33 protein-coding genes and 4 pseudogenes (1 of these 37 only partly in view) are annotated in these 57,671 nt (G+C 64.9%); 24 read left to right on the forward strand and 13 right to left on the reverse strand.

What is annotated here, in order from left to right:
* Positions 1 to 297: the final stretch of a magnesium/cobalt transporter CorA gene (corA, locus tag G4G28_RS06025; protein WP_182991257.1), read on the forward strand. It extends 672 nt beyond the left edge of the window; the window shows 297 of its 969 coding nt (coding positions 673–969); the start codon falls outside the window, past its left edge; the stop codon is at positions 295 to 297.
* Between the two features lie 267 nt (positions 298 to 564).
* Here the strand turns inward: corA and G4G28_RS06030 are convergent, their stop codons facing one another.
* Entirely contained in the window at positions 565 to 1,431 is an 867-nt protein-coding gene (locus G4G28_RS06030; RefSeq protein ID WP_308601853.1) for an EamA family transporter, read from the reverse strand.
* A gap of 3 nt (positions 1,432 to 1,434) precedes the next feature.
* Positions 1,435 to 3,072: an NAD(P)/FAD-dependent oxidoreductase gene (locus tag G4G28_RS06035; RefSeq protein ID WP_182991258.1), complete on the reverse strand. Its 1,638-nt coding sequence runs from the start codon at positions 3,070 to 3,072 to the stop codon at positions 1,435 to 1,437.
* Positions 3,073 to 3,828: 756 nt separating this feature from the next.
* Between G4G28_RS06035 and G4G28_RS06040 the strand changes: the two genes are divergently transcribed.
* Positions 3,829 to 6,696 (forward strand): TonB-dependent receptor, encoded by a 2,868-nt coding sequence (locus G4G28_RS06040; protein ID WP_182991259.1) that lies wholly within the window; start codon positions 3,829 to 3,831, stop codon positions 6,694 to 6,696.
* A 99-nt stretch (positions 6,697 to 6,795) separates the two neighbouring features.
* Here the strand turns inward: G4G28_RS06040 and G4G28_RS06045 are convergent.
* Positions 6,796 to 7,518 (reverse strand): annotated as a pseudogene (locus tag G4G28_RS06045) (16S rRNA (uracil(1498)-N(3))-methyltransferase).
* Between the two features lie 138 nt (positions 7,519 to 7,656).
* Between G4G28_RS06045 and tkt the strand changes: the two are divergent.
* From tkt to G4G28_RS06065, 4 genes are all read left to right on the forward strand, one after another.
* Entirely contained in the window at positions 7,657 to 9,654 is a 1,998-nt protein-coding gene (gene tkt, locus G4G28_RS06050; protein WP_182991260.1) for a transketolase, read from the forward strand.
* A 124-nt stretch (positions 9,655 to 9,778) separates the two neighbouring features.
* Complete coding sequence (gene gap / locus G4G28_RS06055; protein WP_182991261.1) at positions 9,779 to 10,789, forward strand: type I glyceraldehyde-3-phosphate dehydrogenase; 1,011 nt, start codon at positions 9,779 to 9,781, stop codon at positions 10,787 to 10,789.
* A 292-nt stretch (positions 10,790 to 11,081) separates the two neighbouring features.
* Positions 11,082 to 11,471, forward strand: coding sequence for a hypothetical protein (locus G4G28_RS06060; protein WP_182991262.1), 390 nt, complete (start codon positions 11,082 to 11,084; stop codon positions 11,469 to 11,471).
* A gap of 321 nt (positions 11,472 to 11,792) precedes the next feature.
* The gene (locus G4G28_RS06065; protein ID WP_210283285.1) at positions 11,793 to 12,254 is read left to right on the forward strand and encodes a hypothetical protein; all 462 of its coding nucleotides are present in this window, start codon (positions 11,793 to 11,795) and stop codon (positions 12,252 to 12,254) included.
* Positions 12,255 to 12,464: 210 nt separating this feature from the next.
* Here G4G28_RS06065 and G4G28_RS06070 read toward each other — a convergent pair whose 3' ends face one another.
* From G4G28_RS06070 to G4G28_RS06095, 6 genes are all read right to left on the reverse strand, one after another.
* Positions 12,465 to 14,510, reverse strand: coding sequence for a S9 family peptidase (locus G4G28_RS06070; protein WP_182991264.1), 2,046 nt, complete (start codon positions 14,508 to 14,510; stop codon positions 12,465 to 12,467).
* Positions 14,511 to 14,609: 99 nt separating this feature from the next.
* Complete coding sequence (locus G4G28_RS06075; protein ID WP_182991265.1) at positions 14,610 to 17,414, reverse strand: TonB-dependent receptor; 2,805 nt, start codon at positions 17,412 to 17,414, stop codon at positions 14,610 to 14,612.
* Positions 17,415 to 17,775: 361 nt separating this feature from the next.
* On the reverse strand, positions 17,776 to 20,667 hold the full coding sequence (locus G4G28_RS06080; protein ID WP_182991266.1) for a TonB-dependent receptor domain-containing protein: 2,892 nt from the start codon (positions 20,665 to 20,667) through the stop codon (positions 17,776 to 17,778).
* Positions 20,668 to 20,978: 311 nt separating this feature from the next.
* A complete protein-coding gene (gene map, locus G4G28_RS06085) occupies positions 20,979 to 21,746 on the reverse strand; it encodes a type I methionyl aminopeptidase (RefSeq protein WP_182991267.1) in 768 nt (255 codons plus the stop codon).
* 319 nt (positions 21,747 to 22,065) lie between these two features.
* Positions 22,066 to 23,427 (reverse strand): aspartyl/asparaginyl beta-hydroxylase domain-containing protein, encoded by a 1,362-nt coding sequence (locus tag G4G28_RS06090; protein ID WP_183108134.1) that lies wholly within the window; start codon positions 23,425 to 23,427, stop codon positions 22,066 to 22,068.
* Positions 23,424 to 24,170, reverse strand: a complete 747-nt coding sequence (locus G4G28_RS06095) for a hypothetical protein (protein WP_183108135.1) — start codon at positions 24,168 to 24,170, stop codon at positions 23,424 to 23,426. The genes G4G28_RS06090 and G4G28_RS06095 overlap by 4 nt, the downstream gene beginning before the upstream one ends.
* Between G4G28_RS06095 and G4G28_RS06100 the strand changes: the two genes are divergently transcribed.
* The 5 genes from G4G28_RS06100 (at position 24,169) to G4G28_RS06120 (ending at position 30,758) form a co-directional block, all read left to right on the forward strand.
* Positions 24,169 to 24,324 (forward strand): hypothetical protein, encoded by a 156-nt coding sequence (locus G4G28_RS06100; protein WP_182991270.1) that lies wholly within the window; start codon positions 24,169 to 24,171, stop codon positions 24,322 to 24,324. The two genes, G4G28_RS06095 and G4G28_RS06100, sit on opposite strands and share 2 nt — an antisense overlap.
* Positions 24,325 to 24,408: 84 nt before the next feature.
* Positions 24,409 to 24,972, forward strand: a complete 564-nt coding sequence (locus G4G28_RS06105) for a class I SAM-dependent methyltransferase (RefSeq protein ID WP_183108136.1) — start codon at positions 24,409 to 24,411, stop codon at positions 24,970 to 24,972.
* On the forward strand, positions 24,969 to 25,385 hold the full coding sequence (locus G4G28_RS06110; RefSeq protein WP_183108137.1) for a hypothetical protein: 417 nt from the start codon (positions 24,969 to 24,971) through the stop codon (positions 25,383 to 25,385). Before G4G28_RS06105 ends, G4G28_RS06110 begins: the two co-directional genes overlap by 4 nt.
* Positions 25,386 to 26,092: 707 nt before the next feature.
* Complete coding sequence (locus tag G4G28_RS06115; RefSeq protein ID WP_182991272.1) at positions 26,093 to 28,585, forward strand: TonB-dependent siderophore receptor; 2,493 nt, start codon at positions 26,093 to 26,095, stop codon at positions 28,583 to 28,585.
* Between the two features lie 133 nt (positions 28,586 to 28,718).
* Positions 28,719 to 30,758, forward strand: a complete 2,040-nt coding sequence (locus G4G28_RS06120; RefSeq protein ID WP_182991273.1) for a S9 family peptidase — start codon at positions 28,719 to 28,721, stop codon at positions 30,756 to 30,758.
* Positions 30,759 to 30,881: 123 nt separating this feature from the next.
* Here G4G28_RS06120 and glnE read toward each other — a convergent pair.
* Positions 30,882 to 33,599, reverse strand: a pseudogene (glnE, locus tag G4G28_RS06125) (bifunctional [glutamate--ammonia ligase]-adenylyl-L-tyrosine phosphorylase/[glutamate--ammonia-ligase] adenylyltransferase).
* A 178-nt stretch (positions 33,600 to 33,777) separates the two neighbouring features.
* Between glnE and G4G28_RS25310 the strand changes: the two are divergent.
* The 5 genes and pseudogenes from G4G28_RS25310 (at position 33,778) to tldD (ending at position 40,321) form a co-directional block, all read left to right on the forward strand.
* Positions 33,778 to 35,145 (forward strand): hypothetical protein, encoded by a 1,368-nt coding sequence (locus G4G28_RS25310; RefSeq protein WP_229507906.1) that lies wholly within the window; start codon positions 33,778 to 33,780, stop codon positions 35,143 to 35,145.
* Between the two features lie 74 nt (positions 35,146 to 35,219).
* On the forward strand, positions 35,220 to 35,723 hold the full coding sequence (locus tag G4G28_RS25315; protein ID WP_229507907.1) for a hypothetical protein: 504 nt from the start codon (positions 35,220 to 35,222) through the stop codon (positions 35,721 to 35,723).
* Positions 35,624 to 37,933 (forward strand): YhdP family protein, encoded by a 2,310-nt coding sequence (locus tag G4G28_RS25320; protein WP_229507908.1) that lies wholly within the window; start codon positions 35,624 to 35,626, stop codon positions 37,931 to 37,933. The genes G4G28_RS25315 and G4G28_RS25320 overlap by 100 nt, the downstream gene beginning before the upstream one ends.
* 4 nt (positions 37,934 to 37,937) lie before the next feature.
* Positions 37,938 to 38,733 (forward strand): annotated as a pseudogene (locus G4G28_RS06135) (carbon-nitrogen hydrolase family protein).
* A gap of 127 nt (positions 38,734 to 38,860) precedes the next feature.
* The gene (gene tldD, locus G4G28_RS06140) at positions 38,861 to 40,321 is read left to right on the forward strand and encodes a metalloprotease TldD (protein WP_183108138.1); all 1,461 of its coding nucleotides are present in this window, start codon (positions 38,861 to 38,863) and stop codon (positions 40,319 to 40,321) included.
* Between the two features lie 317 nt (positions 40,322 to 40,638).
* Here tldD and G4G28_RS06145 read toward each other — a convergent pair whose 3' ends face one another.
* The 3 genes from G4G28_RS06145 to G4G28_RS25325 form a co-directional block, all read right to left on the reverse strand.
* On the reverse strand, positions 40,639 to 43,320 hold the full coding sequence (locus tag G4G28_RS06145; protein ID WP_183108139.1) for a TonB-dependent receptor: 2,682 nt from the start codon (positions 43,318 to 43,320) through the stop codon (positions 40,639 to 40,641).
* Between the two features lie 618 nt (positions 43,321 to 43,938).
* Positions 43,939 to 46,479 (reverse strand): TonB-dependent receptor domain-containing protein, encoded by a 2,541-nt coding sequence (locus tag G4G28_RS06150; protein ID WP_229508059.1) that lies wholly within the window; start codon positions 46,477 to 46,479, stop codon positions 43,939 to 43,941.
* Complete coding sequence (locus G4G28_RS25325; RefSeq protein ID WP_229507909.1) at positions 46,371 to 46,793, reverse strand: hypothetical protein; 423 nt, start codon at positions 46,791 to 46,793, stop codon at positions 46,371 to 46,373. Before G4G28_RS25325 ends, G4G28_RS06150 begins: the two co-directional genes overlap by 109 nt.
* Positions 46,794 to 47,290: 497 nt before the next feature.
* Here G4G28_RS25325 and aroG point away from each other — a divergent pair, with 497 nt between their 5' ends.
* From aroG to rluB, 8 genes and pseudogenes are all read left to right on the forward strand, one after another.
* Positions 47,291 to 48,355: a 3-deoxy-7-phosphoheptulonate synthase AroG gene (gene aroG, locus G4G28_RS06155; protein WP_182991275.1), complete on the forward strand. Its 1,065-nt coding sequence runs from the start codon at positions 47,291 to 47,293 to the stop codon at positions 48,353 to 48,355.
* A 131-nt stretch (positions 48,356 to 48,486) separates the two neighbouring features.
* Entirely contained in the window at positions 48,487 to 49,425 is a 939-nt protein-coding gene (locus G4G28_RS06160) for an ABC transporter permease (protein WP_182991276.1), read from the forward strand.
* An 8-nt stretch (positions 49,426 to 49,433) separates the two neighbouring features.
* Positions 49,434 to 50,438, forward strand: coding sequence for an ABC transporter permease (locus G4G28_RS06165; protein ID WP_374039767.1), 1,005 nt, complete (start codon positions 49,434 to 49,436; stop codon positions 50,436 to 50,438).
* Positions 50,435 to 52,135, forward strand: a complete 1,701-nt coding sequence (locus G4G28_RS06170; protein WP_182991277.1) for an ABC transporter ATP-binding protein — start codon at positions 50,435 to 50,437, stop codon at positions 52,133 to 52,135. Before G4G28_RS06165 ends, G4G28_RS06170 begins: the two co-directional genes overlap by 4 nt.
* Before the next feature lie 74 nt (positions 52,136 to 52,209).
* Positions 52,210 to 53,148 carry a DedA family protein/thiosulfate sulfurtransferase GlpE gene (locus G4G28_RS06175; RefSeq protein ID WP_182991278.1) on the forward strand — a complete coding sequence of 313 codons (939 nt, stop codon included), beginning with the start codon at positions 52,210 to 52,212 and terminating at the stop codon, positions 53,146 to 53,148.
* Between the two features lie 355 nt (positions 53,149 to 53,503).
* Positions 53,504 to 54,513: pseudogene (locus G4G28_RS06180) on the forward strand (glucokinase); the annotation flags it as partial.
* A gap of 433 nt (positions 54,514 to 54,946) precedes the next feature.
* Positions 54,947 to 55,684 (forward strand): SMC-Scp complex subunit ScpB, encoded by a 738-nt coding sequence (gene scpB / locus G4G28_RS06185; protein ID WP_182991279.1) that lies wholly within the window; start codon positions 54,947 to 54,949, stop codon positions 55,682 to 55,684.
* On the forward strand, positions 55,671 to 57,626 hold the full coding sequence (gene rluB / locus G4G28_RS06190; RefSeq protein ID WP_183108140.1) for a 23S rRNA pseudouridine(2605) synthase RluB: 1,956 nt from the start codon (positions 55,671 to 55,673) through the stop codon (positions 57,624 to 57,626). Before scpB ends, rluB begins: the two co-directional genes overlap by 14 nt.
* The last annotated feature ends 45 nt before the right edge of the window (positions 57,627 to 57,671 follow it).

The following is a 57,671-nucleotide window of genomic DNA, read 5'->3' on the forward strand; positions in this document are numbered from 1 at the left end:
ATCCACGACCACCTGCTGCGCATCGCCGGCCGCCTCGATACCATCCGCGACACCATCGCCACCGCGATCCAGGTGACGCTGTCGATGGTCTCGATCGAGGAAAACGACATCAACAAGAAGCTCGCTGCCTATGCCGCTATCTTCGCGGTGTTTACGGCGTTTGCCGGCGTGTGGGGGATGAACTTCGAATTCATGCCGGAACTGAAGTGGCACTACGGTTACCCGACGGCCCTCGGCCTGATGGCCGGCGTGTCGGGCTATATGTATCGCCGCTTCAAAAAAGCCGGCTGGTTATAGAGGCTGTGCGCCCGATCGTGCGTGCGTTGAACGCGTGGGGTGAGCCGGGCTAAATGCCCGGCAAACGCGAAGCAGGCGCTCAAGGTGCAGGCGGATCGCGGTGTCGGGTGGAGCCGACCACCCTACGTCGTGCTGCGGCGGTTGCCGATCTCCGCCGCTGTATGCCGGAGGGCGTAGGGTGGACGGCTCCACCAGGGTATACGATCGGCCCGCACCCTGAAAGCCGTCCACGCGTTCAACCAGCGCGGATACTGCCGCGCAAGCGATTCAAGCCCGTCCCGCCGTCGCCGCACTCCCCGCCGTGGCCACGATGATCAAGCCAATCGCCAGCCATTGCACGGTCGTGAGCATTTCGCCCAGCACGGTCCAACCGGCCAGCGCACCAATGGCCGGCCCGGCGCTGACCAGGATGCCGAATACGCGGCGCGGCAGGCGCGCCAGCGCCATCATCTCGAGCGAATACGGCAGGATGCTCGACAGCACAGCCACCGCCAGGCCGATGGCCAGCACGTCTGGCGTCAACAGCACACTGCCGGCTTGCGCGAGGCCGGTCGGCACGGCGAGGCAGGACGCCACCAGCATGCCCCAGGCCACCGCGTGGCCGCCGCGCAGGGTCGACACGCGCTTGCCGAACACGATGTACATCGCCCAGCAGACGGCGGCGGCGAGCGCCCAGGCCACACCGATCGGATCCAGGCCGGCCACGCCGGCGCGCAGCGGCAGCAGCAGCCACAGGCCGACGGCGGCGCAGGCCACCCAGGCGACGTCGCGGGGGCGGCGTGAGGACAGCAGCACCAGCGCCAGCGGGCCGGTGACCTCGATGGCGATCGCCACGCCGATCGGAATGCGGGCAAAGGCCGCGTAGATGGTCAGGTTCATGCAGCCGAGCATGAGGCCGTAGACGAGCAGGTTGAACGCATCCGCGCGCGCAGGGCGCACGCGCCCGGGGACGCCAAAATGCCGCCAGCAGGCAGGCCGCGAGCCCGACGCGCAGGGCGGTGACGCCGGCGCTGCCGACCAGGGGAACAGGGTCTTGGCAAAGGCGGCGCCGATGTTCACCGACACCATGGAACCGAGAATCGCCAGCCCCGGCAGCAGCGGGGCGGCGGTGCTCTGGGCGCCGGCGGACTGCAAGGATCAGTCCTGCGGCACGAGGACGTCCGCCCCCATCGCCAGCGCCACGGCTTCGGCCACGCGGATGCCGTCGACGGCCGCCGACATGATGCCGCCGGCGTAGCCCGCGCCTTCGCCGGCCGGGAACAGGCCGCGCGTGTTCAGGCTTTGCAGGTCGTCGTCGCGGCGCTTGATGCGGATCGGCGAGGAGGTGCGCGTCTCGACGCCGGTCAGCACGGCGTCTTCCTTGTAGTAGCCCTTGATCTGCTTGTCGAAGGCGACGAAGGCTTCGCGCATGGCGCTGATCGCGTATTCGGGCAGCGAAGGTGCCAGGTCGGTCAGGTGCACGGCCGGCTTGAACGACGGGATCACCGAACCGAATTGTTTCGACGGCACCCCGCGCACGAAGTCGCCCATCAACTGGCCTGGCGCATCGTAGTTGCTGCCGCCCAGGACGTAGGCACGGGATTCGAGCTCGCGCTGGAAGGCGATGCCGGCCAGCGGGTGGCCCGGATAATCGCTTGGCGTGATGCCGACCACGATGGCGCTGTTGGCATTGCGTTCGTTACGCGAGTACTGGCTCATGCCGTTGGTGACCACGCGGCCTTCCTCGCTCGACGCGGCCACCACGGTGCCGCCCGGGCACATGCAGAAGCTGTAGACGGAACGGCCGTTGGCGGCATGGTGCACGATCTTGTAGTCGGCCGCGCCCAGAATCTTGTTGCCGGCGTTCGGCCCGAAGCGGCAGACGTCGATCAGCGACTGCGGGTGCTCGACCCGGAAGCCGATCGAGAAGGGCTTGGCTTCGATGTAGACCCCGCGTTCATACAGCATCTCGAAGGTGTCGCGCGCGCTGTGGCCGATCGCCATCACCAGGTGGCGGGTCGGAATGCGCTCGCCATCGGCCAGCACGACGCCGGCCACTTCGCGCACGCCGCCCTTTTCCTCGACCAGCACGTCGGCAACGCGGGTCTGGAAACGGATCTCGCCGCCCAGCGACAGGATCTCGGCGCGCATCTGCTCCACCATCTTGACCAGGCGGAAGGTGCCGATGTGCGGTTTGCTGACATACATGATCTCTTCGGGCGCGCCCGACTTCACGAACTCGGTCAGCACCTTGCGGCCGTAATGCTTCGGGTCCTTGATCTGGCTGTAGAGCTTGCCGTCGGAGAAGGTGCCGGCGCCGCCTTCGCCGAACTGCACGTTCGACTCGGTGTTCAGTTCGCGCTTGCGCCAGAAACCGAAGGTGTCGACGGTACGCTCGCGCACGACTTTGCCCCGTTCCAGCACCAGCGGATTGAGTCCCATCTGGGCCAGGATCAGCGCGACGAACAGGCCGCAGGGACCGGTGCCGACGACAATCGGCCGCGGCGTACCGGCGGGCGGGCGGGCCGCGTCGACGAATTTGTAGCCGGTGTCGGGCGAGGGCAGCACGTATTGATCGTTCTTCAGGCGCTTGAGTACCGCGGCCTCGTTGCGGACTTCGACGTCGATCGCATAGATCAGGACGATGGCCGCCTTCTTGCGCGCATCGTAGCTGCGTTTGAAGACATTGAAATCCACCAGGTCGGCGGCATCGATGCCCAGGCGCGCGAGGATGGCGTCGCGCAGGGCGTGGTCGGGGTGGTCGAGCGGGAGCTTGAGTTCGTTAATTCGCAGCATGACTATTCGGGAAGTGCGCCGCGCGCAGGGGCGGGCGAATCGGTGTAATGCGCAAGTATAAGGCATCGCCGGGTACAGGACGGCGGATCGGCGCCGCACGACCGGAAAAACGCCTCGGCCGTTCCCTACCATTTGTCACTCTGGCTTTGCTTCGTTAAATTTCCACTATTCAAAATGCATAAGAGGGACAGAGTGGAAAGCGCGTCAGCGTGTGCTGGGAACGCGCGATATGCTGCATTGCGTGAAGATAAAAAAAGCTTAACTTTCTTCTTTAAAGCGAAATATTTTTCGACTCAAAAGCAGTGTCGCCGTCGATTCTTTGGTGTGTCGCGATAGAACCAATAATTTATGCTCAGCAATTTTGTGCAGAGCAGCATGTTGCGGAGCTTTGTACAGACTGTTGTTTCTACGCATTTGCCCTGTCGCGTTTTGTTGACACTTGGACTTTTCGTATGGTTTTATGTGTCCATTCGGATAATGTTTGATTTGTTTCAAGCATTAATTGAGCGTGGCCGTGCTAACCCCACGGGTACCGGGAAATATTAAGCATACAAAGCTGCAAAAAGCAGTCGTAACAGTTCTTCGAACGCTATACCAAAGCATCCTGAAAAGAAGGGCCCCGCGCGTTTCGACGTTGCTGGACACGCCGCGCCGCAAGGCGCGTCATGGTTGAGAGAGACAGCAGGCCTTGCCCAACCGGCGCAAGGACTGGATGAAAAAAACCACCACTTTAGAAAAGCCCAGAAGGAGAAGTTGATGACGTTTAAGTTGAAGTCGATGCCGCACGCGATCGCGTTCCTGGTTGCTACCGGCGCACTCGCAGGCATGAGCCCAGCAATGGCCCAGCAGCAGGAAACGCCCGCGATGCAACGCGTGGTCGTGACCGGTTCGCTGATCAGCCGTACCGACACGGAAACACCGGCTCCGGTGCAGGTACTGAGCGCGGCCGATATCCAGAAGAGCGGCAAGACCTCGGTCGCCGAACTGCTGACCGACCTGGCAGCCAACGGCGCCGGTACCCTGGGCACCGGCTTCTCGGGCGCGTTCGCCAACGGCGCATCGGGCGTCTCGCTGCGCGGCCTGACCGTCGGCGCCACCCTGGTGCTGATCGACGGCCGTCGCATGGCACCTTATCCGCTGTCGGACGACTCGCAGCGTTCCTTCGTCGACGTTTCCTCGATTCCTTTCGATGCCATTGAATCGATCGAAGTCCTGAAAGCCGGCGCTTCGGCGACCTACGGCTCGGACGCGATCGCCGGCGTGGTCAACATCAAGCTGAAGAAAAACCTGACGGGTACCCGAGTGAGCGCCGAAGTCGGCACCACCCAGCATGGCGGTGGCCAGACCAAGCGTGCCTCGGCCAGCACCGGCATCGGCGACCTCGACACTGACGGCTACAACGCCTTCATCACCGCCGAATGGCGCAAGCAGAACCCGATCATGGTGGCCGATCGCGACCAGTTCGGCTGGGCCAACCGCGACTGGCGTTCGCGCGGCGGCAACAACCTGACCCTGGGCGTGCCGACCAACTTGAACAATGGCCTGGTGGCAGCGAACAGCCCCTTCCTGTTCAATACCCAGGGCGCCGGCGGCGCGACCAACCCGGCGAACTTCCAGTTCCTGGACCCGAAGTGTAACTACACCCTGTACCGCGCCGGCGGCTGCGCCATCCGCGACGAAGTCACCTTCATCCAGCCGCCGACCGAAAACGTCAACGTCATGATCGGCATGACGAAAAAGCTGAGCGACGACTGGCAAATCGCCTTCAAGGGGTCGCTGTTCAAGCGCGACAGCCTGAACAACCGTGGCGTGCCGCTGACCTACTCGCCGAACTCGTTCAACGGCAACACCACCCTGATCAACGGTGTGTTGACCGGCGGCGTCAACGCCATCCCGAACACCCGCTTCGCACCAGGTGCCCCCGTCGGCGCCAACGTAATCAACAGCACCGGTGGCGAAGCCTCGCTGTACGGCTACATTCCGGGCATCGCTACGGAACGTACCTCGGACAACACCAGCACCTCCACCCGCTTCGCCGTCGACCTGAAGGGCCGTGCCCTCGGCTGGGACATCGACGCTGGCATCGGCGCTACCCGCGTCAAGACCGAGGTCGAATACCTTGGCTATGTCAACCGTCCGGCACTGTACAACGCCATCAACAATGGCACCTGGAACGTCCTGGGCAATAACTCGCCGGCCCTGATCGCGCAAGTGTCGCCGAACTTCAGCAACACGCTGACCTCGACCCTCAACTACGCCGACCTGATCGGTACGCGCGAACTGATGCAATTGGGCGCAGGTCCTCTGGCCATCGCGGCAGGTGTCCACTGGCACGAGCGCAAGCAGAACGCGCCGCCGTCGAGCCTGACCGCCAACGGTCTGGTCGCCAGTACCTCGCCGTTCACGATTGGCGACGAGACCAACTCGGCGGTGTTCGCGCAGCTGCAAGCGAACCCGATCAAGAACCTCGAAGTCACCGCCTCGGGCCGCTACGACCATTTCGATACCTACGGCAATTCGTTCACGCCGTCGGCAGGTTTCAAGTGGAGCCCGCTGCAGCAGATCGGTGTGCGCGGCACCTTCGCCCGTGGCTTCCGTGCGCCGAATCCAGCTGAAGTCGGCAATGCCGGTTCGTTCTTCACCTTCAACAATATCGACGATCCGATCCTGTGCGCCGACGGCACTGGCACCCGCCCTGGCGACGTCCCACTGCAGTGCGACATCAACCCGCCTTACGTCCAGACCACCAGCCAGAACCTGGAGCCTGAAAAGTCGAAGTCGTACACCCTGGGCCTGATCCTCGAGCCGGTCCGCGGCCTCAACATGTCGCTGGACTATTACAACATCGAGGTGAAGAACCTGATCGTGACCCGTGCCGGTAACGACCCGACCTTCGTTCCGACCTGGATCCGTGGTGCAGCTGTTCCGACCCAGGTAGCAACCGGCAACGGCGACGAGACCGTGCTTGGCACGCCGGCCGTCGGCCCGATCCTGTATGCAGCGTCGCCATACATCAACGCGGGCAGCACCAAGACCCACGGTATCGAAGCGGACGTGCGCTACAAGTGGCGCCTGGCCAACGACATGGGTACCCTGTCGGCCAACCTGACCGCGGCCCATACCTTCGGCTACGAGAGCGAAGTGGCCGGCACCACCTTCCAGCTGGCGGGCACCCAGGGCCCGTCGGTGGTCGGCGGCGCAACGGGTAATCCGAAGAACCGTGCCCAGTTCACCCTCGGCTGGAACCGCGGCCCACTGGACGTGACCACCACCGTGAACTACACGAGCGGCTTCTCGACCCTGGATCCGTCGGTGGGCGGCACCAGCTGCTCGTCGAGCGCAGGCGACGTCGGTGGCCGTAGCTACTTCGCACGTATTCCAGGCGGCCAGCCGCTGGGCTTCTGCGATGTGGCCTCGTTCACCACGACCAACCTGAACGTGCAGTACAAGCTCAGCGACAACCTGACCTTGCGCGCTGCCGTGCTGAACCTGTTCGACCGCGAGCCACCGTATGACGTCGCCACCTACGGCAACGCCAATGCGCAAACCTCGTACAACGCTTCGCTGCACCAGGCAGGCGCTGTCGGTCGCTTCTTCAGCCTGGGCCTGGCTTACCAGTTCTAAACAGTCGATGCGCACAGCGGCAGCAATGCCGCTGGTTCAAAAAAGCCCCGGGCGGAGCCTTCCGTCCCGGGGCTTTTTACGTCCTTGCGCCGGCTCTGCCTACATCGCCCCCCAGGCGCCACCCAGCACCGCCATCGCCGCCAGCGCCGCCGTTTCCGTGCGCAGCACGCGGACCCATCGACAAGGCCAGCGCCCCGGCCGCCAGCGCCGCGTCTTCTTCCTCCCGCGTAAAACCGCCTTCGGGGCCGACCAGCAGGGTCAGGTCCCGCGGCGCGTTCGATTGCGCCCATCCCGCCAGCGACTGCGTCGCCCGCGGGCTGAGCAGGATGCGCGGCGAAGTGGAGGCCGTCGCCAGCCAGGGTTTCAGGTCGGCGACCGGCGACAGCTGCGCCAGGCGGTTGCGCCCGCTCTGCTCGGCGGCGGCGACGATCACGCCCTGCCAGTGCAGGTGGCGCTTTCCGCGCGCTCGCCGGACAGGCGCACCACGCTGCGCTGGGCCGCCAGCGGCTGCACCGCGGCCACGCCGAGTTCCACCGCTTTTTCGATGATCCAGTCCATCTTGCTTCCCTCCGGCAGGCCCTGGGCCAGGGTGAGGGAATAGGGGAGTTCGACCTCGACCGGTTCGTGTTCCTTGATTAGGGCACTGGCGCGGCGCTTGCCGATCTCGCTGAGACTGGCCACGTACTGGCCGCCGCGGCCGTCGAACAGGGTCAGCGCATCGCCCGGCTGCATCCGCACCACGTGCAAGTGATGGGCAACCGATTCCGGCAGGTCGACGGTGGCGCCGCTGGCGAGCGGCTGGGGACAGTAAAAGCGGGGCATGCGGCTCCTGATAACGAAATGCAAATAAACTGCGAACGCGAAAACTGCATTTTAATTCGGCAGCATGTCACTCTGGTAAAATAACGGGCTACGGCCAGCCGTACCGCCTGTCGCTTTCCAATCCAGACTCCTGCACCCATGAAATCTACGCAAACCACCACCTTGATGGCCAACGCGATCCGCGCGCTGGCGATGGACGCTGTCCAAAAAGCCAACTCGGGTCACCCTGGCATGCCAATGGGCATGGCGGAGATCGGCGTCGCGCTGTGGGACAAGCATTACCGCCACAACCCCGCCAATCCGGGATGGTTCAACCGCGACCGCTTCCTGCTGTCGAACGGCCACGGTTCGATGCTGCACTATGCGATGCTGCACCTGGCCGGTTACGCGCTGACCATGGACGACCTGCGCGACTTCCGCCAGCTGCACTCGAAGACCGCGGGCCACCCGGAAGTGGGCATCACCCCGGGCGTGGAAACGACCACCGGCCCGCTGGGACAGGGCATCGCCAACTCGGTGGGCATGGCGCTGGCCGAATGGCTGCTGGGCTATGAATTCAACCGTCCGGGCTACGACGTGGTGGACCACTACACCTACGCCTTCCTCGGCGACGGCTGCCTGATGGAAGGCATCTCGCACGAAGTGGCCTCGCTGGCCGGTACCCTGCGCCTGAACAAGCTGATCTGGCTGTACGACGACAACGGCATCTCGATCGACGGCCGCGTCGAAGGCTGGTTTACCGACGACACCCAGAAGCGCTTCGAAGCCTATGGCTGGAACGTGATCCCGAAGGTCGACGGCCACAATGTCGCCGCCGTCTCCGCCGCCATCGCGCAGGCGAAAGAGTCGGACCGTCCAACCCTGATCTGCTGCAAGACCATTATCGGCAAGGGCGCCCCGAACCTGGAAGGCGGCGATAAAGTCCACGGCGCGCCGCTGGGCGACAAGGAAATCGCGGCCGTGCGCCAGCACCTGGTGTGGGACGCGATCCCGTTCGACATTCCTGGCGAAATCTACGAAGCCTGGGACGCGAAGGCACGCGGTGCGGAGTATGAAGGCGAATGGAACACGATGTTCGCCGAGTACGCAGCCAAGCATCCGGAACTGGCTTCCGAACTGACGCGCCGCATGAAGGGCGAACTGCCGGGTAACTTCCAGCAGACGCTGGACGCGGCGATTGCCACTTGCATCGACAAAAAGGAAACCATCGCCACCCGCAAGGCCTCGCAGAACGCGATCCAGGCGCTGGCGCCGATCCTGCCGGAATTCCTGGGCGGCTCGGCCGACCTGACCGGCTCGAACTTGACCAACTGGAAAGAGTGCGTGGCCGTGCGTTCGGGCATCCCGGGTAACCACATCAACTATGGCGTGCGCGAATTCGGCATGGCCGCGATCCAGAATGGCGTCGCCCTGCACGGCGGTTTCATCCCGTTCGGCGCGACCTTCCTCACCTTCTCGGACTACAGCCGCAACGCCCTGCGCATGGCCGCCCTGATGAAGATCCGCTCGCTCTTCGTATTCACCCACGACTCGATCGGCCTGGGCGAAGACGGCCCGACCCACCAGTCGGTCGAGCACGTGTCCTCGCTGCGCCTGATCCCGAACCTGGACAACTGGCGTCCATGCGACACGGTCGAATCGCAAGTGGCCTGGGGCGCGGCTGTTGCGCGCAAGGACGGCCCGTCGACCCTGATCTTCTCGCGCCAGAACCTGCCGTTCATGGAACGCGACGCCGCTACCGTGGCCAACGTTGCCAAGGGCGGCTACGTGCTGCGCGATGCCGCTGACGCAAAAGTCATCCTGATCGCCACCGGTTCCGAAGTCGAACTGGCGATGAAGGCGGCCGATGCGCTGGCCGGCGAAGGCGTGGCCGCGCGCGTGGTCTCGATGCCGTCGACCGACGTCTTCGAGCGCCAGGAGGCGAGCTACAAAGCGCAAGTGTTGACCCGCGGCGTACCGCGTGTTGCCATCGAGGCTGGCGTCACCGACTTCTGGTACAAGTACGTCGGCCTGGAAGGCGCCGTCGTCGGCATCGACACCTTCGGCGAGTCGGCACCGGCACCGGTGTTGTTCAAGCACTTCGGCTTCACCGTCGAGAACGTCGTGGCCAAGGCCAAGGCTGTGATCGCGGGCTAAAAATATACGACGTAGGATAGGCGGGTCCCCCGCCTATGCGTCCAACGATCGCATGCACCGTGTCACCGCTTGCCTTTGGATGCACCTACCTGCTAACGGTTTTTTTTAATCAGGAGCAAAAAGTATGACCATCAAGGTTGCCATCAACGGCTACGGCCGCATCGGCCGCAACATCCTGCGTGCTTTCTACGAAGGCGGCAAGAAGCAGGACATCCAGATCGTCGCGATCAACGACCTCGGCAATGCCGAATCGAACGCCCACCTGACCCGTTACGACACCGCCCACGGCAAGTTCCCGGGCACCGTGACCGTCGAAGGCGACAACATGATCGTCAACGGCGACCCGATCCGCGTGTTCGCGCAGCGCAACCCTGCAGAGATCCCATGGGGCGAGCTCGGCGTGGACGTCGTGCTGGAATGCACCGGCTTCTTCACCACCAAGGAAAAGGCCTCGGCCCACCTGAAGGGCGGCGCCAAGAAGGTCATCATCTCGGCACCAGGCGGCAAGGATGTCGACGCAACCATCGTCTACGGCGTCAACCAGGACGTCCTGAAGGCCAGCGACACCGTCATCTCGAACGCTTCCTGCACCACCAACTGCCTGGCCCCGCTGGTCAAGCCGCTGAACGAAGCCATCGGCCTGGAAACCGGCCTGATGACCACGGTGCACGCCTACACCAACGACCAGGTGCTGACCGACGTGATGCACGAAGACCTGCGCCGCGCCCGTTCGGCCACCCAGTCGATGATCCCGACCAAGACCGGCGCCGCTGCAGCCGTCGGCCTGGTGCTGCCTGAGCTGAACGGCAAGCTCGACGGCTTCGCCATCCGCGTCCCGACCATCAACGTCTCGATCGTCGACCTGACCTTCATCGCCAAGCGCGACACCACGGTCGATGAAGTCAACCAGATCATGAAGGCTGCATCGGAAGGCGCACTGAAAGGCGTGCTGACCTATCAAACCGAACCGCTGGTCTCGGTCGACTTCAACCACAACCCGGCGTCGTCGAACTTCGATTCGACCCTGACGAAAGTCTCGGGCCGCCTGGTGAAAGTCTCGTCGTGGTACGACAACGAGTGGGGCTTCTCGAACCGCATGCTCGATACCACTGTGGCGCTGATGAACGCGAAGTAATCACAGCACTTCGTCAAAAAAGCCGTTTAGCGTGAGCTGAACGGCTTTTTTTTACCTGCGCAATGCTGGGGTCAGGTCTGACATTCGGACACGACCTCGGCTTTGGCGTTCAGCTTTGCACCGTACGGAGCAGCAGATCAACTCTAAAGGTTGAAGACAAGTTGCAACGTCGGCCCTTCTGCGTTCGATATCGAAATCACAGCAAAGGCTGAGCCTGTGTCCGAATGTCAGACCTGACCCCATTGTCCCTTGTCCTGACCCCATTGTCCCCTCGAAATACCAAAGCCAAATCATGAATAGTGCACACAACTCTGATGTCACGCGCCGACTAGTTGGACAGCAGCTTACTTCTGTTCTCGTTGCAATTGACTGTATTTCGTTGAAATTCGTTAAATATCCATTATCGGAAAAAGGCGAGTTTTCTGACAGTGCAAATGTTGACATAGAGGAAGGCTATGAGGCCGCAGGGGAGTGGGGAGCCCTTACAATCCGAAAAGATAATGATTTAAATGGATTTCGAATCGGTGCGATACATCTAATCGCGCTCATAGGCCAATGCATTGAGGATGTAAAGCCCGATAAGAATGGCGGGTTGGAGCTATATTTTGACTCCAATACAAGTGTACGCCTGCTAGTTAGTGAGCAGGGCTTTGACTCTTTCGACCTGACCTTCAAGAGGTGATGGTTCAAACATTGAAGGGAAGAAAGTTCAGGAACGGTCAAAAAATATCCAGACAGTCACGTGCGTAGCGGTATCACGGCACGCGACGGTGCCACGACACTTAACGGTGTTGGGTCTGACATTTGTACGCGGGCTCTGCCGCACAGAGCGGTTTCATATCTGATCGACGATCGAATCGGCAACGCACCCGCCAGTAGTCGGTTATACGAAATGGTGGAGCGATAACATTGGGAAGCCACTAAACAGAACGTTCGCTGACGGCCCATTGTCCAAGACTTCGCAAACAATCATTCTTCACGAAAAAATTGGAGGGACGAGGAAATGATGAATATTGCTCGCATGGGGCTATTTATTTGTTCACTTTGTTTCCTTCTCGTCTCATGCGGGAATAGGCCGACTGAAGAAAAGCAGCTATTAGGTAGCTGGAGTATGCAAGGCAGGGAATCGGCGTGCAAAGCGAATACAAGTGTGTCTCTTGCAAAGTTGATTTTGGAAAAAAACGGTCTATTCAAAGCGGTGAACCTCCCCGCTGAGATACTGCCCCCTGTCCATCCAGCTTTGGAAGCAGGTGTCGACGGAACTGGAAACTGGAAGTTGAGCAAGTCGACAAACGGACTCGAGGTTGTCGATTTCGTTTTCGAGAAGAGCGTGCAATTAAAGGGTTCGTTGCCCTACGCAATACGCATGTTCTTGTTGGTCGAAGGAGAATCGAAATCACTTGCCTTCTATTGCGGCGACCCTGACACAGACCCACGTATCGACTTTGTAAAGGATTCGCGTTAGGGTAAGCCGTTGTCAGGTCTGACATTCGGACACAGGCTCTGCCGTTTTTTTGACATCGCGGCAGGTCTGGGGTCCGGACTTAGCGTGTTGTCATGGGTCTGAGGATTCGAAGTCCGTCCATCTTCAACTGTCTCGGCCGCAAACAAAAAATCCGTCCGGGCCAGCCAGCCCGGACGGATTTTTTTCGCCTGGTGAGGACGTGCGAAGAAATTACTTCTTCTTCGCCACCGCCTCCGGCCCGATATGCCGGTCGATAAAACTCATCATCGCCTCACCGAACTTGATGCGGTTGCTTTCCTTGGCCCAGCCGTGGCCTTCGCCCGTCATGACCATCCACTCGACTTCGTTGCCCTTCTTGCGCAGCAGGTCGCGCATGCGTTCGCCGTGGACCAGGGGCACGCGCACGTCTTCGCTGCCGTAGGCCATCAGCACCGGCGCCTTGATCTTGCCGACGTTTTCCAGCGCCGAGCGTTCCTTCATGTAGGCCTGATCAAGCTTCGGATCGCCGTGCATGCGTACGCCCAGGTCGTCCATGACCGGCGAGTTGCTGGTGTCCGAATAGCTGACCGAGAACAGCAGGCTGATGTCGGTCACGCCCACCCAGTTCACGCCGCACTTGTACAGGTCAGGGTCTTTCGCCAGGCCGTACATGGTGGCATAGCCGCCGTAGCTGGCGCCGATGATGCAGACCCGGTTGGGGTCGACGATGCCCTGCTTGACCAGCGCGGCCACGCCATCGGTGATGTCGTCCTGCATCGCCATGCCCCACTGTTTCCAGCCGGCCGTGAAGTGCTTCCAGCCGAAGCCGGTCGACATGCGGAACTGCGGCTGCAGCACGGCATAGCCGCGCGAGGCCAGCATCTGCGTCGTCGGGTCGAAGCCGGCGTGGTCGCGCGCATGCGGGCCGCCGTGGATGTAGGCGACCAGCGGCAACCCCTTGGCTGCCTGGCCCTGCGGCAGGGTCAGGTAGGCCGGGATGTTGAGCCCGTCGCGTGCCGCGTAGTTGATCACGGTCTGCGCCGCCAGTGTCTTGTTATCGAACTGGGGCATCATGCTGAACACCGGCTCGAGTACTTTTTTCGCGGTATCGAAGAAGTAGATCTGGCCGGGCTGGGCGGCGCTGTACGCCACCGCCACCACGTGGTCGCCGCGCCAGGAGAAGCTGACCTGCTGTCCAGGCAGGCTGGCGTCGAGCGTGGCCTGCATCTTCGCGTAGTCCGCGTCGAAATAATACTTCTCCTGGATCATGCTCTCGAAGCCGATGCCGATGATTTTCTTGCGCGGCTCGTCATACAGCAGCTCGCCGGTGATGTCGACGGTCGGATGCTCGGCTACCAGTTCGCCGGGCTTGCCGTTGGCGAAATCCCAGACGTACACCGCCGACTTGTCGCGCCCGTCGAAACGGCCGGCCACCAGCATCGTCTTGTTGTCGAAATCGAAGCCCAGCACGGACATGTCCTTGCCTTCGTTGACGTAGGCAGTATGGATAGGCTTCCAGGCCGACTTGTCGCCATCGCGGTAGAACACGGTCTGGATGAGGCGCTTGGTGCCCGCTTCGACGGTCAGCGCCGTGCCCACGCGTACCACGTTGGCATGGTCGAGCACCCATTCGTTCACATTGCCGGGATTGTCGAAGGTGAGCAGGCTGCGGCGGCCGGTGCCGGTGTCGAGACGGAACAGGTCGGTGGCGCCGACCGCGGCATCGCGGCCGCGCGCATTGTCGACGACGAAGAGGTCGTTGCTGTCGCCGCCCGCGCGCTGGAGCACGCTGACCGGCTTGAACGGCACGTTGGCGGCGCGCGCTTCCTGCAGGCTGGCGCTCAGCTTGCGGAAGTGGCTGCCGTCGCGGTCGACGGCGTAGAGGCCGCCGCCGCCGTCGTTGTTCTCCATCGTTTCGTCGCTGCCCTTGCTGATGCCGAAGACCAGGCGGTTGTTGTTGACCCACATGGGCGAGCTGATGTTCCAGTCCGGGTCGGACGCGACCACCTTCGGCTGGCGCGTCGCCAGGTCGATCACGGCGAGCACGAAGCGGCCGTTACGCGGGGTCAGCACGGCCATGTTCTTGCCGTCCGGCGACAGGATAGGCTGGCCGCCGAACTGGGGTTTCTTGAAGAAATCGGCGATCGGGATCTGGCGCGCGCCGTTGACGTGCACGGTCGGGACTGGCGTGTCGGCATCGGCTGCCAGGACGCCCAGGGCCGGCCCGAACAGGCTTGCGGCCAGCAGCGTGCGGATGAGGTTATTTTTCGAAATCAAAATGCGTTCTCGCAAACGTTCAGCATGGATGAAAAAAGAAGCGTCATCACCCGGGGGTGCGACGCTTCTTGTCCTTCAACTACTTGTCAGCCAGTGCGATTACTTGAAGCTGTAATCCGCGCTGAGCTGGAAGTAACGGCCCATCGGGTTATGCAGGGTCTGGTAGAAGCCCAGGCCGCTCGATGGATTGAACGGTGGCTTGCGGTCGAATGCGTTCTGGATCGCGAAGCCCAGCTTCAGGTCCTTCATGCCGAACAGACCCTTGTAGCTGCCGCCCAGGTTGAACACGGTGAACGAAGGAATCTTGCGTTCGCACAGTTCGCCATAGCCTTCGGTCTCGTACACGCAGTCGACGGTGTAGTCGCCCACCGGTGCCATCTTGCCGACATAGACCGCGTCAGCCGACAGCTGCCATGCGGCTTTCTTCCATGCCAGGCCGAAGGTGCCCTGCACGCGTGGCGTGCCACGGGTGCCGATGTACTCGATTTGCGCGTCTTCCAGCGACGGCGCGTACTTGTACGAGTGCATGTAAGCCAGCTGCAGGCGTGGTTCCAGGCGGCCCCATTCGCCGAAGTTGAACTTGCCGCGCAGGTCGATGTCGACACCCTTGACGTCGGTCACGGCCACGTTGGTCAGCAGCAACTTGATCAGCGAGATCTCACCGGCGGTTGCGCCAGCTGCCTGGTCTTCCGGGGTCAGCGGGTCACGCACGACCACGGCTGCCGGGTCGTTTGCGTAACGGGCCGGATCTTCCAGCACGCGGGTCAGGTCATAGGTACCGATTTCGTTGTCGCGGCGGATGCGGAAGTAGTCGACCGTGGCGACCAGCCACGAGGTCGGCTCCATTGCCAGGCCCAGGGTGTAGCTCTTCGACGTTTCCGGTGCCAGCGACGGGTTGGCGCCGCTATCGTAGGCGCTGTTCCAGCTGCAACCGTCCGTGAACTGGTCGTTGCAACGTGCCGGGTCGCGGAAGCCGTTCAGGAAGGCGTGGCGCACGTCGGTCGAGTTTTCTACCAGCGTCGGCGCACGGAAGCCCTCGGCATAGGTACCACGCAGGATGTAGCGTGGCGTGATGCTCCACTTCAGGCCGACTTTCGGCGTGGTCGAGCTACCGTAGTCCGAGTAGCGGTCGTGACGCACGGCGACCTGACCTTCGAGGCTCTTCAGGAACGGGATCGTCGTCTCGGCGTAGACCGACTTGATGGTGCGGCCATTGCTGAAGCCTGGAGGGCTTTGTGCCTGGTGGTACAGCTCGCCTTCGACCGACAGCGGATCCGGCGAGGTCACCAGTTTTTCGCGGCGTGCCTCGACACCGGCAGCGATGCCGACGGCGCCTGCTGGCAGGTTGAACAGTTCGCCCGACACCTTGGCATCGACCTGGTACAGCGACGACTTGAAGCCGCTGACCGAGTCGGTCATGATCGATTTCAGCAGGTCGGCATTGCCGGCGCTGTTGCCGAAGATGAACTTGCCGCTGTTGTAAGCCTGGGTGAACGGGGTCGTCAGCAGGCCGCTCGTGTTGTGCGACTCGACCTTGCTGGTGCTGCCGAATGCGGCGGTTTCCCAGTCCCAGTTGCCGAACGTGCCCTTGACGCCGGCGAGGTAGCGGGCGAAGTCCGTCGTGTTTTCCTGGCCCTGGCCTGGCAGGTCCTTCAGGCTGGCGCGCACGCGCACGGTGCCGTTGCCGCCGGCAAGGGTCTTGCCATCAGGCCCGATCAGGTCTTGCGGATACTGTGGCGAGGTGATCGGCAGTGCGCCGGTAGGCTGGCCGTTCTGGCCTGCGACCCAGTGGTACAGGCCGGTGACACGTGCCTTGTTCTGGTGCGCGATCACTTCGGCAAACGCCGTCGTGTTGGCGTTGATCTGCCAGGTTGCGCGGCTGGTCAGGCCGAGACGGTCGGTCTTGCCGCCCGAGTTGACGTCGCCGTCGGCGAGATCGTCGAACACGCAGGCGGTGCCGGTCGAGGTGGCGGACAGGACCTGGCTGGCTGGGACCAGGCGGTCGGCCGGGCAGTTGCCGTCCAGGGTACGCGACACGAACACGCCGGTGGCCTTGTCGGTCCAGTAGATGTTGCCCGGGTAGGTGTACAGGCTACGGTTGTCCTTGTAGCCCCACTGGCGCCAGTCCTGGGTACCGATGTAGTCGTCACGCTTGCTCAGGAACATCGGCTTGCGCTGGCGCACGTCGAGGGTTGCATAGACGTTGAAGTGGTTGTCGACCAGGCTGCCGAAACCGGCGGAGACGGTGCTGCGCACCTGGCGTCCGTCGCCGCGCGAGGATTCGCCCAGCGAGCCGCTGATCTCGACGCCTTCGAAGCTGTCGCGCATGATGATGTTCACCACGCCGGCAATCGCTTCCGAGCCGTAGATCGCCGAAGCGCCGTCTTTCAGCACTTCGATGCGCTCGACGGCGCCGATCGGCACCGAGTTCAGGTCGACGAAGGTGGTCTGGAATTCAGGCTGGGCATAGGGCGCCAGGCGGCGGCCGTTGATCAGCATCAGGGTAGCCTGGCTGCCGATGCCGCGCAGGTTCAGGCTCGAGGCGCCGGCGGTGAAGCCGCCGGTGCGGTCTTCGCTGATGCCGCCCACGTTCGACGAAATACCCTTGAGTACTTCGGTCAGCGAGGTTGCGCCGCCGCGGACCATCTCGTCGCGGGTGATGACCTGGACCGGGGAAGCGGTTTCGGCATTGATGCGGCGAATGTTCGAACCGGTCACGAAGACCTTGGTGACGGGCTGGCCATCCGCGCTGGTGGCGGTGGTCGAGCTCGTGGTCGAGGTCGTAGTCGTGGTCGCGGCTGGCGCTTGCTGTGCGTAAGCGCTGGTCGAGACGAAGCTCGAACCGGCAGCGATGGTCATCGCAACCGCGATGACGCTTTGTTTGAGTGCTAAGGGTTGTTTCAAAATATCTCCGTCAATGTTACGGCTAACGTTTCTTGTTTTCCTACCTCCACTATTCAAAGTGGATGAGTTTAGTCTCGCAGAGATTTGTCTTGCGTCAAAGCAAACATAGATGGAAATATGCACAAGTACATATCTTGTTGTTTTTAGGCATCAATGTACATACGAAATGTGAAGGCTTGTTACTTGATGTTACATAGTGGCCCCTGTCGCGCAATAAAGATGTCGTATGACAGGGCGTTGCCATCGTTTGTACGGAAATGACGGCCGTCGGATGTGCCGGACAATAAAAAAGGCGGGCATGGGCGCCCGCCTTGTGTTATTGCAAAACCGGTCAGCCTGGGCGGACCGGCAATCGGTTCGATCAGAAGCGGTATTCCGCCGTCAGGCGCAGGCTGCGGCCCTGCACGTCCTCGTAGTTCTGCGGAATGACGCCGCCGCCACTGCTGGCGAAGGAACGCAGGTCCACCGGTGGCCGGTGGTTGAAGAGGTTGCGCACGAAGGCGGTCAGGGTCCAGCCCTTGAAGCCACGGTAGGCCATCGTGTAGTCCCAGCGCACGTAGGAGCCGACACGGCACTCGTTCTCGGCCCAGCCGCGCTCCGCGCAGCCTTCGCTGGTGAAGCTCTCGTCGAAGAAGTCGCCGCGCAGCTGGGTGTGGCGGTTGAAGTTGACGCGCAGCGCGTTCGAGAAATTGCCGGTTTCGAGCGCGACCGTCGTATTGGCCACCACTTTCGGCGCGCCGTAGCGGCCAGCCAGGTTGTCGCCATAGCCGCCCAGCGTGGTGCTGAAGTAGCGCAGGTCGAGCAGGTAGGTGGCGTTGGCGTCCACGGTCACGCGGCCATACGGCGTGCGGATGCGCGCCGAGCCGGTCAGGTCGATGCCGCTGGTCTTGGTTTTCGCGACGTTCTCGAACATGCCCGAGGTGCCGATCAGCGGACCGGTCGTCACGCCGTATTGCACTTGTTCAGCAGGGGTGAAGGTCTTGTCGCTCGCCAGCGAACCACGCTCGATCACGCCGGCAGGCTGGTCGTTTTCCGCCGCCAGCAGGTCGGACGTACTCTTCAGGCCGATCTCGTCCTTGCGTTCGATGCGCCAGTAGTCGAGCGCGACGTTATAACCCCTGAACGGTTCCACCACGAAGCCGATGGTGGCGCTGCGCGAGGTTTCCGGTTCCAGGTCCGGGTTGTTGCGCACGTTGCTGAACACGCCGGCGGCGCATTCGTTGCCCTCGACGCTGTCGGCGCGGGCGTTGAGGATGGCGCTGTTCGGATCGCTGCTGGGGAGGCCGGCGGCCTGGTTGCGCAGGTTCTGGGCCAGGGCAAGTGCCTGCGGGCAGCGGCGTGGGTCGACCACGCCGTTATCGAAAGCGAACTTGCTCGACTGGGCGCTCTCGGTCAGGTTCGGTGCCCGGAATCCGCCTTCCCAGGTGCCGCGCAGCAGGAAGCTGCTGTTCGGCGCCCAGCGGAAGGCCAGCTTCGGCGAGACGTGGGCATCGAAGTCCTCGTACTTGTCGAGGCGGGCGGCGCCGGTCAGCGTCAGGGTGGAGGTCACCGGGGCTTCTATCTCGGCGAAGGCCGCGCCTGTCATGCGCTTGGCGTTCGCAGTGGCGGAACCGTTGCCGACGATGTCGCCTGCGAGCAGGTTGGCGGTCGGGTTGATCTCGAATTTTTCGTGGCGCACTTCGCCGCCGACGGCCAGGCCGACGCCGCGCCCGCCGATCTTCGCAATTTCACCGCTGATCTTACCGTCGAGGAAGGTCTGGGTGATCTTGCCGTCGTACCCCTGTTCCGGGAACAGGGTATTCAAGACCTCGGCCGAATTCGGCTGGCCGATCTTGTAGCCTTTGTTGAAGAAGGTGGGGTCCGTCGGGGTGAAGTCGGCATCAAATTGCGTGTAGTCACCGATGACCTGTTTGAAGCCGCTGGCACTGAAGGCGCCGCGCCCGCGCATCTTGGTCTTGCCACCCGTGACGCCGGCAGCGGTTTCCCAGTCATAGTCGTTCCAGCTGCCCTTCAGGCCGACCAGCGCCCGGTACTGCGAGCTCGTGACGGTCGTGTTGCCGCCGGCATCGGCGAAGCGGTAGCGCAATGCCGCGGGTTCACCCAGCCCGTTGAGCGGGTGCTCGGCTGGGAGAGACAGGTAGGTGAAGTTCAGGCGCTCGCCCGTGACCGGGTTGCCCCACACGACATCCGACGCGGTCGAGTCGTAGGTCGGGAAGGCGCCCTGGTACTTCGTTTCGGTGCGCGAGTAGATCGCTTCAGCGAAGGCATCGAGCTTCTCGTTGATGCGCAGCTTGCCGGACACCATCCCATTGACGCGGTCCGCTTCGGGAATGGCCTGGAAGCGCGAGAAGCGGTCGTACTGGCACAGGCCGGCCGCCACGGTGGTGCAGCCTTCGATCGGACCGCCGCCGCCGCCGTAGCCGAGGATGTTGCCCGGGTAGCTGAACGAGGAGGGCGTGCCGCGGTTGCCGAACATGCGTCCGCTGCCCGGGGCGACGGTGGTGAACTTCTGGCCATAGGCCGGATTGATGTCCTCGACGATATCGCGCCACATTACCGGGTCGCGCTGGAAGACTTCGACATTGGCCAGGACGTTGTAGCCGTCGCTGGCGATATCGCCGATGCCGCCGGTGATGCTGGCGTTGCGGGTGCCGAATTCGCTGTTCTTGAGCGACTCGTCCATGCTCGCCTTGAGCTGCACGCCCTTGAAGTCGCCGCGGGTGATGATGTTGATGACGCCAGCGACGGCGTCGGAACCGTAGAGGGCCGAGCCGCCGCTACGCAGCACCTCGACACGTTCGATCGCGTCCAGCGGCAGCGAGTCGAGGTTGGTGAAGACCTCGTTGTAGTCGGCCAGCGCATAGGGCGCCACGCGGCGCGAGTTCAGCAGGATCAGGGTCGACTGCTTGCCCAGGTTGCGCAGCGAAGCCGACGAGGCGCCGCCGGCGAACGAGTTGCTGCCGCCGATGTCGGTCAGGCTGCCGGTCGAGGCGGTGAGGGTGTTGAGCAGTTCGGTGACTGAATTGGCACCGGTGCGCACGATGTCTTCGCGGCGCATGACGGTCACGGGCGTGGCCGTTTCGGCGGCGATCTTGGCGATGTTCGAGCCGGTCACGTAGACCTTCTGTACCGGCGCGGCGGTATCGGCAGCGGCGTCGGCGGTGGCATCGCGCTGGGCCCATGCCGTTTGCGAGTACGCCAGCGTCAATGCAATGGCCAGCGCACTCTTCTTGTAAACAGTAACTTGTTTCAAAATTTCCCCCAATGGTTGAACGGCTCATCCTGGTCGCTGGCGATCCAGTTGCCTTGAGAGACAATTTGATTAAATAAATATCTACGGTCAAGTCACACTTCTCCCGAGCGCCGGGAAAAGCCTTAAGTGTATGAAATTAGCAACTTTTCATTTCCAGCCATCATTTATTCGTTGCCATTATCAAGACACCTTTCTTTCATCGGTGTAACACGTCAATACCCATCGCAACGGTTGGGTTTGCTCAAGGGGAGGGCGAATGAAAAAAGGCCGTCCACTGGAAGCGGACGGCCTTTCGAAGCGCTTGCGCGCGATCAGCGCGTCTGGGGCCAGGGCGTCAGGATCTCGAAGCCATTGCTCGTTACCGCGATCATGTGTTCCCACTGGGCCGACAGGGAACCGTCACGCGTGATGACGGTCCAGCCGTCGTCCAGCTGGGCCACTTCGTCGTCGCCGGCATTGATCATCGGCTCGACCGTGAAGGTCATGCCTTCCTTGAGCAGGAGGCCGGTGTCGGGGCGGCCGTAGTGCAGCACCTGCGGGTCTTCGTGGTAGACGCGGCCGATGCCGTGGCCGCAGTAGTCGCGCACCACCGAGTAGCCGGCGCCTTCGGCCAGCTTCTGGATCGCATGGCCGACGTCGCCCAGGCGCGCGCCGGGACGCACCGCGCGGATGCCCGCCATCATGCATTCATAGGTGGTATCGACCAGGCGCTTGGCCTCTGGGCTCGGGGTGCCGGCGTAGTACATGCGGCTGGTGTCGCCGTGCCAGCCGTCCTTGATGACGGTTACGTCGATGTTGACGATGTCGCCGTCCTTGAGGATCTCGGTCTCGCTCGGGATGCCGTGGCAGACCACGCCGTTGACCGACGTGCACAGGGTCTTCGGGAAGCCGTGGTAGCCGACATTGGCCGGCGTTGCCTTCTGCACCTTGCGGATGTATTCGTTGCAGCGCCGGTCGAGCTCCTCGGTGGAGACGCCGGGCACGACGTATTCCTTGATCATCTCCAGCACCTCGGCGGCCAGGCGGCCGGCGACGCGCATCTTGGCGATGTCCTTGTCGTTCTTGAGTTTGATTGCCATGGTCGATTCAGATGGGCGCGGCCGGGCCGCGCGAAACCAGCATGATACCCCGAGCGCGCCCATGCGCGCGAACCGGCTGCCGGAGAACGAAACAAACGGCCCGCGGAGGCGCCTGCGGACCGTTGACTTTCCTGTTTCCAGGAGCCGGGGCATCGCCTACGTACTCGACCGAAAATAAATGGGAATTTTGCCAAACAGAACCGGACGTGCCGGTTCGGATGCGGTGCAAGGCGGCGAGCGCGCCGCAGTGCAAGCGCGACCCGACGCGGCAACACGCTGGCTCCGGCGCCCAAAAACACATGTATTTCTGGGTGAGTACTTAGCCGCGCAGCGCCTGCACGGCCCGATCGAGCTCGCCAGGCGCAAAGTGTTCGATCGCGCTGATCAGCTCGACGACATGCCGCGTCGCGATGCGCTCGGCCGGGGTCAGGTGCGGGTTCCAGCAGTCCATCAGGAGGATGACGCGCGCTTGTCCGGAACGGTTCCAGGCTTCGTGCTCGAAGGTGTCGTCGAACATCATCGGCTCGCGTTCGCGCCACGCGTGTTCGCCGCCGCCACGCACATTCAGTGCGCAGCCGGACGGCACCAGCAGTGGCAGGTGCAGGACCAGCCGGGTATTGGTGGCACCGTAGTGCGGCATGATGTGGGTGCCGGGCTGCAGCACCGAGAAACAGATCTCGGGTGCCTGGCCAGCCACCTCGCACAGTTCGATGCCGTCGAGCAGCTTCGAGGTGGCGGGGCAGCGTGCATGGTTGTCGTCGTAGCGCTGGCCGTGGCGATAGAAGAAGAATGCATCCCAGGACGGCTTGCTGCCGCTGCCGCCGAGATAGCCGTCGCGGCTCTGGCCCGGCGCGAACTCCAGGAATTCCTGGAGGCCGGCCTGGGCGTCGAGCACCGCCAGCGCCTCGGCGCGGATGGTGTCGAAGGCGTCGACCAGGCCCGCCGTCCACGGATGCAGGTAGGGATCGTGGTAGGGGCCTTCGGGCAGGCCCGCGAAGTAGAGGAATTTCGGCCGCTGGTGGGGATTCGGCGGCACTTCCCTGCGCACCCCGGTGTAGCTCGACAGCGCGCGCCCGAGCCGGGCCAGGTCGGCGGCGCCGAACTGCGCGCGCATGCGCTCGAACCCCTCCACGGCCGGTGCATAGAGATGGGCGTTGACGCGGGCGATGATCTGCTGGATATGGGGACGGAAGGCCGGCGGCGTGCTGGCCATGCCCATCAGATGACGTGACGCCTGGCCATGGCGCAAGCCTTGCGACCAGGCGCGCAAGGCCAGTTGCGTCTGGCCCGCCAGGTCGAACACCTGGCCCAGCAGCAACCAGGCGACATACTGTTTCGGCTGGCGCGCGAGCAGGGCCGCCAGGGTGTCGGCGGCGTCGGCCAGTTCGCCGGCGGCCAGCAGCAGCTGCCCGCGCTGCAGGGCGACCGCGGCCACCTCGGGCGCGTGCCGCGCGGCCGCGTCGACGCACTTGCGCGCCCGAGGGAGGTCGCCGCGTGCGCCTGCCAGCTCGGACAGGAGCAGCCAGGCTTCGATACAGTCCGGCGCTTCCTCGACGACGGCGCGCAGGTCCCGCTCCGCCGCCGACATATTGTTGCCGGCCAGGTAATGCTGGGCGCGCGCAAGGGCGGCCTGGACGGCAGCCGCGGTCGTTGCCGCGGCGCTTGGAGCGAATGCGTTCACTTGCCGGCCTTGATTGCGGTCTCGTCTTCTTCGCGGAAGCGGCGGTCGCCGCATTCGGAGGCCCACTTGCGGCGCGCGTCGAGCAGCGCCTGTTCCGCCGCCGCGAGCTGCTCGTTGCGCTTGTTCCAGTCGCTGTTGCGGTCGCCACCACGGGCCGCCTTGTCGTTCGCTTCCTTCACCGCCGCCTCGTAGGCAGCGATTTTCGTCTTGCGCTCGCCCTGGAGCCGCTCCTCGGTGGCCTTCAGTGCCAGCTGCTCCTTCACAAGCGCCTCGTGCGTGCGTTCCGGGTTGCGCATCGTGCTCGAGTTGGCCTGGAACTCGGCCATGCGGGCATTCCAGTCCTGGATGGCCTTGGCGTGGACGGCATAGGTGGCGTCGACTTCCTTCGCCGCCGCCAGCTTGTCCGCCACCGCCGCATGCAAGGCGGCGCCTGAATCGGGCGCATTGGCGAGTTCGGCGCGTTCCTTGTCGAGCGCGGCGCGGCGACGTTCGGTCTCGACCCGGTTGCGATCGTTCCTGTCCTTCAGGCTCATGCAGGCACGCAGCTCGTCCTTGGTCATGATGCGGTCGCCCTTGCCGCGGCGCTTGCCGGCATCGGTCGATGGCAGGGCCTTGGCGGCCTTCTCCGACGTGCTGGCGCCCGCGGCCTTGCCCGCTTGCGATTGCGCCAGGACCTGGGTAGCGCCCAGCGACAGCGCCGAGGCGACGGCCAGCATTGCGTAACGGTGCAGCTTGGTATTCATGGCTTTCCTTGATCTGGTAAGGGCAGCGGTGCGTATTTACACCGTCGAGTTCGCCAGTGTACTGCAGGTTCCTGTTCTTGCAACGCTCGGCAAGCCCGGCAGTTGCGAGCAGGGCGATCGGGCGCCGCCCGGTCATTTCGATGTTGACCAGTAACAACAGGGAAGGGATACTGAAAGGCGGTGTGGTGTAGGTTTGAAGTTGGTTGTTTCAATTCACTTTTCGTCATGAAGGCAGTAAATGGAAACTCAGGTTGAGGTGCGTAAGGCGGTCTGGAGCCGCTACTGGTCCCACGGCGTTGCGCATTCATGCGGCGGCAGCTACGGAAATCGCTACGACGGTGCGCTCGCGCACTTCTGGCGCAGCCATTTCGACAGCATGTCCCCAGGTGCGCGCATGCTCGACATCGCAACCGGCAACGGCGCGGTGCCTCAGCTGATGCTCGACAGCGCGCCCGCCACGGTCGCCTGCGACGCCATCGACCTGGCCCTGCCCGAGCCCGCATGGCTCGCGGACCTCGCGCCGAACAGGCGCAGGCAAGTCCGTTTCCATGGACAGCAGGCAGCGGAGTCGCTTCCTTTTGCCGATGCCTCCTTCGACCTCGTTACCAGCCAATATGGTCTCGAGTACACCGACCTGGCGCGCAGCGTGCCGGAAGTCCTGCGCGTGTTGCGCCCCGGGGCAAGGTATGCCTGCTCACCCACCATGCCGATGCCCGGCCCGTGCAGCTCGCGCGGTCCGAGCTGGGGCATCTGGCCTGGCTGCAGGGACCTTCAGGCCTGCTCGAGACGGGATTCGGCATGATCGAGCCGATGGCCCGCGCGCGCACCGAAGCAGGGCGTGCGTCGCTGACCGGCGATGCGGCAGCGAACGCGTTGCGCGCCCGCTTCAATGCCCTGCAAACGGAAGCCACGCGCCTGGCGGCGGCCAGCGATTGTCCCGATGTGCTGGGCGAGGTGCGCATGGCGCTGGCGGATGTGCTGAACCTGGCGAACGCGCAGGGCGCCACTCCTGCCGCGACGGCTTTTGCGGCACTGGAGCAGCAGCTGGACGATTCGCGCGTGCGCCTGCAGGAGCTGTGCGATTTCGCGCTGGACGAAACGGGCGCGCGCCAGCTCGGGACCATGCTGGGCAAAGGGGCGTCGCCATCCTTGCACCCGGTGGTCGACAATGCGGTGCTGATGGGGTGGGGCATCGAAATCAGCCCGCTCTATTAATAGGCCACAGGAAGCGAGGCGGGCGCCTTGTTGTTCGTTGCGCCGCCATGGGCATCCACACCCTGATTGTGTCTTCCAGAAATTGTCAAGCACAAGGGCCGCTTTTGCCGCGGTCCGGTTCCCGCTATCGCAGCGCACCACACCGGAAAAGCGCGGCCGTGCATCCAATTGCACTTCATGCATGTCATTACATGCGCTCTACGTTTCGCAATCAAAGCCGCTTTCGCCGCTTGGCGACAAAACTTTGTGCGGTGCACAACCGGGTTTATTCGTACTTGCTCAAGTGCATGCCTTGTTGCTTCTTTTGCAGGCGAAGATAAAAGTAGAAAATTGTCAAGGGCCACACTCCTATATCTTTTGTTGGGTTTGGCTGCAAAAACGCAACAGTTGAGCATGGTTTCTTCTTGCGATTTGTCAATATCGCATGCAATACTGCACCGTCGTTTTGTTAGCCTTTTCCAACTTTCCGTAGTTATACAGTACGAATGTGGGGTCTTCGGGCCTTGTAAATGGAATGTATCTGCTGGAGCGAGGAGATTGAGCAGGACGCAAGAAATTACTGGAGCCAAACCCGTCGCGTAGCAATGGCGGGTGAATCCGGGCGAAAGACCCTATCAACAAGGAGATCTATGTTTAAGAAGTCGCAAGTCTGCACGGCAATCGCTCTGGCGTTTGGCGGCAGCGTAGGCCTGATCGCCATGCCAGCAATGGCGCAAGAACAACTGCAAACGACCCCGCAGCCACAGGCGACCACGCCTGCAGCAGCACAGAAGGTCGAGCGCGTTGAAGTCACCGGTACCCGCATCAAGCGTGCGGACGCCGAAGGCGCCCTGCCAGTTACCGTGATTAAGCGCGAAGAACTGGAAGCCTCCGGTTCGACCACCGTCGCTGAATTCATGCGTACCTCGACCTTCTCGTCGGCTGGTAACTTCCGCCCGCAATCCGGTAGCTCGGCCCAGTCCTTCGCCGGCATCGACCTGCGCGGCCTCGGTTCGCAGCGTACCCTGGTCCTGCTGGACGGCCGTCGCCTGCCGAAGGCACCGAACGTCGGCGATTCCGCTGACCTGAACACCGTGCCGATGGCAGCGGTCGAGCGCATCGAGATCCTGACCGACGGCGCGTCGGCAGTCTACGGCTCGGATGCAATCGGCGGCGTGGTCAACATCATCACCCGCAAGGACTTCGAAGGCGTCGCTGGCGTCATCGGCTACACCAAGCCGGAAAACGAAGGCGGCGCACGTAAGGAAGCGTCGGTCCTGGTTGGCGTGAACGGCGAAAAAGGCCGCCTGATCATGGGCGCGTCGAAGACCGGCCGTGGCATGGTGTACACCAAGGACCGTCCATGGGGCCAGACCCGCGGCGTGACCTCGTACGGCAACAACTACGACGACGGCGAGAAGCTGACCTCGATCGGCAACCTGCGCGGTGACCCAAACCTGGGCTGTACCGACCCTAACTTCTACCTGGCAGCAAACGGCGCTTGCTCGTACAACTTCAACGCTGTTGCAGCGGACGAAGCGCAGATCGACAGCCAGGCCTTCTTCGCCCGCGGCGAGAGCCAGATCAGCGACAACTGGAAGTTCTACGCCAACGCGTCGACCACCAACACCACCAGCTTTGGCCGCTACGCGCCGACTCCGGCGGCGTTCACCATCGCTGCCAACACGCCGAACAACCCGACCGATGCGCCGATCGACGTGTACCACCGTACCGCCGCTGCCGGCAACCGCGACACCAACACCGACGCATGGCTGTCGAACGTCGCCGCTGGTTTCCAGGGCAAGCTGGCCAACAACATCGACCTCGATGTCGGCGCCGCCTACACCCGTTCGACCTACAAGGAACTGGGCCGCAACTACATCGTGCGTCCGATCCTGGAACAGTACGCCAACTCGGGCCTCTACGACCTGTACAACCCGAACGCGAACTCGCCGGAAGTGCTGGGCGCGATCAAGGCCACGGTCGGCCGCGACGGCCTGTTCAAGCAGACCGACGTCTATGCGATCGGCACCTTCTATGACCTGTTCCAACTGCCAGGCGGCGGCGTTTCGCTGCTGGCTTCGGTGGAAAGCCGCGAAGAAGTCTTCGCCGATATCTACGATTCGCTGTCGGAAGCCGGCGTGATCGAAGGTTCGGCTGGTAACTCGGCTTCGGGCAAGCGTCGCGTCAGCGGTGCCGCACTCGAAATGGTGTTCCCGATCACCAAGACGCTGGAAGCCAGCGCCGCTGGCCGCTTCGACAAGTACAGCGACTACGGCAACGATTTCTCGCCGAAAATCTCGCTGCGCTGGCAGCCAATGAAGAACCTGACCCTGCGTACCTCGTACGGCGAAGGCTTCCGCGCGCCAAGCCTGCCACAGCTGAACCAGAAGGAAACCTTCTCGGCTGAGTCGGTGTTCGATCCGGCAACCTGCCTCGCATTCGGTGGCGGCACCGGTGGCGGCCTGCCTGACGAAGACGACTGCAACATCGGCAAGACTGTCCAGGTGGACACCTACACCGGCGCCAACTCGGCACTGCAGTCGGAGCAGTCGAAGCAGTTCTCGATCGGTGCTGTCTGGGACGTCATCCCGGCAGTCAGCGTCAAGGTTGACTACGCCCGCATCGAAATCGACAACAAGCTGACCCTGATCGGCGCACAGGACCTGATCGACCGTTCGAACGGCACCGATCCACGTGCGATCCCGGCCGGCCTGGCAGTCGTGCGCAATGCACAAGGCCGCATCACCCGCATCCAGCAGGGCTATGCAAACGAAGGCACGCTGAAGGGCGAATACCTGGACGTGAGCGTCACTGGCCGTTGGAAGAACGCAATGGTCGGCAACTTCGACCACGAACTGCGTTATTCGAACACGCTGAGCTACGACGACGACGGCAGCGAGATGACCGGCACGCTGGGCCTGCCACGCTATCGCGCAACGCTGATGAACAACTGGAGGCGTGGTCCGTTCGGCGCGTCGTACAACATCAACGTGACCGGCAAGAACGCCGACAGCGCAACCCGTGCAGTCCCGACCTACGTGACGCATGACGTGCAGGCGACCTACACGATGCCTTGGAACACCAAGCTGATCGCTGGTGTGGTCAACGCGGGTGGCAAGATGCCAAAGCTGGTGTCGTATGACGGCCGTAACTTCAACTTCTACCTGTACGACGGCTACGGCCGCCAGGCATACGTGCGCCTCGAGCACAAGTTCTAAATCAACGTTTTCTAGTTGATTAGCAAAAGAGGGGGTCTCGTACCCCCTCTTTTTTTTGACTGATCGCAATGTGTGGAGTCGCGGAGCCGCCTAGGCTGCAAGCTATTTCCACTTGTAAAGGTTATTCGAATAAATGAACAAGAATTCTCCCCTGTTGGGTAAATTGGCCGCACTGCTGCTGGCAGCCGGCATTGGCCTGAACGCATCGGCCGCGGGCACTGCCGCTCCGGCGACGACCGGCACACCGCTGCCTGTGCAAGCCTTTTTCAAGAAGCCGGTGCTGGGCTCGCCCACGCTGTCGCCTTCCGGCAAGAAAATCGCGATGCTGGTGTCGAACGCAGAGGGCCGCATCGGCCTGGCCGTTGCCGACATCGCCACGCCGAACAAATTCAAGGGCGTCGCCCAGTTCCCGGACGCCGACATTCGCAGCGTCAGCTGGGTGAACGACGAACGCCTCGTCTTCGACCTGACCGACCGCCAGGCCGCGCTCGGGATGCAGCTCGGCAGCGGCCTGTACGCAGTCAATGCCGACGGCAGCGACTTCCTCTGGCTCATCGAGCGCACCGGCAACTACCGCGTCAGCGGCAATTCGCTGCGCCGCCCTCTGCCTGAGCGCTATGTCTTCATGGGAACGCTCAACGACGGCACGGACGACGTCATGGTCCAGCGCTACATCCCGACCGGCCAGGGCCACCCGGCGACGACCATGATGATGCGCCTGAACACGCGCACGATGGGCACGCGCAGCATTTTCAACGAGGCCGTGCCCGATGGTGTCCAGGCCTGGCTGCTCGACCGCGATAAGCAGCCGCGCGCCGTGGTCACGACCGACGGCAAGCGCAAGGGGGCCGTCCATTGGCGCGACCCGGGCACGCCTGGCTGGACCGAACTGTACCGCTTCGACCCGACCGAGGGCGAGGACGCGATCACCCCGGTGGCCATCGACCGCGACGGCCAGCTCTACGTACGCGCCCTGAACACCGAGGCGAAGGACGGAACGTCCGCGCTGTACCGCTATGACGTCAAGGCGCGCAAGCTGGAAGACAAGCCCATGCTCAGCCTGCCGGGCTTCGATTTCGCCGGCGGCATGCTGTTCGACGCCGGCAGCAAGGCCTTGCTGGGGGTGAGCTACATGCAGGAAGCCGAGGGCGTGACCTGGTTCGATCCGAAAATGCGTAGTCTGCAGGAAGCTGTCGACAAGCTGCTGCCGTCGACCAACAACGAGATTTCGTGCAGCCGCTGCGTAGAGGCACGCCATGTCATCGTGACCGCTTCCTCCGATATCCAGGCGCCTGTACATTTCCTGTTCGACAACCAAACCGGCAAGCTGCAGCTGCTGGGCGCGTCGCGTCCATGGCTGGATTCGGCAGCGATGGCCGGCACCCAGGACTTCCAGCGCGTCAAGACGCGTGACGGCTTCGACATTCCCGTGTACGTCACCAAGCCAAAAGGCAAGGGACCGTTCCCGACGGTCGTGATGGTGCACGGCGGCCCGTATGTGCGCGGTGTCGAGTGGGGCTTCAACCCGGCCAACCAGTTCCTCGCTTCGCGTGGCTACCTGGTGGTCGAGCCGGAATTCCGCGGCAGCACCGGCTATGGCAGCAAGCTGTTCAAGGCCGGCTGGAAGCAGTGGGGTCTGGCAATGCAGGACGACATCACCGATGCGACGCGCTGGGCTATCGCCCAGGGTCTCGCCGATCCGAAACGCGTCGCCATCGTCGGCGGTAGCTATGGCGGCTACGCGACGATGATGGGACTGGTGAAGGAACCGGAGCTGTACAAGGCGGGCGTGAACATCGTCGGTGTCACCGACATCGAACTGATGTACAGCATCGGCTGGAGCGACTTCATGGATGCCGACAATCCATGGGTGCGCTACGGCATGCCGCGCATGATCGGCGACCCGAGCAAGGACGCGGCACAGCTGGCGGCCACGTCCCCGCTGAAGCAGGCCGCACGCATCAAGCAGCCGGTGCTGATGGCCTACGGGGAAGAAGATTATCGCGTACCGCTGCCGCACGGCACCAAGATGCGCGATGCCCTCATCGCCGCCGGCAACAGGAATGTCGAGTGGGTGCAATACGCGGAAGAAGGCCACGGCTTCAACCTGGAGAAGAATAACGTCGACTTCTGGACCCGCGTCGAACGCTTCCTCGACAAGCACGTGAAATAAGGCATCGTACCGTTCCGCCGAGGGCGTGCCCGAGGTCGCGAACGGTCTATCGCCGAGGCAGGGCTCTGGCGGCCCGGTCGACTTGTCGGCCGGGCCGTTGTCCGTTCAGGGAAGCTGCCCGGCTCAGTGCGCGAAACAGGCTTCCCACAGGCGCACCACCTGCTGTGCGTGATGCGTGACCAGCCCGGCATCGACCCGCGCCTCGCGCCCCTGCAGGCGCGACTGGTGCTGCAGCTTGCGCATCGCGCGGTAGGCGTCGGCGCAGGCTGCCGCCAGGCCCGGGTCGATCAGGCCGAGTTCGCCGCTGCGGCGGAGCAGGGCGATGTTGCCGGCGTTGGCAGTCAGTTGCGGATGCTGGGCGGCGTGGCGCAGCACCGGTACTGGACGATGAACTCGATGTCGATCATCCCGCCCGTGTCCTGCTTCAGGTCGAACAAAACGGTGCGGTTCGGTGCAGCCTCGTGCATGCGCCGGCGCATCTTGACGACTTCCGCCTTCAGCGTATCGGCCTGCGCGCTCCTGTCGCGCCGCAGCACATCCTCGCGGATCGCCTCGAAGCGCGCGCCGATGGCCGCGTCGCCGGCGCAGAAGCGGGCGCGCGTCAGGGCCTGGTGTTCCCAGACCCAGGCCGACTGGTGCTGGTAGCGCTCGAACGCGGCCACCGAGCTCACCAGCATGCCGCTGGCGCCGTCCGGGCGCAGCGCGGTGTCGATGTCGAACAGGATCCCTGCCGGCGTGTGCGCCGTCATCCGTGATGATGAAGCGCTGGGCCAGCTTGGCGTAGTTCGAGGGCGCCATGTCGTCCTCGTCGTCGAACAGGAAGATCACGTCGAGGTCGGACACGTAGCCCAGCTCCTTGCCGCCGAGCTTGCCATAGGCGATGACGGCGAAGCGCGGCACTTCGCGGTGGCGCGTGGCCACCGTTTGCCAGGCCCAGCGCAGGGTCGCGGCCACCACCACGTCGGCCAGCGCCGACAGGTGGTCGGCCAGGCGCTCGACCGACAGTTCGCCGGCCAGGTCCAGCGCCAGCAGCCGGAACAGCTGGGCATGATGGGTTTCGCGCAGGATGTCGAGCTGGCGTTCGGTGTCACCCAGCGCCTCGCCGAGGCTGGCGTCGAGCCTGGCTGCCAGCTCGGCCATGTCGTCGATGCCGCCGCGGTCGTCCAGCAGTTCGTCGAGCAGGATCGGGTGCTGGGTCAGGAAGGTGGCCGCCCAGCCGCTCGCGTGCATCATGCGGATCACGCGTTCGAGGGTGTGCGGGTATTCGGTCAGCAGCGACAGGTAGGCCGAACGGCGCGCAATCGCTTCCGGGAAGTCGAGCAGGCGTCCCGGGTGGCATTGGCGCTGCCGACGCCGGCCTCGCGCACGATGGCCGCCACCTGCGGCAGCGCCAGGTTGACCAGGGGCCAGCAGGCGCGTGCGGCTGGCGTCGGGCAGGCCCTGCAGGCGGGGGCGTTCCAGGTGGCCGCCAGGCGCCGGGCCGCGCCCGCCGGGTCGTCGTAGCCTAGCGTGGCCACGTGGGCTTCGATGGCGGCGATCGCCTCGGGGTCGCCGCCGATCGCGTCCAGCTCCGCGCGCTCTTCGCTGGCCGGCGCCGTCTTGTCGGCGAACATCTCGTCGAAGTGCAGGGCAACGAAGGCGCGCTGCTCCTCGATGCGCTCGAGCAGCGCCGGCACATCCGCCAGTCCCATCATCCGCGCCACGACCAGGCGGTCGGCCTCCAGCGCCGGCAGGGGTATGGGTCTGGGCATCCTCCAGGTATTGCAGGCGGTGCTCCAGGTTGCGCAGGAACGCGTAGGCCTGCAGGAGGCGTTCGACGATGTCGGGGGCGATCAAGCCACGCTCGCCCAGGAGGCGCAGCGTCTGGCGCGTGGACCGCTCGCGCAGGGCCGGATCGCGTCCGCCGCGGATCAGCTGGAATACCTGCGCCAAGAATTCGATCTCGCGGATGCCGCCGCGGCCCAGCTTGACGTTGTTGCTGCGCTCCGGGTGCAGCCGCTCCTGGCGTTTCACTTCGGCGCGGATCTGGGCGTGCATGTTGCGCAGCGCGTCGATCACGCCGAAATCAAGGTAGCGCCGGAAGACGAAGGGGCGGACGATGGCGTCGAGCGCGGCGATGTCTTCCTCCATCCCGGTGACGGCGCGCGCCTTGACCCAGGCATAGCGTTCCCACTCGCGGCCCTGGACGATCAGGTATTCCTCGACCATGTTGAGGCTCGCCGCCAGCGGTCCGGAATTGCCGTTCGGGCGCAGTGCCATGTCGACCCGGAAGGTGAAGCCATCTTCGGTGATCTCCGACAGTGCACCGATCAGGCGGCGTCCGAGGCGGACGAAAAACTCGTGGTTCGACAGCTGGCGCTGCCCGGGCCCGGCTGCCGTCTCGCCGTCTTCCGGGTAGACGAAGATCAGGTCGATGTCGGACGAGACATTGAGTTCGCCACCGCCCTGCTTGCCCATCGCCAGCACCATCATTTCCTGCGGACGGCCCGATTCGGCGCCGACCGGCATGCCGTGGGCGCCGACCAGTTCGGCCATCAGGTCGGCCAGGTGGGTGCGGATGGCGAAGTCGGCCAGGCCGGTCATGGCGCTGACGACTTCATCGAGGTCGGCGAGTCCCCCCAGGTCGCGCTCGATAATGGCGGCAAGCAACAGATTGCGCAGGCGCCGCATGGCGCGCGGCAGGGGCAGGCCGCTTGCCAGCTCGTGCTCCAACAACGCGCCGAAATCCGGGCAAGCCAGCGATAATCGGGCCAGGTCGGCGACACGTTCGGCACGTCCGGGTGCGGCGGCGATCCAGCGTTGGTAGAAGCGCGACGCGCCAGGGAGGCAAGGGGGTGTCATCGAGGAGCCATCGGGTCGTTCCAGCACAGGGATAAAAGCGGGTCCGGCCAGGCCGCTTGCGGTAGAATTGCCCGCCGTGCCTCCGGTCAGCACGATGGTAAGGTAGACGCCGCATTCCTAGCAAGCGCTCCTCTTTCAAAGAATTACATTTACGGCGAGCCTTTTTATTAGCACCTTGATGCACAATCCGGAACCGCAGGCGAGCGCAGCGCACGTGCCGCTGGCCGAGCGCTGGCGGCGCCTGCGCGCCGCCTACCGCTACGCAAACCTCGCTTCGCACCACGTACTCGGATTCACCGTCAAGCTGGCGCTGCTCGTGTATTTCGGTTTCGGCCTGCTGTTCCTGGCACTGCGCTACGCCATTCTCCCGAATATCGACCTGTACAAGGACGACATCGAACGCGCCGCCAGCCGTGCGCTGGGCAACCAGGTCGCGATCGCCCGCATCTATGCATCCTGGAGCGGCCTGAATCCTTCGCTGTTCCTGGGCGACGTCACCCTGACCGACAAGGCCGGCCGCAGGCTGCTGGCGCTGCCCTCGGTGTCGGCGACGTTCTCCTGGTGGAGCGTGGTCGCGGCCGAACCGCGCTTCGAGACGCTCGAGCTGATCCGCCCCCAGCTGGACGTGCGGCGCGGCCCCGATGGCGCCCTGCACGTGGCCGGCATGCGCATCGACACGAAGGAAGACAAGGGCGGACCGGGCGGCGACTGGGTGTTCCGCCAGCGCGAGATCGTCATTCGCGAAGGGCGCATCGACTGGACCGACGGCCTGCGCGCCGCGCCGCCGCTAGCCCTGCGCGACGTCACCCCGGTGCTGCAGAACCGCTGGACCACGCACCGCTTCGCCCTGAAGGCGACGCCCCCAAGCGCGCTGGCGCAGCCGCTGGACGTGCGCGCGCGCTTCGCCCATCCGCGCTTCGGCGGGCGCGTCTCCGACATGTCGCGTTGGAAGGGCGAACTGTATGCCGACCTGCGCGCGGCCGACCTGGCGGCCTGGAAGCAATACCTCGACTATCCCTTCCAGCTGAGCCAGGGACGCGGTTCGCTGCGCACCTGGATCACGCTCGACAACGCGCCCTGGCCGGCTTTACCGCCGACCTGGCACTGGCCGACGTCGCCGCCCGCGTCAAGCCCGACCTGCCGCCGCTGGCGCTGGCACGCGTGTCGGGCCGCCTGTCGGCCAGCGAAGCCCCCCGGTGCCGGGCGTGGCCGACGGCAAGCCCACTTTCGGCGCCAACGGCCATACCATCAGCCTGGACAATTTCCGCGTCGTCACAGGCGACGGCCGTGCGCTGCCGCCGGCCACCCTGACCGAAGTCTTCACGCCGGCGCGCGGGGCAAGCCGCAGCGGGTGCAGGTGCAGGCACGCCAGGTCGACCTGGCCGCGCTGGCGGAACTGGCGGCGCAGTTGCCGCTGTCGGCGCTGCAGCGGCGCGCCCTGGCCGACTTCGCGCCGCGCGGCCAGCTGCTCGATTTTTCCGCTTCCCGGGATGGCCAGTACCCGCGCCTGGCGGGCTATCGCGTCAGGGCCGCGTTGCCGGCCTGAGCCTGCAGCCGCAGGCGGCGCGTCCGGCCGTCGCCGCGACCCCGGGGACGCCGGCACAGGCGGCCTTCCCGGCCTTGCCCGGCTTTAGCAACCTGTCGGGCGCCATCGACGCCACCGACGCCGGCGGCAGCATCACGCTCGATTCAAGCGCGCTGGCCCTGCACCTGCCGGCCTGGTTCGCCGACCCGACCCTGCCGCTCGACCACCTCGGGCTGCAGGCGCGCTGGCGCTACCAGCCCGGCCGCCAGTTGCTGGTCGAGCTCGACAAGCTCGAATTCGTCCGGGGCAAGCTGCACGGCAGCCTGTCGGGTAATCACCAACTGCCGCTCGAGCCCGGGCACGGTCCGGGCGTGGCCGACTTCGAAGGCACGCTCGGCGGCTTCCAGATCGCCCAGGTCGGGCGCTACCTGCCGCTGGTCACGCCGGAAGGCTTGCGCGGCTGGCTGTCGGCGGCGCTGCAGGGGGCACCCTCGACGACGTGCGCCTGCGCCTGCGCGGCGACCTGTCGCGCTTCCCCTTCCGTGCAGACAACCCGGCCGAACGCGGGCGCGGCGAATTCCGCGTGGCCGGCCGCCTGAACAATGCGGTGCTGGAATACGCGCCGGGGCACCGTACGCCTGAGAACAAGGTGCTGTGGCCGCTGGCCGAAGCGATCAACGGCAGCATCGTGTTCGAGCGCGACCGCATGGAAATCCGCGGCGAGACGCTGCGCACGCTCGGCCTGAACCTGTCGAACGTGCGCGCGACGCTGCCCAGGCTCGGCACGCACGACATGGTGCTCGACATCGACGGCGAGGCAGCCGGCCCGCTGCAGGAATTCCTCGGCTACGTCGCGGCCAGCCCGGTGCTGGGCTGGATCGGCCACTTCACCGAGGATGCGCGCGGCAGCGGCGACGCCCGCCTCGGGCTGAAACTGCAGATGCCGCTGGCGAACCTGCGCGAAACCAAAGTGCAGGGCGGCTTGCAGCTGCAGAACAACGACGTGAGCCTGTTTCCCGACCTGCCGCCGCTGCAAGCGGCCCTCGGCAAGGTCGAGTTCAACGAGCGCGGCGTCAACCTGAACGGGGTCGCTGCCAATTTCCTCGGCGGGCCGCTGGCGCTGTCGGGCGGCACCCAGAAAGACGGTGCGATCGCGATCCGGCTTGCCGGCACCTTCTCGAGCGAAGGCATGCGCCGTACCGCACCGGCACCGGCAATGGCGCGCCTGGCGGGCAAGCTGTCGGGCAGCACCCGTTATGCCGGCCTGATCGGTTATCGCGACCACCAGCTGAACGTCACGCTCGATTCGACCCTGGCCGGACTCGGCCTGGAATTCCCGGCGCCGCTCAACAAGCCGCAGGGCGACAGCTTGCCGCTGCACTTCGTCCTGAACGGCGCGCCGACGGTCGACGGCGTCGGGCGCGACGAATTGCGCTTGACGCTGGGCAATTCGGTCGCGGCGCGCTACCTGCGCAGCCGCCAGCCGCGCGGTGCCTGGACGGTCGAACGCGGCGGCATCGGGGTCAACGTGCCGGCGCCCGAGCCGGACGACGGCATGATGATCAACGTCGACATGAAGTCGGTGAACGTCGATGCCTGGCTGGCGGCCGGGCGGGCGATCGCCGGCGACGAGCACGAAGGTGCTGCCGCGGGCTCGAGCCCCGGGCCGAACTTCGCCCAGTACGTGGTGCCGACGACGATCGCGGCGCGCGCGACCGAACTCTTCGTGGGCGAACGCCGCATGGCCGACGTGGTCGTCGGCGCCAGCCACCGCGGCAATACCTGGCAGGCGAACCTGCAATCGCGCCAGGCCTCGGGCCACATCGCCTGGAGCGAAGGGCAGGGACAGGGCGTCGGCAAGGTCACCGCGCGCCTGGCCTCGCTCGTGATTCCGGAATCGCAGGCCGCCGAAGTCAAAGACCTGCTCGAATCGAACAAGGGTGCCAGTGCCTCCATTCCGGCGCTCGACATCGTTGCCGAACGCTTCGAGCTGTTCAACAAGCAGTTCGGCCGCCTCGACCTGCAAGCGAGCAACGTGCAAGCGCTGGCCGGCAAGGAGTGGCGCATCGACCGCCTGTCGCTCACGAATCCCGACGGCCAGCTGAAGGCGACCGGACGCTGGCTGACCAAGGACGGCAAGAGCAATACCGGCATGAACTTTACGCTCGACATCCTTGACGCCGGACGCCTGCTCGACCGCCTGGGCTTTCCCGATACTTTGCGCCGTGGCAAGGGCAAGCTCTCGGGCGATCTGTCCTGGAACGGCCTGCCGTATGCGCTCGACATCCCGACGCTGTCGGGCCAGATCGAACTGAACGTCGGGGGCGGCCAGTTCCTGAAAAAAGACCCGGGCGCGGCCAAGCTGCTCGGCGTGCTCAGCCTGCAGATGCTGCCGCGCCTCCTCAAGCTCGACTTCCATGACGTGTTTTCCGAAGGGCTGGCTTTCGATGGCATCAGCGCCAATGCCATGGTCAACCGCGGCGTGGTCAAGACCGACAACCTCAAGATGCATGGCGTGGCCGCCACGGTACTGATGGCAGGCACGGCCGACATCGCCAACGAATCGACCAACCTGCGCGTGGTGGTGATTCCCGAGTTCAACCTCGGCACCGGGCCGCTGGTCTACGGGCTGGCCGTCAACCCCGTCATCGGCCTCGGCTCTTACCTGGCCCAGCTGTTCCTGCGGGCACCGGTGATGAAGGCGCTGACCTACCAGATGCAGATTACGGGACCGTGGAAATCGCCTACCATTACCAAACTCGACAACCCGCCGGACGCCCCCGTGCCGGCCAAAGCGAACAAGGAGTGACCCGATGACCCGCGTAGCTGCGATCCAGATGGTGTCCACCCCGAGGTGGACGGAAACCTCGCCACCGCGCGCCGCCTGGTCGGCGAAGCGGCCGCCGCCGGCGCGACGCTGGTGGCCTTGCCGGAATACTGGCCGATCATGGGCATGCAGGATCTTGATAAGGTCGGCCATGCCGAGCAGCTTGGCAGCGGTCCGATCCAGGACTGCATGGCTGCGCTGGCCCGCGAGCACGGCATCTGGCTAATTGGCGGCACGCTGCCCCTGGTGTCCGGCGAGCCGGGCCGCGTGCTCAACACGACACTGGTGTACGACCCGCAAGGCGCGCTCGTCACGCGCTACGACAAGATTCACCTGTTCGGCTTCAACAAGGGCGAGGAATCCTACGACGAGGCGCGCACCATCGTACCGGGTACGTCGGTCGGCGTTGTCGACGCGCCATTCGGCCGCGTCGGCCTGTCGGTGTGCTACGACCTGCGCTTCCCCGAACTCTACCGGGCAATGGGCGAGTGCGCGCTGATCGTGGTGCCCGCCGCCTTTACCCACACCACCGGCCGCGCCCACTGGGAAGTCCTGCTGCGTGCGCGCCCATCGAGAACCAGTGCTACGTGCTGGCTGCGGCCCGGGGCGGCGTGCACGCCAATGGCCGCCGCACTTTCGGGCACAGCATGCTGGTCGACCCACGGGGCGAGGTGCAGGCCGTGCTGCCGGAAGGCGAGGGCGTGGTCACGGGCCAGCTCGACGCGGCTTATCTCGCCGGCGTCCGCGAGAGCCTGCCGGCCTTGCGTCATCGGAAGATGTAAATCGGCAACGAGAGTGCGGCCTGCGGATGGCCGATTTCGCGGGCACTCCCGTGTCCGCCTTCCGGGGGCGATGCGATCCGGACGGATATGGCACAATGCCCGCATCCACACGAGACACGAACGCAAAATGACTCCATTCGAACCCAACCTTTCTTCCCTGGCCGTCGCCCGTGACGTGCTGTTGACGCCGTTCGGCCTTGACGAAGGCAAGTTGCTGCGCACGCTGGGAACGATGTTCACCCACAAGGTCGACTATGCCGACCTGTACTTCCAGTTCACCAAGAGCGAAGGCTGGAGCCTGGAAGAGGGCATCGTCAAGACCGGGAGCTTCTCGATCGACCAGGGTGTGGGCGTGCGCGCCATCTCCGGGGAGAAGACGGCATTTGCGTATTCGGACGAGATTTCCGAGATCGCCCTGCTCGACGCGGCCGCGACCACGCGCACGATCGCGCGCGCTGGCAGCGGCCGCGTGAAGGTGGCGGCGAGCACCACGCCCACCGGCGGACGTTCGCTCTACCTGCCGAACGATCCGCTTGCCTCGCTCGACGCCACCGCCAAGGTGCGCCTGCTCGAGCGCGTGGAAAAGATAGCACGTGCCAAGGACCCGCGCGTGGTGCAGGTGATGGCGGGCCTGGCCGGCGAATACGACGTGGTGCTCGTGGTGCGCAGCGACGGCGTACTGGCGGCCGACATCCGCCCGCTGGTGCGCGTCTCGGTGACCGTCATTGCCGAACAGAACGGACGCCGCGAGACCGGTTCCTCGGGCGGCGGCGGACGCTACGACTACGGCTACTTCAGCGACGAGCTGCTCGAGCGTTATGCCGAGGAAGCCGTCAAGTCGGCCGTCGTCAATCTGGACGCCCGTCCGGCCCCGGCCGGTCCGATGACCATCGTGCTCGGACCTGGCTGGCCCGGCGTGCTGCTGCATGAAGCCGTCGGCCATGGCCTGGAGGGCGACTTCAACCGCAAGGGCTCGTCGGCCTATGCCGGCATGATCGGCCAGCGCGTCGCTGCCAAGGGCGTCACCGTGGTCGACGATGGCACCCTGCAGGACCGCCGCGGTTCGCTCAACATGGACGACGAGGGCAATCCTACCCAGTGCACGACGCTGATCGAAGACGGCATCCTGAAGGGCTATATCCAGGACACGATGAATGCGCGCCTGATGAAGATGCCGGTGACGGGCAACGCCCGCCGCGAATCGTTCGCCCACCTGCCGATGCCGCGCATGACGAATACCTACATGCTGGCCGGCGACAAGGACCCGGCGGAAATCCTGGCATCGGTGAAGAACGGGCTGTACGCGGTCAATTTCGGCGGCGGCCAGGTCGACATCACCAACGGCAAGTTCGTGTTCTCGGCCAGCGAAGCCTACATGATCGAGGACGGCAAGATCACCTATCCGGTGAAGGGCGCGACCCTGATCGGCAATGGCCCGGAGGTGATGAACCGCATCTCGATGATCGGCAACGACATGGCGCTCGACTCGGGTGTCGGCGTGTGCGGCAAGGAAGGCCAGAGCGTGCCGGTGGGCGTCGGCCAGCCGACCCTGCGTATCGATGGGGTGACGGTGGGCGGGACGGCCTGAGCTTTTGCCCTTGTCGCGTTGATGACATGCCCGGCATTGCCGGGCATTTTTTTTGCCTGTCCTCGGTAGGGTGGGCGCCCCGAGCCCACGCGCAAGCCTGCACCTGTTAACTCGTTTGAACGCGCAGCGTCGATGCAGCCGCTGGCGGTTACCATTGCGTGCCCGCCTACGCATCGTTCCGCGTGGGCAGTTGAGATGGTCGGGGGACGATCTCAACAAAGTGCCCACCCTACGGCGGTGCGCCCGACGATCTTCAGTTCCGCAAGATACCGACAGCCTGTTGAACGCGTGGGCGGGGGACCCGCCCACCCTACGTCTCAGAACTTGTAGGTCAGGCGCGCATACACTGTCCTCCCCAGTGGATCCGTGTAGCGCGGATCGTAGCCGAGCTGGAAATTCGTCACCTGGTTGGTGAACGGCGGCTCCTCGTCGAACAGGTTCTTGATGCCGGCCGTCAGCTCGAACTGCTTGTTGCCCGTGAAAGTCGTCGACAGCGCCCAGGTCGAGTAGTGCCCGACATTGTTGGCGAACTCGGGCGCGACGGCCGTGTTCTGGTCCTGGTAGTGCGACATGTAGCGGTTCGAGAGGTTGAAGGTGTAGTCGCCCCGGACGAGCGTTACGAGCAGGTTGTGGCGCCAGCGGAACACGGGCGTGGCGTCGGCATAGCGTCCGGCGTTCTCGGTGTAAGGACCGCCGCGCTCGTTCTGGTAGTCGTACTTGTTGACGTAGGTGCCGTCGATCGAGAGGCTGAGGTTGCCGATCGGGCTGCGCGGCAGCCGGTACAGCAGCGACAGGTCGAGCCCGCGCGTGCGCACTTCCCCGAGGTTGCTGGTGATATCGAGCACGTAGTTCAGGCGCGTGCCGCTGGCGTCGTAGACGAACAGGTTCTGGTATTTCGGAAAGTTGCCGAAAATGGTCTGTTCCGCCAGCGCGCTGATCTGGTCCTTCAGGCGGATGTTCCAGTAGTCGGCCGATAGCGTCAGCGAGGGAATCGGTTCCAGCACGATCCCGGCACTCCAGGTGCGCGACCGTTCCGGCTGCAGGTTGGGATTGCCGCCGCCGCGGATGTTCTGCTGCTGCTCGCAGACGATGTTCGGATTGGCGCCGGGTATCGGCGTGCCGCCGGGACACAGTACCGGATCGTTGTAGGTGTCCGAACTGTTGGTGGTCGTCTGCGGGCCGAACAGGTCGAACAGGGTGGGGGCCCGGAAGCCCTTGTTGAACGAACTGCGCACCAGCAGTTGGCGGGTCGGCTGGTAACGCAGGGACACTTTCGGATTGAAGCTGCCGCCGACGTCGCTGTAGTGGTCGTAACGTGCGGCGAAGTTCAGTTCCAGGTCGCGGATGACGGGCACGTTCAGTTCGCTGAACAGGGCGCCGATGCTGCGCTGGCCCGACTGGTCCTGGGCATCGGCCGAGCCCGAGCTCGAGGCTTGCGAGGCCAGTGCCCGGTTGACGAAGTACTTGGCGCGGTCGCGGCGGAACTCGGCACCGATGGCGAATCCGAGCGGACCGCCCGGAAGGGTCATCAGGTCGCGGCTGGCGCGGGCGTCGACGGCGCTGCTGTTGATGCGCGCGTGCAGGTATTCGCCCAGCAGCAGCGAGTTTTGCAGGTAGTCCGCGCCCGCAGCGCTTTGCGGCCCGAACGGGTTCAGGATGCCGGCGGCCACACCTTCGATGACGCGCTGGTCGATCACGTAGCCGCCATCGAAAATGCTGCGCGCCCGGCCCAGCGAGTGCGAGATCGAGGCGTTGTAGTCCCAGCCGGCGAGTGTCCCTTCCAGGCTGGCGAGCAGGCGCGCGGTGCTGCTGCTGTCCTTGTTGAGCCGGCCGCCGGTTTCGGTGGGACGCCAGCTGATGTCGAGGTTTTCGCCCGTCAGACCCGGGAAGGCAGGGACAATGCCGTTGCCCGGATAATAGGGACTGGCCGACGTCATGGTGACGCCGATGTTCGACAGCGGTGGTGGCGCCACCCGTGCCTCGTTGGTGCTGCGGCCCCAGACGAATTCCAGGCTGGCAAGGTGGTTCGGCGTGAGCTGCCGGTTGATCCTGCCCATGGCGCTGTACTGGCGCGTTTCCGGGATGTTGTCGACGTACTGGGTGTAGTCGAATTCGCAGACCGGTTCGTCGGTGGCGGGCGCGGTGTCCGAGCGGGTCCGCGATGCCGCACCCGGCGGCTGGCAAGCGCTGGCAAAATATGGGTTGCCGGCAATGCCGAGGTCGGAAAAGAAGTTCGCCGGGAAGGTGGTGCGGCTGATTTCGTTCATGCCACGTTCCGGACGCACGCCGGTCCGCGAAAAGCTGCGGTCGGTCGCGCGCAGGGCGCTTTGCTGGTGGTAGTCGAGCACGCCGAACATGCTGTAGCCATCCCGGTTCAGGTCGCCCCAGCCGCCGGACAGATTGATGCGCTGTTCGTTGCCGCCGCCGCGGCGCAGCGGCTCGTAGCCTTCCACCGTGAGGGCACTCCCCTTGACCGTGCGCTTGGTGATGAAGTTGATCACGCCGCCGATGGCGTCGGTACCGTAGATGGCCGAGGCGCCGTCGCGCAAGACCTCGACGCGCTCGAGCGCGGCGATCGGGATGATGTTCAGGTCGACGGTGTCGGCGAAATACGGGTGGTTCGCGAGGCGCCGGCCATTGAGCAGCACCAGGGTCTTGTCGCCACCCAGGCCGCGCAGGTCGGCCACGGCGCGCCCGCCGGTGCCGGCGCCGACGGATGAGGAGCCGACGGTCGAGGTCTGATTCATCGGGATGGTATTGAGCACGTCCTGTGCGGTCGTCAGGCCCTGCTTGGCGAAGTCCGCCGCACGGATGGTCGTGATGGGCAGCGAGGTTTCGGCCGCGATCCGCTTGATCGAGGAACCCGTCACTTCGACGCGCTGGATCGGCTGGTCGCCAGCCATTTCCTGTGCCATGGCGAACGGGCCCGCAAGCAGGCTCAGGCCAGCCGCCGCGCCGAACAGCCGGCGCAGGGAACGGGACAAGATGGTTTCATTCATTTCCGGCTCCTGGTATCGGTTATGTGTGCTTGCCTTGATCGGTAATGCGTGCTTTCCTTGTGCCCGCTCGCCATGGTCGTGCGCGGAGTGACCAACGACAGAGACGTGCATCGGCGCTGCGGGTGACGAAACGAGTCTTGCATCGCGACCCATGATTCGGGTGACTTCACACAAAAAAGAGCGGGTTTTGTCGAAGCAGTGCGGCGCGACAGGCGATGCATGGGGGAAGACGTCACATGCGCGCCACAAATCCTTGTGGGCCTGAGGCAGGTGGGTGACCGGGAGCGCGGCAGTAGGTCCGGCATTGCCGCTGCCGGCGCTTCGCCCGGCGCAACGATGACGTGGGCGGCAACTGCGTACCGCGGCGGCTGACCGTCGCCCGCAGCGACGGCCGCGACCCGCCGCCCGCCGCAGCAGCCCATTACCGCAGTCGCAGCCACCACAGGGGCCCACCACTGCGGCCCACCACAGAGGTCCACCACTGGGGCTTACCACCGCGGCCCCGACTTCGGCCCGGCTTCTGGCCGGACTTCGGGCCCGACTTCGGCCCGCCACCATGGCCCACCACCGCGACCGATCATCGCGGCCCGAACGACTTGCACGGGCCGCTTGCCGCACTCAGAAGGTGTAGCGGGCGCCCACCATGAAGGTGCGTCCGACCGCGCCCAGGTAGTCGAGCGGGTTATAGGCCTGCGCGCCATAGGTCAGCGGATCGAGCGGCGCTACCTTGTCGAACAGGTTCTCGATCGTGCCGAACACTTCCCAGCCCGGCCGCGGCTTCCAGCGCAGTACCAGGTCGAAGGTGGTAAAGGAGGGCAGTTCGCAGCCGCTCGGCGCATCCTGGCCGTTGGCGAAGTGGCTGGCGCAGCCGTCCGGGTCGCCCTTGAACAGGACGTTGTCGATCGGCCCGCGGTAGTTGGCGTTGAGCGCCACGCGCCAGTCGCCACGGTCCCAGGCTGCCCGCAGGTTGATGCGGTGGTCGGGCGTGCCGATGCAGTTGGTGACGTCGCAATTGCCATGGGTACCGGCGAAGTCGCGCTCGCTGCCGTCCTGTTCGGTGCGCAGCCACTTGTCGAGGAAGGTCCATTTTCCGTCGAGCAGGAGGTTGCCCCAGTCGCCAGGCAGGCGCAACGTGTGGCGGGCGTCGAGGTCGATGCCGCGCACCTTGGTCGAGGCCGAGTTCACGTAGTTCGCCAGCACGGCCGTGATGGCGCCGGGGTCGCCCGGGATGCCTGCCTGGGCCGTGCTGGGATCGCGTGCGACCTGGCCGCGGGCAATGGCGACATCGGTCAGTTCCTGGTTGATCTCGTTCTTGCGCTTGATCTGCCAGAAGTCGACCGAAATGCTGGTACGCGGCAGTGGATCCCAGATGATGCCGAAGTTCAGGCTGCGCGAACGCTCCGGTTCCAGTGCCGGGTTGGGCGAGGTGATGACGGCGATCGCCGCCGGATCGCAGGCCGTTTCCACGCCCGGGTTGCAGCGCAGCGGATCCTCGGCGGTGGAAAACGCCGCCAGGCCGCCGACGCCGTTTTCGGCCGCACTCGGCGCACGGAAGCCGCGCGCAAACGTGCTGCGCAGGGCCAGTTGGCGCATCGGCTGCCATTTGACGCCGACTTTCGGCGTCCAGGAATTGCCGACATCGGTGAAATGATCCCAGCGCAATGCGCCGGTCACTTCCAGGCCCGGCAGCACGGGCGCCAGCGCCTCGCCGTACAGCGCGAAGACGTTGCGCGAACCGCGATAGGCGGGTAGCCCAGGCCGATCACGTTGCCGCGCTCGGTGCCAGTGGTGGGTTGCAACTCGGTTTCCTCGCGCCGCCATTCGGCGCCCACCGCGACGCCGATGGCGCCGCCGGCCAGCTTGCCGAACTCGCGCGTGGCCTTGACGTCGCCCTGGACGATCTTGGTCTGGGCGTCGTTCGAGATCATCGGCGAGCGCCGCGTACAGGGCCGGGCTGTTGAGGCCGGCGTTTTCGCCGATACGCCAGACGCTACCTATCGGCAGCGCGGCGTAGGCCGGACTGGTGGCCAGCGCCGCCGCGATGTTGGCGGCACTGGGGTCGAGCAGGGCGAAAGCGACGTCGCGCTGCAGTTGGCCATAGCGTTCGTTGGAGACGGTGTTGCGCGAGAACAGGAGAGAAGTGTCGTACTCCCAGCCGGCGACGCTTCCCTTGACTCCGGCCAGCGCACGTACGAAGAAGGCGTCGATGTTCGAGACGCGCGGGCCGACGTCGCCGGTCAGGTAGCGCAGCCGCGCGGCCGTGCCGAAGTAGGGGTTGTCGGGATGGTTGGGACCGAGGCGCACGCCGGCGTTGCTGACTGGCCCGCCGGGATAGCCGACGTTGGCGCTGACGGTGCTCGGGGTGGTCGAGGACGAGGACTGGCTGCTGTACAGGTTCAGCTCGGCGTAGCCTTCGATGGCGGGCGTGATGCGCCAGGTGCCGCGCCCGAACAGGCTGTAGTTTTCCTGCTCGGGCTGGATCTGGTTGTAGGCCAGCGTCGAGTCGATCAGGCAGCCGCCGCCGGGGTCGCCCTGCGGGTGGCTGGTGAAGTTCGCGCAGGCGGCGCCGGGGAAGGTGCGGGTGAAGCCGGATGCCGGGTCGAGGCTGCCGCGGTTGAAGTAATCGAGGGTGGCCGGGTTGCGCACGTTGCCGTTGATGGCGCTGCCGGCGGCATTGTTGCCGGTGATCGCCCCGGTGCCGCCGAGCGCTTCCTGGGCCGAGTAGCCCCACTGGCGCAGGTCGATGCGGCCGATGTAGCGGCGGTCCGAGCGGTCGCGCAGCCAGATGTCGTTCAGGCGCTTGAACTCGAAATTGAGCAGCACGTTGTAGCGGTCGGCATCGAGGTCGCCGAAGCCATGGGTGATGGCCAGGTTCTGTTCCTCGCCGTCCCACTCCTGGGTGATGCCGAGGGCGCCGCGCACCGTGGTGCCCTTGAAGTCGCGCCGCAGGATGATATTGACGACGCCGGCAATGGCATCGGAACCGTAGATGGCGGAGGCGCCGTCCTTCAGGATTTCGATGCGGTCGACGGCGTCGGTGGGGATGACGTTCAGGTCGGTGAAGACTTTCTGGCCGTCGTCGGCCAGGCCATACGGCGCCATGCGGCGGCCGTTGAGCAGCACCAGGGTGGACGCGGTACCCAGGCCGCGCAGCGAGATGCCCGAGGCGCCGGCGGCGAAGCCGTTGCCGAAGGTGGTCGGCACCGAGCCCGGTTGTCCACCGCCGGGGTCTGCAGCAATTCGGAGACGGTGCTCTTGCCCGAGCGCTCGATGTCGGCACGGTTGACGGTCAGCACCGACGAGGCGGTTTCGGCTTCGGCGCGGCGGATATTACTGCCGGTAACGACCACGCGCGACCGGCCGCTCGGCCGCTTCCTGGCCTGCGCGCCGGGAGTGGCGATCAGCGCCAGGCCGATCGCGCCGCTGCCGGCGAACAGGCGGCGGACCGATCGGGATAACAGTGTTTCAATCATGTCAGGACTCCAGGTCAAATGAAAATCCCGGTCCTGGGCCGCGGTTGATGCATCTCATGTGCTAGACGAAAAGAAATTGATTGCACACAAGAAGAACGCTTGCCGGACGGGGGCTTGTCCTGACTTTTGCATTACTGATAATGGCCTGTCTGATATCTCTCAATCGTCGGTCAGCCGTCGGGAGGACTGTCGGTTTAACGCAACCGCTTGCCGGCAACAGGGGCGGGGACGGTGAAATCCGCGGTGCAGCCGCCCGGCGGGCCGTGGACAAAAAGCCTTGCCAATGCTCACGACTTGGCGGTATAGTCGTTTTGACCTTTTTCGGATCCGTCCATGCGCCACGCTGCCTTCTTTACCTGCTATTTTTGGTTTCGCCATTCCGGCCCCCAGGCGGTGGAATAGCGGCAGGTTCACGCAACAAAGAGACCCGACCGAACAACCAGAAACCGCCAGCGATGGCGGTTTTTTTATTTCAGACCCATCCACGGAGTGACCGCATGCCCCGCACCGACGACCTACGCATCCGCGAAATGAAGGAACTCACGCCGCCCTCGCACCTCATCCGCGAGTTTCCGGTGACCGCCGCGGCAGAGGAGACCGCGAGCGCGTCGCGCGTGGCCCTGCACCGCATCCTGCACGGCCAGGACGACCGCCTGATGGTCGTGATCGGCCCGTGCTCGATCCACGACCCGCAAGCGGCGCTCGAGTATGCGCGGCGCCTGGCCGAACAGCGCCGGCGCTTTGCAGGCGAACTCGAGATCGTGATGCGGGTCTATTTCGAGAAGCCGCGCACGACGGTGGGCTGGAAGGGCATGATCAACGACCCCTACATGGACAACAGCTTCCGCATCAACGACGGCCTGCGCATGGCACGCGAGCTGCTGCGCGCGGTCAACGAGATGGGCCTGCCCGCCGGCACAGAATTCCTCGACGTGATCAGCCCGCAGTACATCGCCGACCTGATCAGCTGGGGCGCAATCGGCGCGCGCACCACCGAGTCGCAGGTGCACCGCGAGCTGGCGTCCGGCCTGTCCTGTCCGGTCGGCTTCAAGAACGGTACCGACGGCAACATCAAGATCGCGGCCGACGCCATGAAGGCGGCCTCGCAGCCGCACCATTTCCTGTCGGTGACGAAAGGGGGCCATTCGGCCATCGTCTCGACCGCCGGCAACGAGGATTGCCACATCATCCTGCGCGGCGGCAAGACGCCGAACTACGATGCCGCCAGCGTCGAGGAGGCCTGCCGCCAGCTGGCCGCGAACGGGCTGGCCAGCCGCCTGATGATCGACGCCTCGCACGCCAACAGCAGCAAGAATCCGCAGAACCAGGTGCCGGTGTGTGCCGATATCGCGCGCCAGGTTGCCGGCGGCGAGGGGCGCATCGTCGGCGTGATGGTCGAGTCGCACCTGCTGGCGGGACGCCAGGACCTGGTGCCGGGGCAGGAACTGACTTACGGCCAGTCGGTCACCGACGGCTGCATCGACTGGGATACCAGCGTCGGGGTGCTGGAAGGGCTGGCAGCCGCGGTACGCCAGCGCCGCCTGCGCGGGGATGCCGAGTAAGCGAAACGGACAGACATGAAAGACGGCGGATCGCCCGGCCGCAGCCTCGCGTTCGCCTTCCTGCATTTGCGTTATCGTTACGCCTTTTGACCAAAGCCGGGCGGGCAGGGCCCGTGGCACAGGACGGCTTCATGTTGGCTTACATACTAAGGCGGCTGTGGCAGATGCTGCCGACCATGGCGGGCGTGATCGTGCTCGTCTTCGTGCTGTTCAACTGGGTGGGCGGCGACCCGGCCTATCTGCTGGCCGGGAAGATGGCCGATGCCCAGGCGATCGCCAACATCCGCGCCCAGCTCGGCATTGACCAGCCGGCCTGGGTGCAGCTGGGGATTTTCCTGAAGCAGATCGTGACCTTTGATTTCGGCAACGCCTGGAGCACGGGCGAGCCGGTGGCGGACATCATCGCGAGCCGCCTTGGCCCGTCGCTGACGGTGCTGGTGCCGCTGACCGTGCTCGAAACCCTGTTCGGGATCGCGCTGGCCCTGGCCATCGCCTTCGTGCGCGGCTCGCTGACCGACCGCGCGGTGATGGTAGCGTGCACGGTGGGAATGTCGATCTCGATCCTGGTCTACATCATCGTGTTCCAGTATTTCTTCGCCTACAAGCTTGGACTGTTCCCGGTGCAGGGCTGGGGCGCCAGCCTGGGTGAAAACCTGCTGCACTATGCGCTGCTGCCGATCATCATTGGCCTGGCGGTATCGATCGCGCCCACCTTGCGCCTGTACCGCAGCTTCGTGCTCGATGAAGCGAACCAGGATTATGTGCGCACGGCGCGCGCCAAGGGTCTGAGCGAGCGCCGCATCGTCTGGGTGCACGTGCTGCGCAACGCCGCCATTCCCATCATCACGCACGTGATGGCGAATCTGCCGGCGCTCCTGATCGGGGCCTTTCTCCTCGAGCGTTTCTTTGGCATTCCCGGCATCGGCCGCGAAGTGATCCTGGCCGTCGAACGCAGCGATTTTCCGGTGATCAAAGCCATCACCGTGTATGTCGCGGCCGCAACGATGGTATTCAATCTGCTGGCCGACCTGCTCTACGGGGCGGTCGATCCACGGGTGCAGCTGAAATGATGGGCGCCATGCAGCAGCACGCCGTGTCGCCCGGCCTGTGGGCACTTGCCTGGCGCCGCTTGCGCGCCGACAGATTGGCGCTGGCCGCGCTGGCAGTGGTCGTCCTGTTCCTGCTGACGCTGGCGCTGTCTGCTGCCGGCATGGTCGCCGCCGATTGGGAAGAGGAGGTGGCGGTGAACTACGCGCCGCCGACGTTTGTGGGCGCCGATCCCGCCACCGTGGCGCTGGCCCGGCCGCCGGAGCCCGTGCCGCCGAACGCCTTCGACCCGCTGGCGGCCGAACTGGAGGCGCTCAAGGCGCAGGTGCGGCGCACGCACCCGCCGCGCCCGAAAGCCTTGACGCTGACCTTCGGCGCCGACAAATGGGGCCACGATATCCTCAAGAAAACGGTCAAGGGCGGCGAGACCTCGATCGTGGTCGGCCTGGTGGCGGCTTTCCTGGCGGTGGCGCTGGGCACGCTGTTCGGCGCGCTGTCCGGATTCCATGGCGGCCTGGTCGACGATTTCTTCAACTGGTTCTACAGCATTTTTACCTCGATTCCCTCGATCCTGATGATCCTCACGGTGGCGGCCGTGCTGCAGCAGAAGGGCGTGACGACGATCGTGCTGATCCTGGGCCTGACCGGCTGGACCGGACCCTACCGCCTGATGCGCGCCGAATACATCAAGCACAAGGCACGCGAATACGTGCTGGCGGCGGATGCGATCGGCGCTTCGAACTGGCGCAAGATGTTTTCGCACATTTTCCCGAACGTCTCGCACGTGGCCCTGGTGCAGGTGTCGATCCTGGTGGTGGGCTTCATCAAGGCCGAGGTGATCCTGTCCTTCCTCGGCTTCGGCGTGCCGGTCGGTACCGTGTCCTGGGGCAGCATGCTCAACGAGGCGCAGAATGAGTTAATCCTCGGCAAGTGGTGGCAGCTGACGGCCGCCGCCGGTGCGATGGCGCTGCTGGTGACGGCGTTTTCGCTGTTCACCGACGCGCTGCGCGATGCGCTCGATCCCAAACTGAAATGAGCGCGATGACCATGCCAACCCCGCCGCTGCTGCAGGTACGCGACCTGCGCATTGCCTTCCGTGTCGACAAGAAGAATACGGTCGAGGCCATCAAGGGCGTTTCGTTTGATGTGCCGCTTGACGCCACCGTGGCCCTGGTAGGCGAATCGGGCAGCGGCAAATCGGTCAGTTCGCTCGCGGTGATGGGTTTGCTGCCGGCGGAGACGACGATCGTCGACCCCGGTTCGAGCGTGCGTTTCGATGGTCGCGAACTGATCGGGCTGCCGACAGCCGAACGGCGCCGCCTGTGCGGCAAGGACATCGCGATGATTTTCCAGGAGCCGATGTCCTCGCTCAACCCGGTGTTCACGGTCGGCTTCCAGATCGGCGAAGTGCTGCGCCTGCACATGGGCATGGGAAGGCGCCAGGCACGGGCGCGCACCCTTGAACTGCTGGAAGAGGTCGGGATTCCCGATCCGTCCAACAAGATCGGCGCCTACCCGAACCAGATGTCGGGCGGGCAGCAGCAGCGCGTCATGATCGCGATGGCCATTGCCTGCGAGCCCAAGCTCTTGATCGCGGACGAGCCGACCACGGCGCTCGACGTGACGATCCAGAAGCAGATCATGGACTTGATCGCCAGCCTGCAAAAGAAGCACCGCATGGCGGTGCTGTTCATCACCCACGACCTCGGTCTGGTGGCGCAGATCGCCGACCGCGTGATCGTCATGCGCCACGGCGAAGTGCGCGAAGAGGGCACGGCTGCCCAGGTTTTCAGGCAGCCGCGCGACGCCTACACGCGCGCCTTGCTGCATTGCCGCCCGAAGCTGGACGCGCGGCCGCTGCGCCTGCCGACCATCGACGACTTCCTGGGCGGGCATGGCGGGACAGGGATCGCGTTACCGGAGCGCACGCGCGGGTATGCGCCGGACGACGAGAACGTACTGATAGTAAAAAACCTGCAGAAAAGCTTCTGGCTGCGCGAGGGCCTGTTCGGCAAGCGCGAATTCCAGGCGGTGAAGGATGTGTCGTTCACGCTGCCCCGCGGAAAAACGCTGGGCGTGGTCGGCGAGTCGGGCTCGGGCAAGACCACGGTCGGCCTGACCCTGCTGCGGCTGCATCGTGCCACCGGCGGCAGCGCGCTCTTCGATGGGCGCGACCTGGTATCGATGTCGGACCGCGATTTCCAGGCCTATAAACGGCGCATTCAGATCGTGTTCCAGAATCCATATGCCTCGCTCAATCCGCGCTTCACGGTTGGCCAGATCCTGCTGGAACCGATGCGCATCCACGGCATCGGTGCCGACGACGGCGAACGCATGCGGATGGCGCATGCGCTGCTCGAACGCGTCGGCTTGCCCGCCGCGGCCCACGGGCGCTACCCGCACGAGTTTTCCGGCGGCCAGCGCCAGCGCATCGCAATTGCCCGCTGCCTGACGATGAAGCCGGAAATCCTCGTCTGCGACGAGTCCGTCTCGGCGCTGGATGTGTCGGTGCAGGCCCAGGTGCTCAATCTCCTGCAGGACCTGCAGGACGAGTACAAGATGAGCTACATCTTCATTTCCCACGATTTGTCGGTGGTGCGCTACATCGCCGACCGGGTCATGGTGATGCACCACGGCAGCGTGGTGGAAATGGCCGATTCGGACGCGCTATACCGCAATCCGCAGCATCCCTACACCCAGTCCCTGCTGGCGGCCATTCCTCGCAGCGCCTAGTCAGTGCGGGCGAAACCGTTGCGTAAAAGGGGCAGTGCCCAGCCGGGGAAAGGGAATTGGGCTACCATGAACGGATGTCCCAGCTTTCCCTCCTGATCCAGCAATACGGCGTCCTGATCGTCTTCGGCACGGTGCTGCTGGAACAGTTCGGCCTGCCGATCCCGGCCTTTCCCGTCCTGGTCGTGGCCGGCGCGCTGGCGGTCGATGGCGGCGGCAACTGGCAACTGTCGCTGCTGGCGGTGCTGCTGGCCTGCCTGATCTGCGACTATTTCTGGTTCCGCGCCGGGCGCTATTACGGCAAGCGCGTGCTGCGCCTGCTGTGCCGCATCTCGCTCTCGCCCGACTCCTGCGTCAACCAGACCGAGGACCGTTTCAGGCGCTACGGCGCCAAGTCGCTGCTTGTATCGAAATTCGTCCCCGGCTTCAATACGATTGCCGCGCCGATGTCGGGCGCGCTCGGCACGGGCACGCGCAGCTTCCTCGGCTTTTCCGCGACCGGCGCGCTGCTGTGGGGCGGCAGCGGTATTGCCGTCGGCGCCGTGTTCCACGACAGCGTCGACCGCGTGCTGGCCAGCCTGGAAACGATGGGCAGTACCGCGCTGATGGTGCTGGGCGGTTTGCTGGCGCTCTTCGTTGCCTATAAATATGTCGAGCGCCGCCGCCATCACGCGGCGCTGGGCATCGCCCGCATTGGGGTTGCCGAGCTGATGGACCTGATCGCGGCCGGGCACGATCCGCTCATCATCGATGCCCGCAGCGCGACGGCCCAGGCACTCGACGCCGCCATTCCCGGCGCGCTCCTGTACAAAGCCTGCCCGCCGGGGCAATGGATGGCGACGCTCGACCGTGAGCGCCATATCGTCGTCTACTGCAGCTGTCCGGACGACGTCAGCGCCGCCCAGGTCGCGAAGGAATTCCTGGCCAACGGGTTTCACCGGGCGCGGCCGCTGCAGGGTGGGCTGGATGCGTGGAATGCGCATCGCCAGGCTCAGGGCGAGGTGAGGGTGGCGTAGGGTAGGCGCGGCCGGCGAGGCGGCTCGACCCGGCGAGCTGCATCAACGCGGCTTCTTTGCCGCCTACGCGTTCAAACCGCGTACGCGCTCATGCGGCGCAGGGTGCACGCATTTCTCTTTCCTTTCTTGATGTGCGCGGGCCATGCTGGCTTGGATTGAACGCGTGGGCGGCGCTCACTTTGCCGAAGTGCACATGCTCGGGTGGAGCCGCCCACCCTACGCGTAGCTGTACTACTTGCGGTTCCAGCGTGGTTGTCGTGTATGTGCAGCTGGGCTTGTACCTAAACTACAAAATTTCCTTGTAAGTGAGCAAAGAAATCCAGTAAGCTTGGGCATCCCCCGAATTTTTGCCGCAATGACTGCTTCCCTGCCCGTAACCACTGCCCGCGACGCCGGCGTCTTCGATACTCCCCGCCTGCTGGCCGACATCGGCGGCACCAATGCGCGCTTTGCCATCGAGCGCCAGGCTGGGTGTGTCGAAGCGGTACGGGTGCTCGGCTGTGCCGACCATGCGTCGCTGGCGGACGCGATGCGCGCTTACCTGGCCGCTCCCGAGGTGGCGGCCTTGGGGGAGGTGCAGCATGCAGCCGTTGCGATCGCCAATCCGGTCGATGGCGATCAGGTGCGCATGACCAACCATCACTGGCAGTTCTCGATCGATGCGCTGCGCCAGGAGCTCGGCCTGGCAACCCTGCTGGTGGTGAACGATTTCACGGCGCTGGCGCGCTCCTTGCCGCACCTGCGCGATGGCGACAAGGTGCAGGTTGGCGGCGGCGCTCCCCGCGCCAGTGCGCCGCTGGGCCTGCTCGGCGCTGGTACCGGCCTGGGCGTTTCAGGGCTGGTGCCTGCCGGCGCCAGCTGGACCGCCTTGTGCAGCGAAGGCGGCCACGTTACCTTCGCGCCCGCCAATCCCCTTGAAGTGGCCATCTTGCAATACGCCTGGACCGAATTCGCGCACGTCTCGGCGGAACGCTTCCTGTCCGGTGCCGGTGTCGAACTGATCTACCGCGCGCTGGCCAATGTGCAGGGCCTTCCGGCCGCCTCGTTGGCGGCACCGGAGATCTCGCGCCGCGCCCTGGCCGGCGAATGCGCGCTCTCGGGCCAGGTGCTCGACGTCTTCTGCGGGATGCTCGGCACCGTGGCGGGCAACCTGGCCGTCACGCTCGGCGCCCGGGCGGCGTGTACATCGGCGGCGGCATCGTGCCTCGCCTCGGCGAGCGCTTCGCGCAGTCGCCGTTCCGCGCGCGCTTCGAACAGAAGGGCCGCTTCTCTTCCTGGCTGGCAGCGGTGCCGACCTACGTGATCACGGCAGAATATCCGGCATTTCTTGGGGTATCGGCGATTCTGGCGGAAAAACTGTCGTCTTGACGTCTCGGCCCGAGGCCAATTCCGGCTGCGCCCCTTGCGCAAATGGCCGTTCCCGTGTTTTATCGGTTACAATGGTTTGCAGTTGGAAGAAACGATGTCGATTGCCGCCATGGTGCGCCCACGAGCCACGCCTCGAAGCCGCATGCCCGGCCCGCGTTTCGCTTGACTTTCACAACGGTTGTCCGCCTGGCACGCAGGCAGCCACGTGGCCGGGTCCTGTCCCGCCACGGTATTGTCGCCCGGCGCGTCCAAGCGCGGGCCACGAATTCCTGTTTCAACCAGTCGTGGCGTGAGCCGTACCGCGAATCGCGTTCAGATCGCGAGGCCTGCGCCATTGGCGTAGCCGGCGCCGTCCAGGCGTCCGCCGACCGTCCGCCGGGCGGATAGTTTTATTGAGCTTTTCTTTGGCATCGAGCTGACGACATCGAGAATGAAGACTGATGAGGCCAAGCGCGTCCTCGAGACCGCCTTGCTATGCGCGCGCGAGCCGATGACCCTGCACGGCATGAAAAAGCTGTTTGCCGATGTCGATGCGAATGGCCGCCAGCTCGGCGCCGGTGTCGGCTTCGATACCCTCAAGCTGCTTCTCGAGGAATTGCGGCACGACTGGCAGGACCGCGGCATCGAGATCGTCAGCCTGGCGTCGGGCTGGCGTTTCCAGAGCCGGCCCGAGATGAAACCGTATCTCGACCGTATCTCGCCCGAAAAGCCGCCGAAATATTCGCGGGCCACGCTCGAGACGCTGGCGATCATCGCCTACCGCCAGCCCGTCACGCGCGGTGACATCGAGGAAATCCGCGGCGTCGCAGTGAACTCGCAGACCATCAAGCTGCTCGAAGACCGTGGCTGGATCGATGTCGTCGGCCACCGCGAAGTGGTCGGCAGGCCCGCCCTGCTGGGCACGACGAAGCAATTCCTGGACGACCTCGGTCTTGCGTCGCTCGGGCAATTGCCGCCGCTCGACAGCATTGCCGATGCCCAGGACGGACGCAGCCTGGAGGCGCTGGAAGCGGCGCTGCAACAGAATTTTGAGAAGGCGGATGCCAGCGCGGCCGCCGATGACGAACACCTTACTTCACCCGTTGAAGTTCCGATTCATGACCCTCAACCGGACTCAAGCTCGGTACCCGGTCAGCACAACAACGAAACGAATGATGAATCCAACTGACACCACCGAGACCAACCCTGCCGCTGCGGGCCCGGAGGACGCGGCCAAGCCGAAGCGCCGCACCCGTGCGGCCTCCGCGGTCAAGGACGCCGCACCTGCTGTCGCTGCCGATGCTGCACCGGCCGAGAAGCCGAAGCGCCGCAGCAAGGCCGCCGCTGCCGTGAGCGAAGTCCCTGACGCCGCGCCAGCTGCCGAGCCGGCCGCGCCGGCGCGCAAGCCGCGCGCGAGCAAGGCCAGGGCCGTCGCTGCGGTCGATAGCCCGGCCGCAGCGCCGGCCCCGGCCACTGCGCCCGCAGCCGAGGCGGGTGAAGCCGGCGAGGCGCCGCGCCAGGATGCGAGCCAGCGCAAGCCGCGCGGCCCGCGCCAGATGCGCGAGCAGCGTGCCGGGCGCGAAGCGCGCCAGCCGCAGCCTGTGGCCGCAGCCGACGCTGTTGCCGAAGCGGCCCCCGAGTCGATCGAGGCAGCCGGCCAGCCGCAGGACGCGCGCCGCGAGCCGCGTCAGGGCAAGGGCACAGGGAAGAATCAGAAGGGTGGCCAGAAGAATGCTGCGGGTGCGGGCCAGCAGGGCCAGCAGGGCCAGCAGGGTAACCGCGGCCAACAGGGGCAGGCTGGCGGCAAGGCCGGCAAGGGCGGCGACCGGGCACAGAACGGCAAAACGCGGCCAGGCAAGGCGAACGACGCCGATGCCGTGTTCTCCTTTGTCACCTCCGATGCCTTCGATGCCAACGACGGCGGCCAGGGCCAGCAGAAGGCCAGGCCGGCCCGCCGCGACCTGACCGCGGACGACGACGCGCCCAAGCTGCACAAGGTGCTGGCCGAAGCCGGTCTCGGTTCGCGCCGCGACATGGAAGAACTGATAGTCGCCGGCCGCGTGTCGGTGAACGGCGAGCCGGCCCATATCGGCCAGCGCATCCTGCCGACCGATGCCGTGCGCATCAACGGCAAGCTGATCCAGCGCAAGGTGAACAACAACAAGCCGCCGCGCGTGCTGGTGTACCACAAGCCGGCCGGCGAGATCGTCAGCCATGACGATCCGGAAGGCCGCCCGTCGGTGTTCGACCGCCTGCCGACCATGAAGACCGGCAAATGGCTGGCCGTTGGCCGCCTCGACTTCAATACCGAGGGCCTGCTGCTGTTCACCACCTCGGGTGACCTGGCGAACCGCCTGATGCACCCGCGCTACAACATCGACCGCGAATACGCCGTGCGCACGCTGGGCGAGCTGGAAGAGGGCATGCGCCAGAAGCTGCTGGCCGGTGTCGATCTCGACGACGGCAAGGCGGCCTTCACCAAGATCGTCGATGGCGGTGGCGAAGGCATCAACAAGTGGTATCGCGTGGTCATCGGCGAAGGCCGCAACCGCGAAGTGCGCCGCATGTTCGAAGCGGTGGGCCTGACGGTGTCACGCCTGATCCGTACCCGCTATGGCGCGATGACGCTGCCTTCCGGCCTGAAGCGCGGCCGTTGGGAAGAGCTGGAAGAAAACGACGTGCGCAACTTCATGACGGCCTTCGGCATCGAGAAGAAGGGCGGCGACGCGGGCCAGGGCGCAGGCAAGGGCAAGGGCGCCAAGGGGCAGGGCAAGGGGCAGGATGATGCGCGCCGCTCCGACGGCAACCGCATCGACCGCGCCGACGCCAACCGCAACGTCGATCCATACGGCCCGCCGGTGGCACGCGTCGGTGCGCCGCCGCGTGCCGGTGCGGCGCCTGCCGGCCGTCCGACGGGCGGCAAGGGCCGTGGCGCCAATGCCGGCGGCTTCGGCGGCGCTGCATCCGGCCGTCCGGGTAGCGGTGGCAATGGCGGCAGCAGCCGTCCGCGCCAGCCCGATCCGCTGCAGACCACGTTCGGCTTTGCCGGCACCGGTGGCGGTGGACGTCGTGGCGGCCAGGGTCCGCGCGGTTCGGAGCATGGCCTGCCACGTCGCGGACGTCGGGGTTAAGCATCTGCCTTGGCTTCGCGTAGGGTGGGCACCTGTGCCCACGCG

The sequence above is a fragment of the Massilia sp. Dwa41.01b genome (genome assembly GCF_014171775.1).
GTDB lineage: Bacteria > Pseudomonadota > Gammaproteobacteria > Burkholderiales > Burkholderiaceae_D > Telluria.

Bases quoted from the DNA above. Each gene is read 5' to 3' on its own strand.
- G4G28_RS06035 (WP_182991258.1), bottom strand. From the start codon at position 3,072: ATGCTGCGAATTAACGAACTCAAGCTCCCGCTCGACCACCCCGACCAC.
- G4G28_RS06040 (WP_182991259.1), top strand. From the start codon at position 3,829: ATGACGTTTAAGTTGAAGTCGATGCCGCACGCGATCGCGTTCCTGGTT.
- tkt (WP_182991260.1), top strand. From the start codon at position 7,657: ATGAAATCTACGCAAACCACCACCTTGATGGCCAACGCGATCCGCGCG.
- gap (WP_182991261.1), top strand. From the start codon at position 9,779: ATGACCATCAAGGTTGCCATCAACGGCTACGGCCGCATCGGCCGCAAC.
- G4G28_RS06060 (WP_182991262.1), top strand. From the start codon at position 11,082: ATGAATAGTGCACACAACTCTGATGTCACGCGCCGACTAGTTGGACAG.
- G4G28_RS06065 (WP_210283285.1), top strand. From the start codon at position 11,793: ATGATGAATATTGCTCGCATGGGGCTATTTATTTGTTCACTTTGTTTC.
- map (WP_182991267.1), bottom strand. From the start codon at position 21,746: ATGGCAATCAAACTCAAGAACGACAAGGACATCGCCAAGATGCGCGTC.
- G4G28_RS06100 (WP_182991270.1), top strand. From the start codon at position 24,169: ATGGCTTTCCTTGATCTGGTAAGGGCAGCGGTGCGTATTTACACCGTC.
- G4G28_RS06095 (WP_183108135.1), bottom strand. From the start codon at position 24,170: ATGAATACCAAGCTGCACCGTTACGCAATGCTGGCCGTCGCCTCGGCG.
- G4G28_RS06105 (WP_183108136.1), top strand. From the start codon at position 24,409: ATGGAAACTCAGGTTGAGGTGCGTAAGGCGGTCTGGAGCCGCTACTGG.
- G4G28_RS06110 (WP_183108137.1), top strand. From the start codon at position 24,969: ATGATCGAGCCGATGGCCCGCGCGCGCACCGAAGCAGGGCGTGCGTCG.
- G4G28_RS06115 (WP_182991272.1), top strand. From the start codon at position 26,093: ATGGCGCAAGAACAACTGCAAACGACCCCGCAGCCACAGGCGACCACG.
- G4G28_RS06120 (WP_182991273.1), top strand. From the start codon at position 28,719: ATGAACAAGAATTCTCCCCTGTTGGGTAAATTGGCCGCACTGCTGCTG.
- G4G28_RS25310 (WP_229507906.1), top strand. From the start codon at position 33,778: ATGCACAATCCGGAACCGCAGGCGAGCGCAGCGCACGTGCCGCTGGCC.
- tldD (WP_183108138.1), top strand. From the start codon at position 38,861: ATGACTCCATTCGAACCCAACCTTTCTTCCCTGGCCGTCGCCCGTGAC.
- G4G28_RS06145 (WP_183108139.1), bottom strand. From the start codon at position 43,320: ATGAATGAAACCATCTTGTCCCGTTCCCTGCGCCGGCTGTTCGGCGCG.
- G4G28_RS25325 (WP_229507909.1), bottom strand. From the start codon at position 46,793: ATGATTGAAACACTGTTATCCCGATCGGTCCGCCGCCTGTTCGCCGGC.
- aroG (WP_182991275.1), top strand. From the start codon at position 47,291: ATGCCCCGCACCGACGACCTACGCATCCGCGAAATGAAGGAACTCACG.
- G4G28_RS06160 (WP_182991276.1), top strand. From the start codon at position 48,487: ATGTTGGCTTACATACTAAGGCGGCTGTGGCAGATGCTGCCGACCATG.
- G4G28_RS06165 (WP_374039767.1), top strand. From the start codon at position 49,434: ATGCAGCAGCACGCCGTGTCGCCCGGCCTGTGGGCACTTGCCTGGCGC.
- G4G28_RS06170 (WP_182991277.1), top strand. From the start codon at position 50,435: ATGAGCGCGATGACCATGCCAACCCCGCCGCTGCTGCAGGTACGCGAC.
- G4G28_RS06175 (WP_182991278.1), top strand. From the start codon at position 52,210: ATGTCCCAGCTTTCCCTCCTGATCCAGCAATACGGCGTCCTGATCGTC.
- scpB (WP_182991279.1), top strand. From the start codon at position 54,947: ATGAAGACTGATGAGGCCAAGCGCGTCCTCGAGACCGCCTTGCTATGC.
- rluB (WP_183108140.1), top strand. From the start codon at position 55,671: ATGAATCCAACTGACACCACCGAGACCAACCCTGCCGCTGCGGGCCCG.